57 protein-coding genes and 1 riboswitch (1 of these 58 only partly in view) are annotated in these 54718 nt (G+C 65.1%); of the genes, 33 read left to right on the top strand and 24 right to left on the bottom strand.

Features of this window, described 5'->3' with window-relative positions; genetic code table 11:
* Nucleotides 1-49 precede the first annotated feature (49 nt).
* Both AC0L2O_RS23250 and AC0L2O_RS23245 read left to right on the top strand, forming a co-directional pair.
* Complete coding sequence (locus tag AC0L2O_RS23250; protein WP_473371327.1) at nt 50-283, top strand: hypothetical protein; 234 nt, start codon at nt 50-52, stop codon at nt 281-283.
* A 283-nt stretch (nt 284-566) separates the two neighbouring features.
* Complete coding sequence (locus AC0L2O_RS23245; RefSeq protein ID WP_473371326.1) at nt 567-953, top strand: hypothetical protein; 387 nt, start codon at nt 567-569, stop codon at nt 951-953.
* 26 nt (nt 954-979) lie between these two features.
* On the opposite strand, the gene AC0L2O_RS23240 is transcribed toward AC0L2O_RS23245, so the two are convergent.
* The 5 genes from AC0L2O_RS23240 to AC0L2O_RS23220 form a co-directional block, all read right to left on the bottom strand.
* Nucleotides 980-1795: a Shedu anti-phage system protein SduA domain-containing protein gene (locus tag AC0L2O_RS23240; RefSeq protein WP_473371355.1), complete on the bottom strand. Its 816-nt coding sequence runs from the start codon at nt 1793-1795 to the stop codon at nt 980-982.
* A 52-nt stretch (nt 1796-1847) separates the two neighbouring features.
* Nucleotides 1848-4754, bottom strand: a complete 2907-nt coding sequence (gene uvrB / locus AC0L2O_RS23235) for an excinuclease ABC subunit UvrB (protein WP_473371325.1) — start codon at nt 4752-4754, stop codon at nt 1848-1850.
* Nucleotides 4755-4858: 104 nt separating this feature from the next.
* Nucleotides 4859-5089 (bottom strand): hypothetical protein, encoded by a 231-nt coding sequence (locus AC0L2O_RS23230; RefSeq protein ID WP_473371324.1) that lies wholly within the window; start codon nt 5087-5089, stop codon nt 4859-4861.
* 55 nt (nt 5090-5144) lie between these two features.
* Nucleotides 5145-5372, bottom strand: a complete 228-nt coding sequence (locus tag AC0L2O_RS23225) for a hypothetical protein (RefSeq protein WP_369721019.1) — start codon at nt 5370-5372, stop codon at nt 5145-5147.
* Nucleotides 5373-5482: 110 nt separating this feature from the next.
* Nucleotides 5483-6397: a LysR substrate-binding domain-containing protein gene (locus tag AC0L2O_RS23220; RefSeq protein ID WP_369721020.1), complete on the bottom strand. Its 915-nt coding sequence runs from the start codon at nt 6395-6397 to the stop codon at nt 5483-5485.
* A gap of 311 nt (nt 6398-6708) precedes the next feature.
* Here AC0L2O_RS23220 and AC0L2O_RS23215 point away from each other — a divergent pair, with 311 nt between their 5' ends.
* The 3 genes from AC0L2O_RS23215 (at nt 6709) to AC0L2O_RS23205 (ending at nt 8546) form a co-directional block, all read left to right on the top strand.
* A complete protein-coding gene (locus tag AC0L2O_RS23215; protein WP_369721021.1) occupies nt 6709-7488 on the top strand; it encodes a TSUP family transporter in 780 nt (259 codons plus the stop codon).
* A gap of 13 nt (nt 7489-7501) precedes the next feature.
* On the top strand, nt 7502-7732 hold the full coding sequence (locus tag AC0L2O_RS23210) for a hypothetical protein (protein ID WP_473371323.1): 231 nt from the start codon (nt 7502-7504) through the stop codon (nt 7730-7732).
* 115 nt (nt 7733-7847) lie between these two features.
* Nucleotides 7848-8546, top strand: a complete 699-nt coding sequence (locus tag AC0L2O_RS23205; RefSeq protein ID WP_473371322.1) for a glutathione S-transferase family protein — start codon at nt 7848-7850, stop codon at nt 8544-8546.
* Between the two features lie 62 nt (nt 8547-8608).
* Here AC0L2O_RS23205 and AC0L2O_RS23200 read toward each other — a convergent pair whose 3' ends face one another.
* Nucleotides 8609-8833 (bottom strand): cysteine-rich CWC family protein, encoded by a 225-nt coding sequence (locus AC0L2O_RS23200; RefSeq protein WP_473371321.1) that lies wholly within the window; start codon nt 8831-8833, stop codon nt 8609-8611.
* A gap of 114 nt (nt 8834-8947) precedes the next feature.
* On the opposite strand from AC0L2O_RS23200, the gene AC0L2O_RS23195 reads away from it, so the two are divergent.
* The 3 genes from AC0L2O_RS23195 to hmuQ all read left to right on the top strand — a co-directional run bounded on the left by AC0L2O_RS23195 (nt 8948) and on the right by hmuQ (nt 12177).
* Nucleotides 8948-10495 (top strand): DUF1800 domain-containing protein, encoded by a 1548-nt coding sequence (locus AC0L2O_RS23195; protein WP_473371320.1) that lies wholly within the window; start codon nt 8948-8950, stop codon nt 10493-10495.
* Between the two features lie 4 nt (nt 10496-10499).
* Nucleotides 10500-11714: a DUF1501 domain-containing protein gene (locus AC0L2O_RS23190; protein WP_473371354.1), complete on the top strand. Its 1215-nt coding sequence runs from the start codon at nt 10500-10502 to the stop codon at nt 11712-11714.
* 139 nt (nt 11715-11853) lie between these two features.
* Nucleotides 11854-12177, top strand: coding sequence for a heme-degrading protein HmuQ (gene hmuQ, locus AC0L2O_RS23185; RefSeq protein ID WP_369721025.1), 324 nt, complete (start codon nt 11854-11856; stop codon nt 12175-12177).
* A gap of 14 nt (nt 12178-12191) precedes the next feature.
* Here hmuQ and AC0L2O_RS23180 read toward each other — a convergent pair whose 3' ends face one another.
* The 4 genes from AC0L2O_RS23180 to AC0L2O_RS23165 form a co-directional block, all read right to left on the bottom strand.
* Entirely contained in the window at nt 12192-13133 is a 942-nt protein-coding gene (locus tag AC0L2O_RS23180) for an aldo/keto reductase (protein WP_473371319.1), read from the bottom strand.
* Nucleotides 13134-13391: 258 nt separating this feature from the next.
* Nucleotides 13392-13847 carry a GNAT family N-acetyltransferase gene (locus AC0L2O_RS23175; protein WP_369721027.1) on the bottom strand — a complete coding sequence of 152 codons (456 nt, stop codon included), beginning with the start codon at nt 13845-13847 and terminating at the stop codon, nt 13392-13394.
* Between the two features lie 91 nt (nt 13848-13938).
* Entirely contained in the window at nt 13939-14436 is a 498-nt protein-coding gene (locus AC0L2O_RS23170) for a MaoC family dehydratase (RefSeq protein WP_369721028.1), read from the bottom strand.
* Nucleotides 14436-14888 carry a MaoC family dehydratase gene (locus AC0L2O_RS23165; protein WP_409191882.1) on the bottom strand — a complete coding sequence of 151 codons (453 nt, stop codon included), beginning with the start codon at nt 14886-14888 and terminating at the stop codon, nt 14436-14438. The genes AC0L2O_RS23170 and AC0L2O_RS23165 overlap by 1 nt, the downstream gene beginning before the upstream one ends.
* 158 nt (nt 14889-15046) lie before the next feature.
* Between AC0L2O_RS23165 and AC0L2O_RS23160 the strand changes: the two genes are divergently transcribed.
* A complete protein-coding gene (locus AC0L2O_RS23160) occupies nt 15047-15343 on the top strand; it encodes a DUF4282 domain-containing protein (protein ID WP_369721030.1) in 297 nt (98 codons plus the stop codon).
* A gap of 120 nt (nt 15344-15463) precedes the next feature.
* Here AC0L2O_RS23160 and ychF read toward each other — a convergent pair whose 3' ends face one another.
* The 4 genes from ychF to AC0L2O_RS23140 all read right to left on the bottom strand — a co-directional run bounded on the left by ychF (nt 15464) and on the right by AC0L2O_RS23140 (nt 18472).
* On the bottom strand, nt 15464-16561 hold the full coding sequence (ychF, locus tag AC0L2O_RS23155; protein ID WP_369721031.1) for a redox-regulated ATPase YchF: 1098 nt from the start codon (nt 16559-16561) through the stop codon (nt 15464-15466).
* Nucleotides 16562-16567: 6 nt separating this feature from the next.
* The gene (gene pth, locus AC0L2O_RS23150; RefSeq protein ID WP_473371318.1) at nt 16568-17173 is read right to left on the bottom strand and encodes an aminoacyl-tRNA hydrolase; all 606 of its coding nucleotides are present in this window, start codon (nt 17171-17173) and stop codon (nt 16568-16570) included.
* A 58-nt stretch (nt 17174-17231) separates the two neighbouring features.
* Nucleotides 17232-17969: a 50S ribosomal protein L25/general stress protein Ctc gene (locus tag AC0L2O_RS23145; RefSeq protein WP_369721033.1), complete on the bottom strand. Its 738-nt coding sequence runs from the start codon at nt 17967-17969 to the stop codon at nt 17232-17234.
* Nucleotides 17970-18220: 251 nt separating this feature from the next.
* Nucleotides 18221-18472: an accessory factor UbiK family protein gene (locus tag AC0L2O_RS23140; protein WP_369721034.1), complete on the bottom strand. Its 252-nt coding sequence runs from the start codon at nt 18470-18472 to the stop codon at nt 18221-18223.
* Nucleotides 18473-18644: 172 nt separating this feature from the next.
* Between AC0L2O_RS23140 and AC0L2O_RS23135 the strand changes: the two genes are divergently transcribed.
* The 6 genes from AC0L2O_RS23135 to AC0L2O_RS23110 all read left to right on the top strand — a co-directional run bounded on the left by AC0L2O_RS23135 (nt 18645) and on the right by AC0L2O_RS23110 (nt 24076).
* The gene (locus AC0L2O_RS23135) at nt 18645-19376 is read left to right on the top strand and encodes a dienelactone hydrolase family protein (protein ID WP_473371317.1); all 732 of its coding nucleotides are present in this window, start codon (nt 18645-18647) and stop codon (nt 19374-19376) included.
* 15 nt (nt 19377-19391) lie between these two features.
* A complete protein-coding gene (lgt, locus tag AC0L2O_RS23130; protein WP_369721036.1) occupies nt 19392-20237 on the top strand; it encodes a prolipoprotein diacylglyceryl transferase in 846 nt (281 codons plus the stop codon).
* Between the two features lie 21 nt (nt 20238-20258).
* Nucleotides 20259-21377 (top strand): class I SAM-dependent methyltransferase, encoded by a 1119-nt coding sequence (locus AC0L2O_RS23125; protein ID WP_473371316.1) that lies wholly within the window; start codon nt 20259-20261, stop codon nt 21375-21377.
* Nucleotides 21374-22141: a peptidoglycan editing factor PgeF gene (gene pgeF, locus AC0L2O_RS23120; RefSeq protein WP_473371315.1), complete on the top strand. Its 768-nt coding sequence runs from the start codon at nt 21374-21376 to the stop codon at nt 22139-22141. Before AC0L2O_RS23125 ends, pgeF begins: the two co-directional genes overlap by 4 nt.
* A 185-nt stretch (nt 22142-22326) precedes the next feature.
* Nucleotides 22327-22929 (top strand): hypothetical protein, encoded by a 603-nt coding sequence (locus AC0L2O_RS23115; RefSeq protein ID WP_473371314.1) that lies wholly within the window; start codon nt 22327-22329, stop codon nt 22927-22929.
* 193 nt (nt 22930-23122) lie between these two features.
* The gene (locus tag AC0L2O_RS23110; RefSeq protein WP_473371313.1) at nt 23123-24076 is read left to right on the top strand and encodes a ribose-phosphate pyrophosphokinase; all 954 of its coding nucleotides are present in this window, start codon (nt 23123-23125) and stop codon (nt 24074-24076) included.
* A gap of 126 nt (nt 24077-24202) precedes the next feature.
* Here the strand turns inward: AC0L2O_RS23110 and AC0L2O_RS23105 are convergent, their stop codons facing one another.
* Nucleotides 24203-24775, bottom strand: a complete 573-nt coding sequence (locus AC0L2O_RS23105; protein ID WP_369721041.1) for a 6,7-dimethyl-8-ribityllumazine synthase — start codon at nt 24773-24775, stop codon at nt 24203-24205.
* 76 nt (nt 24776-24851) lie between these two features.
* Nucleotides 24852-25010, bottom strand: a riboswitch (FMN riboswitch).
* A 416-nt stretch (nt 25011-25426) separates the two neighbouring features.
* On the opposite strand from AC0L2O_RS23105, the gene AC0L2O_RS23100 reads away from it, so the two are divergent.
* The gene (locus AC0L2O_RS23100) at nt 25427-25927 is read left to right on the top strand and encodes a type III secretion system chaperone family protein (protein ID WP_409191892.1); all 501 of its coding nucleotides are present in this window, start codon (nt 25427-25429) and stop codon (nt 25925-25927) included.
* Nucleotides 25928-26089: 162 nt separating this feature from the next.
* On the top strand, nt 26090-26965 hold the full coding sequence (gene proC / locus AC0L2O_RS23095) for a pyrroline-5-carboxylate reductase (RefSeq protein ID WP_473371353.1): 876 nt from the start codon (nt 26090-26092) through the stop codon (nt 26963-26965).
* 94 nt (nt 26966-27059) lie between these two features.
* On the opposite strand, the gene AC0L2O_RS23090 is transcribed toward proC, so the two are convergent.
* The 7 genes from AC0L2O_RS23090 to AC0L2O_RS23060 all read right to left on the bottom strand — a co-directional run bounded on the left by AC0L2O_RS23090 (nt 27060) and on the right by AC0L2O_RS23060 (nt 31794).
* On the bottom strand, nt 27060-27464 hold the full coding sequence (locus tag AC0L2O_RS23090; protein WP_473371312.1) for a thioesterase family protein: 405 nt from the start codon (nt 27462-27464) through the stop codon (nt 27060-27062).
* Nucleotides 27465-27660: 196 nt separating this feature from the next.
* Nucleotides 27661-27864 carry a tautomerase family protein gene (locus tag AC0L2O_RS23085; protein WP_007596840.1) on the bottom strand — a complete coding sequence of 68 codons (204 nt, stop codon included), beginning with the start codon at nt 27862-27864 and terminating at the stop codon, nt 27661-27663.
* A gap of 117 nt (nt 27865-27981) precedes the next feature.
* Nucleotides 27982-29502 carry a histidine--tRNA ligase gene (hisS, locus tag AC0L2O_RS23080; RefSeq protein ID WP_473371311.1) on the bottom strand — a complete coding sequence of 507 codons (1521 nt, stop codon included), beginning with the start codon at nt 29500-29502 and terminating at the stop codon, nt 27982-27984.
* Nucleotides 29503-29624: 122 nt separating this feature from the next.
* Complete coding sequence (locus tag AC0L2O_RS23075; protein ID WP_473371310.1) at nt 29625-30437, bottom strand: PAS-domain containing protein; 813 nt, start codon at nt 30435-30437, stop codon at nt 29625-29627.
* A 128-nt stretch (nt 30438-30565) separates the two neighbouring features.
* A complete protein-coding gene (locus AC0L2O_RS23070) occupies nt 30566-30724 on the bottom strand; it encodes a hypothetical protein (protein WP_409191897.1) in 159 nt (52 codons plus the stop codon).
* Between the two features lie 87 nt (nt 30725-30811).
* Nucleotides 30812-30988, bottom strand: coding sequence for a hypothetical protein (locus AC0L2O_RS23065; protein WP_369721046.1), 177 nt, complete (start codon nt 30986-30988; stop codon nt 30812-30814).
* Nucleotides 30989-31143: 155 nt separating this feature from the next.
* Nucleotides 31144-31794, bottom strand: a complete 651-nt coding sequence (locus tag AC0L2O_RS23060) for a glutathione S-transferase family protein (protein ID WP_369721047.1) — start codon at nt 31792-31794, stop codon at nt 31144-31146.
* 592 nt (nt 31795-32386) lie between these two features.
* Between AC0L2O_RS23060 and AC0L2O_RS23055 the strand changes: the two genes are divergently transcribed.
* The 5 genes from AC0L2O_RS23055 to AC0L2O_RS23035 all read left to right on the top strand — a co-directional run bounded on the left by AC0L2O_RS23055 (nt 32387) and on the right by AC0L2O_RS23035 (nt 38532).
* Nucleotides 32387-33589: a pyridoxal phosphate-dependent aminotransferase gene (locus AC0L2O_RS23055; RefSeq protein ID WP_473371309.1), complete on the top strand. Its 1203-nt coding sequence runs from the start codon at nt 32387-32389 to the stop codon at nt 33587-33589.
* A 418-nt stretch (nt 33590-34007) separates the two neighbouring features.
* Entirely contained in the window at nt 34008-34487 is a 480-nt protein-coding gene (locus AC0L2O_RS23050) for a DUF992 domain-containing protein (protein WP_473371308.1), read from the top strand.
* Nucleotides 34488-34677: 190 nt separating this feature from the next.
* A complete protein-coding gene (locus tag AC0L2O_RS23045) occupies nt 34678-36741 on the top strand; it encodes an elongation factor G (protein WP_473371307.1) in 2064 nt (687 codons plus the stop codon).
* Nucleotides 36742-37014: 273 nt separating this feature from the next.
* The gene (locus tag AC0L2O_RS23040) at nt 37015-37848 is read left to right on the top strand and encodes a shikimate dehydrogenase (RefSeq protein ID WP_473371306.1); all 834 of its coding nucleotides are present in this window, start codon (nt 37015-37017) and stop codon (nt 37846-37848) included.
* A 57-nt stretch (nt 37849-37905) separates the two neighbouring features.
* Nucleotides 37906-38532 (top strand): hypothetical protein, encoded by a 627-nt coding sequence (locus AC0L2O_RS23035; RefSeq protein WP_473371305.1) that lies wholly within the window; start codon nt 37906-37908, stop codon nt 38530-38532.
* Between the two features lie 122 nt (nt 38533-38654).
* Here the strand turns inward: AC0L2O_RS23035 and AC0L2O_RS23030 are convergent, their stop codons facing one another.
* Nucleotides 38655-39791, bottom strand: a complete 1137-nt coding sequence (locus AC0L2O_RS23030; protein WP_473371304.1) for an alpha-hydroxy acid oxidase — start codon at nt 39789-39791, stop codon at nt 38655-38657.
* 91 nt (nt 39792-39882) lie between these two features.
* Between AC0L2O_RS23030 and AC0L2O_RS23025 the strand changes: the two genes are divergently transcribed.
* The 11 genes from AC0L2O_RS23025 to AC0L2O_RS22975 all read left to right on the top strand — a co-directional run bounded on the left by AC0L2O_RS23025 (nt 39883) and on the right by AC0L2O_RS22975 (nt 51179).
* On the top strand, nt 39883-40050 hold the full coding sequence (locus AC0L2O_RS23025) for a hypothetical protein (protein ID WP_369721055.1): 168 nt from the start codon (nt 39883-39885) through the stop codon (nt 40048-40050).
* Between the two features lie 216 nt (nt 40051-40266).
* Nucleotides 40267-41610 (top strand): phosphoglucosamine mutase, encoded by a 1344-nt coding sequence (gene glmM / locus AC0L2O_RS23020; protein ID WP_369721056.1) that lies wholly within the window; start codon nt 40267-40269, stop codon nt 41608-41610.
* A 281-nt stretch (nt 41611-41891) separates the two neighbouring features.
* Nucleotides 41892-43136, top strand: coding sequence for an MFS transporter (locus tag AC0L2O_RS23015; RefSeq protein WP_473371303.1), 1245 nt, complete (start codon nt 41892-41894; stop codon nt 43134-43136).
* A gap of 234 nt (nt 43137-43370) precedes the next feature.
* Nucleotides 43371-44237 (top strand): outer membrane protein, encoded by an 867-nt coding sequence (locus AC0L2O_RS23010; RefSeq protein ID WP_473371352.1) that lies wholly within the window; start codon nt 43371-43373, stop codon nt 44235-44237.
* Between the two features lie 168 nt (nt 44238-44405).
* Nucleotides 44406-45233, top strand: coding sequence for an outer membrane protein (locus AC0L2O_RS23005; protein ID WP_473371302.1), 828 nt, complete (start codon nt 44406-44408; stop codon nt 45231-45233).
* 69 nt (nt 45234-45302) lie between these two features.
* Nucleotides 45303-45893, top strand: coding sequence for a glutathione S-transferase family protein (locus AC0L2O_RS23000; RefSeq protein WP_473371301.1), 591 nt, complete (start codon nt 45303-45305; stop codon nt 45891-45893).
* A 16-nt stretch (nt 45894-45909) separates the two neighbouring features.
* Entirely contained in the window at nt 45910-46374 is a 465-nt protein-coding gene (locus tag AC0L2O_RS22995; RefSeq protein ID WP_409191908.1) for a GNAT family N-acetyltransferase, read from the top strand.
* Nucleotides 46375-46545: 171 nt separating this feature from the next.
* Nucleotides 46546-46737 (top strand): hypothetical protein, encoded by a 192-nt coding sequence (locus AC0L2O_RS22990; protein WP_473371300.1) that lies wholly within the window; start codon nt 46546-46548, stop codon nt 46735-46737.
* A 79-nt stretch (nt 46738-46816) separates the two neighbouring features.
* Complete coding sequence (locus AC0L2O_RS22985) at nt 46817-47989, top strand: phosphoserine transaminase (protein ID WP_473371299.1); 1173 nt, start codon at nt 46817-46819, stop codon at nt 47987-47989.
* Nucleotides 47990-48157: 168 nt separating this feature from the next.
* Nucleotides 48158-49747: a phosphoglycerate dehydrogenase gene (serA, locus tag AC0L2O_RS22980; protein ID WP_473371298.1), complete on the top strand. Its 1590-nt coding sequence runs from the start codon at nt 48158-48160 to the stop codon at nt 49745-49747.
* A 259-nt stretch (nt 49748-50006) separates the two neighbouring features.
* Nucleotides 50007-51179, top strand: a complete 1173-nt coding sequence (locus AC0L2O_RS22975) for a thiolase family protein (RefSeq protein WP_369721065.1) — start codon at nt 50007-50009, stop codon at nt 51177-51179.
* A gap of 296 nt (nt 51180-51475) precedes the next feature.
* Here AC0L2O_RS22975 and AC0L2O_RS22970 read toward each other — a convergent pair whose 3' ends face one another.
* Nucleotides 51476-54718 carry the 3' portion of a PAS domain-containing protein gene (locus tag AC0L2O_RS22970; RefSeq protein WP_473371297.1) on the bottom strand. The gene runs 129 nt beyond the window's last position, so the window shows 3243 of its 3372 coding nt (coding positions 130-3372); the start codon falls outside the window, past its right edge; its stop codon occupies nt 51476-51478.

The raw sequence follows: 54718 nt of genomic DNA, 5'->3' as shown, positions 1-54718 counted from the left end.
CGCAACCCAACTAAGCCCGTTGTGCCCTGCAATTCCTCTGGAGCCATCCATGACACGTTCTACCATCGCGATCGCCGCCGCACTGCTCATGCTGGGCGCGACCTCCGCCGCCAACGCCAAGGGCTGCATCAAGGGCGCTATCGTCGGCGGGGTCGCCGGCCACTATGCCGGCCATCACGGCGTCCTCGGCGCCGCCGCCGGCTGCCTCTACGGCAGGCATCATGCCAAGGAACAGGAAAAGCAGCAGCAACAGAGCCAGGTGAACGGGCAGGGCAAGCTGTAAGCGCCGCGGCCAGCGATACGCCTCTTTCGTCATGGCCGGGCTTGTCCCGGCCATCCACGTCTTGTCGTGCGGCTCCAAGAACGTGGATGCCCGGGACAAGCCCGGGCATGACGCCATCTCGCATGCGTGGCGCTAGCAGCTCTTCGTCATTCCGGGGCGACAGCGCGAACCCCGAATCCATCCCAGCTCTTGTCCCGGCACGAGAGACGGGCGTGACCCATCTCACACCACCCGGACTCCCACCGCAGCTAACGTCATCCCCACGCCATCAGGGAGACGTGCCATGGCCGCCACCGCCGCCGCGAGAAAGTCCCGCCTGCACAACGCGCTCGAAGGTTTTGCGCTGACCACCATCCTGCAGAGCTTTCCGACCTTCGCCACTGCGGCGCTGCTGCTCAAACTGTTCGGCAACCACGACCTCGTCGGCGACCCCGGCGTCGCCATCTTCGTCGCCGTCGCGTCGCTCGTTCACGCGGTGATTGCGGTGACGCTTGGACCGGTGATCCCCGCGCTCTCCAGGCTGCTCTACGAGCCGAGCTTCTTCGATTCCAGCCTGTCACTCGCCGACAAGATCACCGAATGTCGCACCCACCCGGCCGCCTCGATGCAGCTCGTCGCGATCGTGCTGATGCTGTCGGTGATGGCGGTGGTGACGGCGAGCGTGGGGTGAGTCTTGCAGCCCGATTTGGGCGGTTCTTAACCGCTCCTCACTCGTACCTTCGGGAGCGCACGCTCCATTTGCAGGTAGTCGGTCCCATTCGTATCGATACCGTGATGAAACCAGTCGGCCCGCTTTGCCAGCGCGTCAGCCTTGAAGCTCTTGCTCACCCTGATGGAGGCGGGATCCATCCAGGCGAACATGTCCTCTCTTAAAAATTCATTCGAGATGAGGTCGATGAATTCGTTCTTTCTGACTCCCAAATACAATTTGCTCTTCGAGCTCAAATCTTCCAGCAAGCTGTCGTAGGATACAATCTTAAAGTCATCTCGCTCTTGAGCATGAATTAGGCTTACTCGAGTTGGATTCGTTTCAAATTCCTCCCTTCGGCCAAAAACCAATACGTACTTTACGTGGCAGGGATTGGCGCGCATGTGTGCTGGCACGCGCACATGTTCGAGAGTCTTGTTGAAGAACCCGGTTTGATTTTCCGGGCTCGAGAACCACGCTCTCCACCGCCCGATTTGCTGATGCGCCTTCACAAAGTCATTGTGAAAATCATTTGAGTTGTCTTTGAAATAGCGGGATTGAGGCTTCTCGATTTCTATCAGAATGCCATTCCAATCAGACGAACTCTTGGAAAGGAAAAAGAAATCAGTGGTGTAATCTCTAGCCATTGAGATCTTTCGCAGCAGAAGCCCGAAATGGACGCCATGATTCTGAACGAATTCACGAGGAACGAACTCGGTATTTCGCTCCAAAAAATCTTGGTATGCTTGTTCATCTTTTTCGGATGCGAGTAACTTCTTGAACCTGAGCGCAGCAAGGCGAAGGCGAGAAGATTGGCTTGCCATCACGCTAGGTCTCCGGCCGAATGCGCAGGGCCATGGAAATTGATTGGAACAATCACCTCTTCTTCCACCCACCCCTATGTCCCGGCATCCCACCCGTCGACTTCGGCGCCGGCCCGAACTCCGGCCCCGACTGCCTTGAGTCCGTCGGCTGGATGATCCGGCTCTCGCCGCCGAACGGTTTTGACGGCAGCGCGCGGTCCCCGCGATAGGGCAGCGATTCCGGGCCGTGCATTTCGTCCAGATGCGGCTTGTGCACCTTTGAGCCGCCACCGCCGCCGCTCGCTTTCAACGCGGAGCTCACGGTCTTTTTCTTCATCGCGCTCACCGGGAGATTCGCGGCGTCGCCGTACTTCTTCGCACCCGCATAGGCGCCGGCCTTGCCCTGCACCGTGCGCTGCTTGACGGTGGGGTCGTCGACGACGGCGAGCTCGGTGGCGCGCAGGCGCTTGACTTCGTCGCGGAGGCGGGCAGCTTCCTCGAAATTCAGATCGGCGGCGGCCTCGCGCATCCGCGTTTCCAAATCGCCGAGCACGGCTTCAAAATTGTGGCCGATCGAGATGACGTCGTCGGTCATGTCGTGGCCGCCGATCTCGACCAGCACATGGTCGCGCTCGTAGACGCTGTTCATGATATCGCCGATCGACTTCTTGATGCTCTCCGGCGTGATGCCATGCGCCGTATTGTACTCGACCTGCTTCTCGCGGCGGCGGTCGGTCTCGGCGATGGCACGCTGCATCGAGCCGGTCATCTGGTCGGCATAGAGGATCACCTTGCCGTCGACGTTGCGCGCGGCGCGGCCGATGGTCTGGATCAGCGAGGTCTCGCTGCGCAGAAAGCCTTCCTTGTCGGCATCCAGGATCGCGACCAGCGCGCATTCGGGAATGTCGAGGCCTTCGCGCAACAGGTTGATGCCGACCAGCGCGTCGAACGCACCCAGGCGGAGGTCGCGGATGATCTCGATGCGCTCGATGGTGTCTATGTCGGAGTGCATGTAGCGGACGCGGATGCCCTGCTCGTGCAGATATTCGGTGAGGTCCTCCGCCATCCGCTTGGTCAGCACCGTGATCAGCGAGCGGTAGCCGGCCTGGGCTGTGGCGCGGACCTCGCCGACGAGATCGTCGACCTGGGTGCGGGCCGGGCGAATGTTGACGGGCGGATCGATCAAACCCGTGGGGCGGATCACCTGCTCGACGAACACGCCGCCGCTCTCGTTCAACTCCCAGGCGCTGGGCGTGGCGGAGACCGCGACCGTCTGCGGCCGCATCATGTCCCACTCCTCGAAGCGCAGCGGGCGGTTGTCCATGCAGGAGGGCAGGCGGAAGCCGTATTCGGCCAGCGTCGCCTTGCGGCGGAAGTCGCCGCGGAACATGCCGCCAATTTGGGGGACGGTGACGTGACTCTCGTCGGCGAACACCAGCGCGTTGTCGGGCACATATTCGAACAGCGTCGGCGGCGGCTCGCCGGGCAGGCGCCCGGTCAGATAGCGGGAATAATTCTCGATGCCGGCGCAGCTTCCGGTCGCCTCCATCATCTCGAGGTCGAAAGTGGTGCGCTGCTCCAGCCGTTGCGCTTCCAGCAGGCGACCCTGGTCGTGGAGCTGGTCGAGCCGCATCTTCAGCTCGGATTTAATCGACTTGATCGCCTGCACCAGCGTCGGGCGCGGCGTCACATAGTGCGAATTGGCGTAGATCTTGATGAATTCGAGCTCGTCCTGCTTGTGGCCGGTGAGCGGATCGAACTCCTCGATATTCTCGACGGTGTCGCCAAACAGGTTCACGCGCCAGGCGCGGTCCTCATAGTGCGCCGGGAAGATGTCGATGACGTCGCCGCGCACACGGAACGTGCCGCGGGTGAAATCGGCCTGGGTGCGCTTGTATTGCAGCGCGACGAGATCGGCGATGAGCTGGCGCTGGTCGATGCGCTCGCCCTTCTTCAGGGCGAACGTCATCGCGGTGTAGGTCTCGACCGAGCCGATACCGTAGATGCAGGACACCGACGCGACGATGATGACGTCGTCGCGTTCGAGCAGCGCGCGCGTCGCCGAATGGCGCATGCGGTCGATCTGCTCGTTGATCGACGAGTCCTTCTCGATATAGGTGTCGGTGCGCGGGACGTAGGCTTCCGGCTGGTAGTAATCGTAATACGAGACGAAATACTCGACCGCGTTGTCCGGGAAGAAATTCTTGAACTCCCCATAGAGCTGGGCGGCCAGCGTCTTGTTCGGCGCCAGGATGATGGCGGGGCGCTGCGTCGCCTCGATCACCTTGGCCATGGTGTAGGTCTTGCCCGAACCGGTGACGCCGAGCAGCACCTGCGAGCGCTCGTTGCGCTGGATGCCTTCGACCAGCTCGGCGATCGCGGTCGGCTGGTCGCCGCGCGGCTCGTAGTCCGACTTGATCTCGAAGCGCACGCCGCCTTCGGACTTTTCCGGGCGCGGCGGCCGGTGCGGCGTCCAGACCCGCAAGCTGCCGTCGTCCTTGCGGAACTCGGGGCGCCCCTCGCGGATCAGCGATTCCAGCGCGTCCGCGGTGGCCTTGACGCCGAGCGCCTCCATCTTGCTGCGCGGCGGCCGCGCAAGCGCCTCGGCATCGTCCTCCTCGGTGGGCAGCCCGAGCTGTCGCGCCAGTTCCGGATCGAGCGTCGGGATCGTGGCCGCCGTGCCGTAATTGGCCTGCGGTGCTTCCTCCAGCCCTGCCGGCCGATCAGCCGGAAAGTCCTTGGGCGTCGAGGCGCGCGCGCGATGCGCGGCGGCTTCGCCCCCGGAGCGGCGGTCGCGCGAATTGTCCGGCGGCGGCTGGAGACCGGTGCCCGAGCCCATGCCGGCATCGCCGCGATTGATCGCGGGATTGAGCAACTCGGCCAGCGCCGGCCCGATCGGCTGCACGTCGGGCCGATGGGCTTTGGAGTTCGGCGCCTTGGATTTGGGGGATCTTGTGGGGGGAGCAGGTTTCTTCGCCATGCCCCGAATATGGGACGAGTCCGCCGCTCAGAAAAGAGCGAATGCCCGTCCGTACTCAGGCTGCTGACAGCAGGCTGGCAGCAGGGGCGCCGCCGGTTGTGCGATCACGCCACCGGCGGCGGCCCGCCGTCGTCCTCGGCCACCAGGCGCGGTTCGAGGATGTCGAGATGGACGCCGCCGCAATCGGTGCAGCGCAGGGTCCAGTACTCGCATCCGGCGCGGCCGCCGATCACACGGAGCACCGTGAGATCGCCATCGCATTCCGGGCATTGCGACAGCACGTTGCGGGCGTAGATCTTCGGCCGCGGTGCGTCTTCGATGTCGATGATTGACATGGCCGGTTCCCCCGTTTGCGCCGTGCTGTCCCTGCTCGGATTGAAATCCGCTGGCTTATTCGTCGTCGCTGTCGTCGGCACGGCGGCGGAAGCGATCGATGTGGTGCTTGGCGTCGGCGATCGCCGCGTCGGGATCGGGCCAGGCGAAGCCGACTTCCATGGCCGGAAACAGCACGCCGTCGATGGCAACCGGGCTGAAATCGGCGCGCCGGATCCGGGCGTGCCACAGTCCCTGGCCAGCTTCGAAGGATTCGATGTCAAAGCCGTCGTAAAGGGTCGTCATTGGTGGTCCCCAATTTGTCGTGTCGGAGGGTCAGGGGACCACATTTGCGGATTTTGGAATGTGAAGCCGTTCACATGCGGCCGGATTTATCGGCCGAACACGTGAGAAGGTTAGCCGCGTGTGGCGGCGCGTCCGGGCCGCCGCGGACGGGCCGCGGGTTCCGCCGCCGCGCGCATGATCCAGCGGCGGAACGCGGCAAAATCGCGCTGCTCGGTTTGAAAGCTGCGATAGAGCAAATACCAGCGCATGCCCTTGGGCACCGAGAGATCGAACGGCGCCACCAGCCGGCCGGCGGCGAGATCGTCGTCGATATAGGGCCGGATGCCCATCGCGATGCCGAGCCCGTCGGCGGCGGCTTGCAGCGCCTGGCCGTAGAACTGGAACTCCGGCCCGCGCGCGTTGACCCGGGTGACGCCCGCGGCCTTGAGCCAGATCGGCCAGTCTTCGGTGGAGTGCGTGACGCGGATCAGGCTTGGGCCCTTGAGATCGGCCGGGCGCTTCAGGCCGGAGGCGAGGCGGGGCACGCAGACCGGGGTAAGGTCGCCGGCGAACAATGGTTCGGCGACGAGGCCCGGCCAGTCGCCGCTGCCGAGCTTGATGCCGCAGCTCCAGTCCTCGCCGAAGGCGACCTCGGCGCCGCCGGTGGTGAAGCGCACCTCGATGTCGGGCTCCTCGCTCCGAAACTCCGACAGCCGCGGGATCAGCCAGCGCATCGCAAACGTATGCCCGACGCCGATGGTGAGCACGCGGACGCCCGACGGCGCCGTGACCTGCGCGGTCAGGCTTGCGAGCGCATCGAAGATCGGCGTCAGCCCGCTCTGATAGGCCCGCCCGGCGAGCGTCAGCACCAGTCTGTTGGCCTTGCGCTCGAACAGCGCGACGCCAAGCCGCTCTTCCAGGATGTGCACCATGCGGCTGACGGCGGCCGCCGAAACGTTGAGCTCGAGGCCGGCCGCAGCAAAGCTGCCGGTCCGCGCCGCCGCCTCGAATGCCTTGATGCCGTTGAGAAAGAGCAGCCGCCGCAAATCGGACCCTCAGCAAAGCTGATGCCAGGGCAAGATAACTCAGTTTGCCTGCTTCCCACAAGCGAGGCACAAGAATGAGTGTAATTCCAGCTGATTTGCTCAGGCAGAGGCGGCTCCTTCGCCTCTCCCCGCCCGCGGGGAGAGGCCGGAATTTGCGAAGCAAATTCCGGGTGAGGGGAGCCTCCGCGAATCGAACTGCCGCCGTGATTGCGGCAGCAGCCCCTCACCCCACCCTCTCCCCGTAAGAACCGGGCGAGGGAGTGAAATAGCGTTGCGTCCCTGACCTGCCGTATTCACACCGGAGACCCCTCGTGACACCCATCATGATCGCTGCCCTTGGATTGCTGATGGTCGGCACCGCGTTCCTGTCGGGGCTGTTCGGCATGGCGGGCGGGCTGATCCTGATCGGCGTGCTGCTCGCCTTGATGCCGCTGCCGACCGCGATGGTGCTGCATGCGATCACGCAGATGGCGTCCAACGGCTGGCGCGCGTTGCTGTGGCGCGCGCATATCCGCTGGCGCCCGGTCGCAAACTATATGGTCGGCGCTGCCGTCGCGCTCGCGGCCTGGTCGCTCACCCGCTACGTGCCGGACAAGCCGGTGGCGCTGCTGCTGCTCGGCGCTACGCCGTTCATGGCACGGCTGCTGCCCGCCAATATCAAGCCCGATCCTGACCGCCTCTGGCAGGGCACCGTCTACGGCACGATCTGCATGGGCTTGATGCTGATGACCGGCGTCTCCGGTCCGCTGCTCGACACTTTCTTCCTCGGCGGCGATTTCGGCCGGCGCGAGAAGGTCGCGACCAAGGCGATGTGTCAGCTCGTCAGCCATTTCACCAAGCTGATCTATTTCGGCGGCATCATCGACCAGGCCGCCACGCTCGATCCCGTGCTCGCCGGCGTCGCGATCGCCGCCTCCATGCTCGGCACCACGCTGGCACGGCGCCTGCTCGAGGCGATGACCGACCAGCAGTTCATCGCCTGGTCGATGAAGCTGATCACCACCATCGCCTGCTATTACATCGCCTATGGCAGCTGGCTGCTGGTTCGCACACCCGTGCTCGCCGCCATCGCCAAGGCGGGTTCGCAATGAACAGAGGATTGCCATGAGCGAGAGCGCCGATCCGCTGGTGCTGGATTTTGTCGAATGGGTGGCGCGCGAGCCGCGCGCCTATGCCGAGGTGATCGCGACCTGGAAGACCTCGTGCCCGCGCCTCACCATCTGGGAAGACGCCAGCGAGCGCGGCTATGTCGCGCGCGAGACGTTGCCCGGTGTCGGGTTGATCATCGCGGTGACGCCGGATGGCGAAAGGCTGTTGCGGACGAACGGGCGCTGAACTCTCCACATCCGTCATTGCGAGCGCAAGCGAAGCAATCCAGAATGCGTCCGTGGCGGCAGTCCTGGATTGCTTCGCTTCGCTCGCAATGACGGAATACCGGGAGACCCCTTTCATGTCGCTCAAACTCTACGAACTCGTCGGCACCGACGCCTCGCGGCCGTTCAGTCCGTATTGCTGGCGCACGCGGATGGCGCTGGCGCACAAGGGGCTGTCGGCGCAATCGCTGCCGTGGCGCTTCACGGAGAAGAGCACGCTCGCGCCGCATGGCTCGGAGAAGGTGCCGGTGCTGCTGCATCATGATAAACCCGTGGTCGATTCATGGACCATCGCGAATTATCTCGAAGGCAATTTTCCCGACCGGCCGTCGCTGTTCGGCGGCGAAGGCGGCCGCGCCATGGCGCGCATGATCAATGCGTGGGGCGATATCGCCATCGTCGGCGGCATCTTTCCGCTGATCATCGCCGACATCCCGAACAACCTCGCCGAGGTCGATGCCGCCTATTTCCGCAAATCGCGCGAGGCGCGCTTTGGCGGCAAGACGCTGGAACAGATCATGGCGAGCCGCGATACCGGCGTGGTCGGCTTCCGCAAAACGCTGGAAGTGATGCGCCAGACCTTCAAGACGCAGCCCTTTATCGGCGGCGACGCGCCGAACTATGCCGACTACATCGTGTTCGGCGGCTTCCAATGGTCGCGCGTGGTCAGTTCGTTCAAGCTGCTGGAAGCGGATGATCCCGTCTACGCCTGGCGCGAAAAACTGCTCGATGCGTTCGACGGCATGGCGCGGAGATCGCCGGGGCATCCGGTCTGAACTTGTAGCCCGGATGGAGCGCAGCGTAATCCGGGGCTGTTGCCCACGCAAAGATTCCCGGATTACGCTGGCGCTCCATCCGGGCTACGCACCGCGTCCACTGCAGCTTTGCGCAGACACTCGCGGCACAGGCAATCCTCGCCCTTGACCGGCATCGGCAAGCGCGCCGGCTCTTCCGCGCACCAGCATGTGCCTGAGCGATCGCAGCTGAATTCGGTGCCGCAGCGGGAACAGGCGAGGCGGCGCGGCTGCGGTTCCTGCATCGGAGATTCTTTCGAATTTGTCATGATCCGCGCCGAAGCTCACTCGTCATTTTCATATCGGGTTCATCTCCCGCTGCGGTATATTAGGCCTCACGCGCAGACACGTGAAGCGGTTGGCAAGGCGCGGAGGACAAATCGATGGCCCGCGATTCGCAAGCCGCGCTGGTTGCGCTCAATCGATTCGGCTTCGGTGCCCGCGGCGGGGCATCCGGGGATCTGATCAATGCCGCCTCCGATCCGCGCGGCTTCGTGAAGGCGGAATTGGCGCGCCCCTCGGGCGTGCTGCTGGAGGCGCCGGGCCTGCAATCGACGCCGCAGCTTGGGCAGGCCGTGTTCGCTTATCAGGACGAGGTCAAGCAGGCGCGCGAGGCCGCAAAGGCCGGCGCGCCGACCGAAGCGCCCTCGGCGCAGGCCCCGACCGACCAGAAGCCCGGGCTGCGCCGCAAACTGTCGCTGAACACGGTCGCGACCGAGATCGCCGGCAAAACGGACGGCGCCAAGCTGGCCGACAATGCTGCGAAGCCGGACACGATGCAGCCGAACGTTGCCGCAAAGCCGGCGCCGCAGCCGCTCAACGTCATCCAGAAGACGTTTCGCGCCGAGGCGCTGGCACGCTTGCAGCGCGCGACCTTGGCCGATTGCGGCTTCACCGAGCGACTCGTCGTGTTCTGGTCGAACCATTTCTGCATCTCTGCGAGCAAGGGTGAGCTGGCGCGGATGTGGGCCGGCGCGTTCGAACGCGAGGCCATCCGCCCGCACGTGCTCGGGCGCTTCGCCGATATGTTGAAGGCGGTGGAGCAGCATCCGGCGATGCTGTTCTTTCTCGACAACCAGCAATCGCTCGGACCGGAGTCGCGCGCAGGGCAAAATCGCAAGCGCGGGCTGAACGAGAATCTCGCACGCGAGATCATGGAGCTGCATACGCTCGGTGTCGGCGGCGGCTACACCCAAGAGGACGTCACCTCGCTTGCGCGCATCATCACGGGCTGGACTTTTGCGGGACGGCAGGGACACTTGGGAACGCCGGGATCCTTCGTGTTCAACGCCAACGCGCACCAGCCCGGGCCGCAAATGCTGCTCGGCAAGACCTACGAGGCGACCGGTCTGGCGCAGGGCGAGGCCGCGCTGGCCGACATCGCCCGCCATCCGTCAACGGCGAATTTTGTCGTCACCAAGTTCGTTCGTCACTTCGTCGCCGACGATCCGCCTCGCGCTTTGGTCGCGCGATTGCGCGATGTCTTCGTCAAGACCGACGGCGATCTCAAGGCAGTTGCGACCGCGCTGGTGGATTCCGACGAGGCTTGGCAGGCGCCGCTGACCAAGATGCGCTCGCCCTATGATTTCGTGATCGCCGGCGGCCGGCTGCTTGCGCGCGTGCCGGAAGATCCCGGCCCCTATCTCAACAACCTCAATTTGCTCGGCCAGCCGCTGTGGTCGCCCGCCGGCCCCAACGGTTTTCCCGACACCGGCGCCGCCTGGGCTGCGCCCGAGGGCATGAAGCTCCGGCTCGACATCGCCTCGCAGATGGGCGCCCGGCTCGGCAACAACATCGATCCTCTCGATCTTTTGGAGTTCGCCGCCGCGGATGCGGCGTCGGTCGAAACGCGGCGGACCATCGAGCGCGCGGAATCGCGCCAGCAGGCGCTGGCGCTGCTGTTGATGTCGCCGGAAATGCAGAGGAGATGACGTGATGGACTGCACCGAGAACCGGCTCATCACCTCCCGCCGCAGCCTGCTGCTCGCCGGCGCATCCTTCGGCGCCTGGGCCTATCTGCCGAAATTCGCGCGTGCGGCGGACGGGCGCGATCCGCGCCTGATCGTGGTGATCCTGCGCGGCGCGCTCGACGGACTCGCGACGGTCGCCCCCATCGGCGATCCCGATTATGCCGGCCTGCATGGCTCGATCGCACTGACGGCGGATGGCGCCCATCCGGCGATCATGCTCGATTCGTTCTTCGCGCTGCATCCGGCGATGCCGGAATTCGCCCGCATGTATCGCGACAGGCATGCCGCGGTGATCCATGCGGTGGCGACGCCCTATCGTGACCGCTCGCATTTCGACGGCCAGGATGTGCTCGAGAGCGGTTACGCCGGTCCCGGCCGCGTGCAGTCCGGCTGGCTCAACCGTGCGCTCGAAGCGCTGCCGCGGGGCGAACGCGTCTCGAGCGGACTTGCGGTCGGTCCCACCACGCCGCTGGTGCTGCGGGGCAATGCGCCGACGGTCGGCTGGGCGCCGGTGGCGCTGCCGCAGGCGGATGACGACACGGCGATGCGGCTCGTCGAGCTCTATCGCCACCGCGATCCCACGCTGGCATCGGCGCTGTCGCAAGGTCTCCAGCTCGAGAAGGCGGCATCCGGCGACGACATGAAGCCGAAGCCGGGCAATGCGGTCGCGCAAATGCGGCAGGTGGCGCGCGGCGCCGCGAAACTGATGGCGGCCGATGACGGTCCGCGCATCGCCGCGCTGGCGTTCGACGGCTGGGATACCCATGCCAACGAGGGCGGGCCGGTCGGTCGTCTCGCATTCCTGCTCGGCGGGCTTGACGGCGCGCTTGCCGAATTCGAAAGCGGCCTCGGCGATCGCTGGCGCGACACCGTCGTTGTCGTCGCCACCGAGTTCGGCCGCACCGCCCGCATCAACGGCACCGACGGCACCGACCACGGCACCGGCACGATTGCGCTGCTCGCCGGCGGTGCGGTGAAGGGCGGCCGCGTCATCTCCGACTGGCCCGGCCTCAAGCCCGCCAACCTCTTCGAGGCCCGCGACCTCAAGCCGACGACCGACCTCCGCTCCGTGATCAAGGGCGTGCTGCAGAGTCAGTTCGGCCTCGGCGATCGCGTGCTGGCCGAGACCGTGTTCCCCGACAGCGCCAGCGCCAGGCCGATGAAGGGGCTGGTTGCCTAGCCCGTCATTCCGGGGCGCGCGTAGCGCGAATCCGGAATCCATTCATCCACCAGTTCTGCAGCAAAATGGATTCCGGGCCCGCGCCTTGCAGCGCGTCCCGGAATGACGAGATAATGGGAAGCGTCAGGAGAAACAAGCAATGTACATCGCCATGAATCGCTTCCGCGTCAGCAAAGGCTCGGAAGCCGCGTTCGAGCAGGTCTGGTTGTCGCGCGATACCCACCTCGACAAGGTGCCGGGCTTCGTCGAATTCCATCTGCTGCGCGGGCCAGAGCTCGAGGACCACACGCTCTATGCTTCGCACACCGTGTGGGCAAACCATGCGGCGTTCGAGGGCTGGACCAAGTCGGAGGCGTTTCGTGCCGCGCATCAGCGCGCCGGCGACAACAAGCCGCTCTATCTCGGCCATCCCCAATTCGAAGGCTTCGAGGTGGTGCAGACGGTCGGACGCGGCGCGAAATAGCGCCGCGCCAAGCCTCAGCCCCTGGTCATCTGATCGATCTCGGCGAGATCCTCAGGACTGAGCTTCCAGGCGATCGCCTTGACGTTCTCCTCGACCTGCTCGACCCGGGTGGCGCCGGCGATCACGCTCGATACCTGCGGGCGCGCGGCGAGCCAGGAGAAGGCGAGCTCGAGCATCGAGTGTCCGCGCGCCTTGGCAAAGGCCTGGACCTTTTCGACGATCTCCTCGTTGCGCGGCGTGACGTAGCGGTCGCGCAGCGCCGGCGCTTTGCCGAAGCGCGTGTCGGCGGGGGCCGCCGCACCGCGCTGGTACTTGCCGGTGAGCAGGCCGCTTGCGAGCGGGAAAAACGGCAGCAGCCCGAGCTTGTATTCCTGCGTGGCCGGCAGCAGATCCTTCTCGATGTCGCGAACCAGGAGGCTGTATTCGTCCTGGGCCGAGACGAAGCGGCTGACATTCATCGCGCGCGCGGTGAATTCGGCTTCCGCGATGCGCCACGCCGGGAAGTTGGAATTGCCGATGTAGCGGATCTTGCCCTGGCGAACGAGATCGTCGAGCGCGCGCAGCGTCTCCTCCATCGGCGTCAGCGGATCGTAATCGTGCTGCTGGTAGAGATCGATGTAGTCGGTCTTGAGCCGGGTCAGGCTGGCCTCGACCGCGTTCATGATGTAGCGGCGCGAGGCGCCTTGCTTGGTGCCGTCGGTCGCCATCGGCTTCGAAAACTTGGTGGCGAGCACGATGTCTTTGCGGCGGTCGCCGAGCACGGTGCCGAGCACCGTCTCCGAGCCGCCCATCCCTGCATAGATGTCGGCGGTGTCGAACAGCGTGATACCGAGATCGATCGCGCGGTGGATCACCTTGCGCGAGGTCTCCAGATCGGTGCGCTGGCCGAAATTGTTGCAGCCGAGCCCGACCGCAGAGACGCGCAGGCCAGATCCGCCGAGATTACGAATTTCCATGGGAGATCCTGTCAAAACCAATGCAGGAGCCCATTGTGACGGCGGTGCGCCGCACCAGCAAGGCGGGACCTGCGTTGCTGCCATGCCAAATGAACCCGCGGGCAAAAAAATGCGGCCCCAGTCAGACGCGGCGACTGACGGGGACCGCTTGGGGCGCTTGATCGGTGACGGGGGGCCAGATCAGACGCAGGTGCAACTTAAGCCTGAAGTGTTACGCGCCGGTGACAGGCGGGGTTATCCACAGGCTCTCGCGGTGGATCAGAAGATCTTGCGATAGACGATGAAGCCGGAGCGCTCCGCGACCTTGTCGTACAGGCTCTGCGCCCTGACATTGGTCTCATGCGTCTGCCAGTACACGCGCGGCGATCCCGCGAGCTTTGCGCGCTCGTAGACGCCGTGGATCAGCGCCGAGGCGACGCCCTTGCCGCGTGCGGCCTCGAGCGTGAACAGATCCTGCAAATAGCAGGATGGTTCGATCGCGGTGGTGCTGCGATGGAACAGGTAATGGGTGAGGCCGAGCAGGCGCCCATCGCTCTCCGCGACTAGCGCATGCACTGGCTCGTAGGCATCGAAGAAGCGCTGCCATGTGACGCGGGTGATCTCGGGTGCAAGCGCGGTCGGGCCCGAGCGGCCGTAAAAGGCGTTGTAACCGTCCCACAGCGGCAGCCACTGATCGTAGTCCTGCCTGTTGACGGAGCGAATCGTGAGCGACATCGGAAACTCCGCGAGCAATGAAGAAAGCTTCATACGTGATGGGGGGCGCCCCGATCAATCGCTTGCGAGTCGGATCGACATTCGGCCGTGGCTACAGAGCGCCATGCGGCTCACCCTTCCCGCGCATCGGCACGAAAGCGGTGGCGGTGATGGCATAGACCTCCTCGCCGCGCTGGTTGGTGCCGGTGGTGCGGGCCGTCAAGATGCCCCAGCCGGGACGCGAGCCGGAGGCGCGCTTGTCGACGACCTCGCTGAGGTAGCTGACGGTATCGCCTGCAAGCACCGGCCTGATCCAGCGCAAATCGCGAAAGCCTGGTGACGGCCCCCACACCGCGACCTCCTCGCCGCGCGCGGCGGCTTCTCGCGCCAGGCGCTGCCCGTCCGCGACCAGAAGACTCATGCAGGCCGAGCCGACATGCCAGCCCGAGGCCGCGAGCCCGCCGAACAGCGAGTTCCTGCCTTCCTCCTCGTCGAGATGAAACCGCTGCGGATCGAACTTCGCTGCGAAATTCTTGATCGAGTCCGCAGTGAACGTATAGGCGCCGATCTCGCGGCGCTGCCCGATCTCGATGTCTTCGAAGAACCGCATCAGACCGCTCCCTCGCGCCGCTTGATCAGGATCGGCGAGGTCATCTCGCACAGCGCCTGGCCTGCCGCGTTGCGCGCGGTGCATTTGAATTTGACGATGCCGAGCCCGGGCCGGCTTTTGGAGGTGCGCGCCTCCAGCACATCGACGTCGAGCGTGAGGTCGTCACCGGGGCGCAAGGGCGCGAGCCAGCGCACCTCGTCGACGCCGGGAGAGCCCAGCGAAGCGGCGCGGGTGATGAAGCCGTCGGCCATCATCCGCATCATCAGCGAGCAAAGGTGCCAGCCCGAACCGGACAGGCCGGCCAGCATGCTCTTGGCTGCGGCCTGCTCATCCAGGTGCATCGGTTGCGGATCGAACTCGGCGGCAAAGGCCAGGATCTCGTCGCGCGTGACATGGCGCGGGCCGAACGTGCCGAACCGGCCGGGTGGGAAATCTTCGAATGTCAGGGTCATCTTTGAATTGCTGGTGGGAATGACAGATTGTGGCCGCACTTTGCGGCAATCTCAACCCGCCGGCCCGCATGGCTCGTGCTACATTCGGCGAGTCGGGCCGGAACGGGCTCCTGGTCAGATTGACGCGGCCGGCGGCGCGGTTTGCCCGGGGGAGAGAGATGTTTTCATTCAGCGACCTGTTCCAATGGGACCGCTTCATCACGCCGACGATCATCAAGACCTTCTACTGGCTGGTGATCGGCGTGATCTGCCTGTTCGGACTCTCCGGCATCTTCGCAGGCCTCAGCGCCATGGCGATCAGCCCGTTCGCCGGCTTTCTGGTGGTGCTGGAGTCGATCGCCGGTGTCGTCGTCGGCATCGTGTTCTCGCGCATCGCCGCGGAACTGATCCTGATCGTCTTCCGCATCAACGAGCATCTCGGCGCGATCCGGGACCAGGGCGGCGGGGTGCGGTGACGCAGCTGCCGTAGGGTGGGCAAAGGCGCAAAGCGCCGTGCCCACCATCTTTCTGCGATCCGAGAGTGAAGCGGTGGGCACGCTTCGCTTTGCCCACCCTACGGCACCGCTGTTGGTGCCTTACGTATTGAACCGGAAATGCATCACGTCGCCGTCGGCGACGACGTATTCCTTGCCTTCGAGACGCAGCTTGCCGGCATCGCGCGCACCGGCTTCGCCGCCCAGCGCGACGTAGTCCTCATAGGCAATGGTCTCGGCGCGAATGAAGCCTTTCTCGAAATCGGTGTGGATCACGCCGGCCGCGCCCGGCGCCTTGGTACCGCGATGGATGGTCCAGGCGCGCGCTTCCTTCGGTCCCACCGTGAAATAGGTGATGAGGTCGAGCAGCGTATAGCCGGCGCGGATCAGGCGATCGAGACCGGCCTCTTCGAGACCCAGCGTCTCCAGGAAGTCGGCGCGCTCGTCACGCGAGATGGTGGCGATCTCGGATTCGATCTTGGCGGAGATGACGACGGCAACGGCGCCTTCCTTGGCAGCCTGTTCCTCCACGGCCTTCGAGAACGAATTGCCCGTGGCCGCCGAGCCCTCCTCGACGTTGCAGACATAGAGCACCGGCTTCGACGACAGCAGGCCGAGCATTCCGAAGGCACGCTCCTCCTCGGCCTTGCGCTCGACCAGCCGCGCGGGCTGGCCCTCGCGCAGCAGCACCAGCGTGCGGTTGACGAGGTCGAGCTGCTCCTTGGCGTCCTTGTCGTTGCCCTTGGCTTTCTTGGCGAGATTGTCGACGCGCTTCTCGAGGCTGTCGAGATCGGCGAGCATCAACTCGGTCTCGATGGTCTCGATGTCGGCGAGCGGGGCGATCTTGCCCTCGACATGGGTGATGTCGGAATCCTCGAAGCAGCGCACCACATGCGCGATGGCGTCGACCTCGCGGATGTTGGCGAGGAACTGGTTGCCGAGACCTTCACCCTTGGAGGCGCCGCGCACCAGGCCTGCGATGTCGACGAAGGTCAGTCGGGTCGGAATGATCTGGCCCGATTTGGCGGTCGCCGCAAGCTTGTCCAGCCGCGGATCGGGCACGGCAACCTCGCCGACATTCGGCTCGATGGTGCAGAACGGATAGTTCGCCGCTTGTGCGGCCGCCGTCTCGGTCAGCGCGTTGAACAAGGTCGACTTGCCGACATTGGGCAATCCGACAATCCCGCATTTGAATCCCACGAGCGTTTATTCCTTGCCGTTGTCGTCCTTGGTCAAAAATCCCTTCGCCTGCATCGCGAGATGCACCCTGTTGGCGAAGGTCGCGTCCGTGCCCTTGGCGAGCAGTGCGGCGTGCTCGGCCACCGCATCGCAGAGCGTCGTCACCCAGTCGTTGTCGGCCTTGGCGAAGTCCGACAGCACATGGCCGTGCACCAGTTCCTTGATGCCGGGATGACCGATGCCGAGCCGCACCCGGCGGTAGTCGTTACCGATATGGGCGGAGATCGAACGCAGGCCGTTATGCCCGGCGATGCCGCCGCCGATCTTCACCCGCACCTTGCCCGGCGGCAGTTCGAGTTCGTCGTGGAACACGGTGATGTCGCCGGGCGCGATCTTGAAGAAGCTGGCGGCGTCCTGAACGCTGCGGCCGGAGTCGTTCATGTAAGTCGTGGGCTTGAGCAGGATCACGCGCTCGGTGCCGAGCGCGCCTTCCGCGGTCTCGCCCTGAAAGCGGCGGCGCCATGGCGAGAAACCATGATGGCGTGCGATCTCGTCGGCGGCCATGAAGCCGATATTGTGCCGGTTACGTGCGTATTTCGCGCCGGGATTGCCGAGCCCAACAAACAGTCGCATGACGCGGCGCGCCCCTCGCTCGGCGCGCGATCAGGGATCGCGCGCCAGCTTTGAGAGATTACTTCTTCTTGTCGCCGCCCGCGGGCGCCTTGGCTGCCGGAGCCTTGGCAGCCGCCGCAGGTGCAGCAGCACCCGCAGCCGGCGCGGCCGCGCCAGCCGCCGGAGCAGCCGCAGCGCCCGGAGCCGCAGCACCAGCCGCAGCGGTCGCCGCCGCCTTCTGCTCTTCAGCGTAGCCGGACGGCGGCACGATGGTGACGAGGGTGGCGTCCTCGCGGGTCAGCGCCTTGACGCCGGCCGGCAATTTGACATCCGACAGATGCAGCGAGTGACCGATTTCGAGCGAGCCGACATCGGCCTCGATGAACTGCGGGATGTTCTCGACGCCGCATTCGAGCTCGATCGCATGGGCGACGATGTTGACGGCGCCGCCGCGCTTCACGCCGGGCGAGCCTTCGGCCTTGACCACGTGCAGAGGCACGCTGATGCGGATGGTGGCGCCTTCGCCGAGCCGCATGAAGTCAACATGGATCGGGAAGTCCTTGACCGGATCGAGGTGGAAGTCGCGCGGAATCACGCGGTGCTTCTTGCCGTCGAGGTCGATGTCGACCAGGGTGGTCAGGAAGCGGCCGGCCAGGATGCGCTGGCGCAGTTCGCGGTCTTCGACCGAGATCGTGAGCGGGGGTTGCTTGTTGCCGTAGATCACTCCGGGCACTTTCCCGGCGCGACGCTCAGCCCGGGCGGCCCCCTTGCCGCTCTTCGGACGTGCGGTCGCCTTCAATTCCTTGATGGTCGCCATAACGTTAAGTCCCTGTTTTTGCAAAAGTTAATGGGCCGCAAGGCGGCCCATGGTGCAGTCCACAGCAAGCCTCCAGGGGTGCGGGGGCCGTGAACTTGGCCGGCTTTTAGCCGGAAGACGCGGAAATGACAAGGAGAATGGGCTGGCGGACGGGGACGGGTAGCCCGGATGGAGCGCAGCGTAATCCGGGGTGTTCCACGGGGCTCGGCTCCCGGATTGCGCTGCGCTCCATCCGGGCTACGGGACTGCCGTCAGCCCCCCAGCTTGGCCTCCAGCGCCGCGATCCGCGTCTTCAGGGCCTCGTTCTCCTCACGCGCCAGGCGGGCCATGTCCTTGACGGCCTCGAATTCCTCGCGCTTGACCAGGTCCATGTCGCGCAGGAATTTTTCGGCCTGGTTGCGCAGCACGGTGTCGAACTCGCGCTTGGCGCCCTGGGCGGCACCGGCGGCGTCATTCATCAGGCGGCCGATCTCGTCGAAAAACCGGTTGGTAGTCTGGGTCATGTCGGTCTCCTTGGCGTCGCCGATAAACTTTGCGCGAACTCTGCGAAACACAATGGCAATCCGAACCGGGCGGTTCAAGGGCCGGCCGGAGCCATCCTTGTCATGCCCCGGTTTCCTTGCAATCGTATTCAACGTCCCTGCATAACAAGAATCACAAAGCGGAACGCAAGACATGATCGACCAGCAGATCGCAATTCCCACCAAGGACGGCCACACCGCGACGTTCATCAGCCATCCCGAGCGCGGCGGCCCGTTCCCGGTCATTCTGTTCTACATGGACGCGCCGGCGATTCGCGAAGAGCTGCGCGACATGGCGCGCCGGCTCGCGACGTCGGGCTATTACGTGATGCTGCCGAACCTGTATTACCGCTCCGGCGTGATGGAGCTCGGCCCGCTGCCGGCCGATCCGAATGCACCGGAGCGCAAGCGCATGTTTCAGCTGATGGGCTCGCTCAGCATTGCCATGGTCATGGACGACACGAGGGCGCTGCTCACTTACGCCGAGGGCCAGCCGGCCGCGAATACCAGGCTGATCGGCACCGTCGGCTACTGCATGAGCGGCCGCTACGCCGTCAACGCCGCCACGCATTTCCCCGACCGCGTCAAGGCCGCCGCGTCGGTCTACGGCACGCAGCTTGCGACCGATCAGGACGACAGCCCGCATCTCGCGGCAGCCAAGACCAAAGCCGAACTCTACTTCGCCTGCGCCGAGACCGACATCTATGCGCCCGCGGAGATCATCGAGAAGGTGAAGCAGGGCATGAGCGGCGCAAAAGCCGAGGTCGAGATCTATCCCGGCACTCATCACGGCTTCGCCTTCCCCAAGCGTCCGGTCTATGACCGCGACGCCGCCGAGCGGCACTGGGAGCGCCTGCTCGCGCTCTATCGCCGCAATCTCGTCTAGCCCCTCGAAGGCGCGATGCAGCTTCTTCTCATCGACTTTCCGTCCTTCAATCCGATCGCGGTCGCCATCGGACCGTTCGCGATCCGCTGGTACGCGCTCGCCTATATCGGCGGCATCGTGCTCGGCTGGCTCTATGCGCGCTCGCTGCTGAAGAACGAGCGGCTGTGGGGCGGGCCCGCGCCGATGTCGCTGGTGCAGATCGACGATTTCATCCTCTGGGTCACGCTCGGCATCATCCTGGGCGGCCGCACCGGCTATGTGCTGTTCTACAATCTGCCGTTCTTCATCGAGCACCCCGCCGCGATGTTCCGGCTGTGGGAAGGCGGCATGTCGTTTCATGGCGGCTTCCTCGGATGCGTCGTCGCGGTGATGTGGTTTGCCCGCCGCAACCGCATCTCGATCCTGTCGCTCGGCGACATCACCACCGCGGTCGGCCCGATCGGGCTGTTCCTCGGACGGATCGCCAATTTCATCAACGGTGAATTGTGGGGCCGCGCCACCGATGCGAGCCTGCCCTGGGCAATGATCTTCCCCAACGACCCCACCCATCTGCCGCGCCATCCAAGTCAGCTCTACGAGGCCGGCATGGAAGGCATCCTGCTGTTCACGGTGCTCGCGGTGATGATCCGCTTCGGCGCGTTGAAGCGGCCCGGCATGATCCTCGGCAGCTTCATCCTGATTTACGGGTTGACCCGGATCGCCGGCGAGCAATTCCGCGAGCCGGATGTCCAGCTCGGCTTCCTCTGGGGCGGATTAACCATGGGCATGCTGTTGTCGATCCCGATGCTTATTGTTGGCGGTATACTCATAGTAAGGGCCGTGCGGCGTGGTACGCCGAAGCCTATCGAGGCCATTCGTTAGTTCATTTCGAGAAAGCAGGCCGTGACCGACTCGCCGCTGTTGAACGAGATCAAGGCGCTGATCAAATCCTCAGGTCCCATGCCGGTGTGGCGGTACATGGAACTGTGCCTGATGCATCCGCGCTACGGCTACTACGTCTCGCGCGATCCGCTCGGGCGTGAGGGCGACTTCACCACCGCGCCCGAGGTCAGCCAGATGTTCGGCGAGCTGCTGGGCCTGTGGACCGCCTCGGTGTGGAAGCAGATGGGCTCGCCGCAATTCCTGCGGCTGATCGAGCTCGGGCCAGGCCGCGGCACCATGATGGCGGACGCGCTGCGCGCCCTGCGCGTGCTGCCGCCGCTCTACCAAGCCATCCATGTCCACCTGGTCGAGGTCAATCCGGTGCTGCGCGAGCGGCAGAGCGCGACACTGTCGAACGTGCGCAACATCGTCTGGCACGACAGCATCGACGAGGTGCCGGAAGGGCCGAGCATTATCCTCGCCAACGAATATTTCGACGTGCTGCCGATCCACCAGATGGTCAAGCTCGAGAACGGCTGGCACGAGCGCGTGATCGAGATCGATCCCAACGGCAGGCTTCAATTCGGCGCGGCGTCCGAGCCGACGCCGCGCTTCGACGTGCTGCTGCCGCCTTTGGTGCGCGCGGCACCCGTCGGCGCGGTGTTCGAATGGCGGCCCGATTCCGAGATGATGAAGCTCGCCACGCGGGTGCGCGACCAGGACGGCGCCGCGCTGATCATCGACTACGGCCATTTGCGCAGCGATGCCGGCGACACCTTCCAGGCGATCGCGCGCCACAGCTTCACCGATCCGCTGAAGGCGCCGGGCCAGGCCGACGTCACCGCCCATGTCGACTTCCAGGGGCTCGCGCGGGCGGCGGAGGACGTCGGGGCACGCGTGCACGGGCCGGTGACCCAGGGCGATTTCCTCAAGCGCATCGGCATCGACACCCGCGCGGCCGCGTTGATGCAGAAGGCGGCGCCGGACGTCGCCACCGATATTTCGGTGGCGTTGAGGCGCCTGACCGACACCGGGCGCAGCGGCATGGGCTCCATGTTCAAGGTGCTCGGCATCTCCGAGCCGCGGCTGACCGGCATCGCCGGCCTCAGCGATCTCGAACAGGCTGGAGAGGGCTCATGACGCTTGCGTCGTCGCTGCTGTCAGCGGTGCCCGGTCTGCACCATTGCTTCTTCACCCGCGAAGGCGGCGTCTCCAGCGGCATCTATGCGGCGCTCAACGGCGGGCTCGGCTCCAGCGACGATCCGGCCCATGTCGCGGAAAACCGCCGCCGCATGGCCGAGCATGTCGGCGTCGCACCGGACCGCTTCCTCAGCCTGCACCAGGTCCATTCGCCCGACGTGCTCGTCGCAGAGCGCCCGTGGCCGAGCGGGCCGCGGCCGAAGGGCGATGCGCTGGTCACCAAAACGCCCGGCATCGCGCTCGGCGTCTCCACCGCTGATTGCGGGCCGGTGCTGTTTGTCGATCCCAGTGCGCGCGTCATCGGCGGTGCTCATGCCGGCTGGAAGGGCGCGCTGACCGGCGTGCTGGAATCCACGATTCTAGCGATGGAGAAACTCGGCGCTTCGCGCAGCCGCATCATCGCCGCGATCGGCCCGCTGATCCGGCAGGACAGCTACGAGGTCGGCAACGAGTTCGTGGCGCGCTTCATCGAGGCGGATGCCGAGAACACAATGTTCTTCATCCCGTCGGTCCGCGAAGGTCACGCGATGTTCGACCTTGCCGGCTTCATCCGGAAGCGGCTGGATGCCGCCGGCATCCTGATGATCGACGATCTCGGTCTCGACACCTATGCCGACGAACGTTTCTTCAGCTATCGCCGCTCGGTGCATCGCAAGGAGCCGGACTACGGGCGCCACATCCACGCGATCGCGCTGGAGGGGTGAACACACCGGCAACACGCCCGTGTCATTCCGGGGCTCGCGAAGCGAGAACCCGAAATCCATCCTGCACCTGTTGACGCGGTGAAATGGATTCCGGATTCCCGCCAAGGGGCGCGCTCCGGAATGACGGTGTGTTTTGCTGGCCCCGCCCTAGACGTTAATGCGTTTTAACGATATCGCTGCCCTCAATGAGGGAAGCGTCATCCTTTCTGCGCCGCGCGGGCTCGCGCATGCTCACGGTCGTGCTGCTTGCGGCTGCGACCGCGCTTGGCGGCTGCGCCGGCGGTAATGGCGCCGCGAACTCCTATGCGATGGCGCCGAGCGCCGGCTCCGGGGCGACGGTCGCCTTCGAATCGATCGACGGGCCGCCGCCGCAGGTGTTCGACCGCATGGTCGGCATGCTCGACAGCGAGTCCAAGCTGCGCAGCCTTTCCGTCGTCTCCCGCGAAGGGACGGCTGCCTACCGCGTGCGCAGCTATCTCTCCGCCCAGGTGGTACGCGGCAAGACCATGATCGCCTGGGTCTGGGACGTCTATGACGCCAACCAGCAGCGCGCGCTGCGGCTCTCCGGCGAGGAACCGACCGCGGGGAAAGGCGGCCGCGATCCCTGGTCCGCCGCCGACGACCTGGTGCTGCGAAGGATCGCCCAGGCCGGATTCAGCGGACTTTCCAACATGATCAACGGCACGCCGGATGCACCGGGCACTGTTCCGGGCCTTCGCGGACCTGCGGTGGCAAGCGTGGCGCCCGAGGCGCCGGCAGCCGTGGCGCTCGGCTACGCCGAGCGATAACCCCCGCGAAACCACGGTCCCAAGTAGGCGCCAAACCGTTGGCCCGACTCGGGATTTCGAAGGGAAAACGTAGCATGCCGGGTTGCCAGTGCGGCCTTGGGCCTGATATTTCCTCGCCCGTCGTAACCGTGCTTCCAGTGGGTATTTTCTGATGTTGAACGTCGTATCCAGCAAAGCGCGGGAGGAAGCGTCCATGTCGGCCAAAAACGGCTCCATCAAGCTTGTCGCCGGCAACTCCAATCCGGCACTCGCGCAAGCCATTGCGCAAGGTCTCGACCTGCCGCTGACCAAGGCGGTGGTGCGGCGCTTCGCCGACATGGAGATCTTCGTCGAGATCCAGGAGAACGTCCGCGGCTCGGACGCTTTCATCATCCAGTCGACCTCGTTCCCGGCGAACGACCATCTGATGGAATTGCTGATCATCACTGACGCGCTGCGCCGCTCCTCGGCGCGCCGTATCACCGCGGTGATCCCCTATTTCGGCTATGCCCGCCAGGACCGCAAGTCCGGTTCGCGCACGCCGATCTCGGCCAAGCTCGTCGCCAACCTGATCACCCATGCCGGCGTTGACCGCGTCATGACGCTCGACCTGCATGCTACCCAGATCCAGGGCTTCTTCGACATCCCGACCGACAATTTGTTCGCTGCCCCCGTGATGGTACGCGACATCCGCGAACGTTTTGACCTCGGCAAGGTGATGGTGGTCTCGCCCGACGTCGGCGGCGTGGCCCGTGCCCGCGGCCTCGCCAAGCGCATCAACACCCCGCTCGCGATCGTCGACAAGCGGCGTGAACGCGCGGGCGAATCCGAGGTCATGAACGTGATTGGCGACGTCGCCGGCTACAGCTGTATCCTGGTCGACGACATCGTGGACTCCGGCGGCACGCTGGTGAACGCAGCCGATGCGCTGATCGCCAAGGGCGCCAAGGACGTCTACGCCTACATCACCCACGGCGTGCTCTCCGGCGGCGCGGCCGCCCGCATCGCCGGCTCCAAGCTGAAGGAGCTCGTGATCACGGATTCGATCCTGCCGACGGATGCGGTGAGCAAGGCGCCCAACATCCGCACACTGCCGATCGCCAGCTTGATCTCGGACGCGATCGCACGCACGGCCGCGGAAGAGTCGGTATCGAGCCTGTTCGACTGAACACAACGGCCGTCATTCCGGGGCGGCGCGTTAGCGCCGAACCCGGAATCCATCTTGCAGCGGTTCATATCGATAAATGGATTCCGGGCTCGCGCTTCGCGCGCCCCGGAATGACTATTTGGCCTATCACACAATTCCCGCCGCGACCTGGCCGCGCAGGCGCTCCAGGCCGTGCAGCGTGGTGGCGCAGGCTTCCGCCACCTCGACGCCCTTGATGGCAAAGTGCCTGCGGAAGAAATCGTAGTGCACTTCGGTCTCGTGGAATTGCTGCGGCGTCAGCACGGCCGAGAACACCGGCACCTCGGTGCGGAGCTGCACGTCCATCAGCGCCTTGATCACGGTGTCGGCGACGAACTCGTGGCGATAGATGCCGCCGTCGACGACGAGGCCGGCGGCGACGATCGCGGTGTAGCGCCGCGTCTTCGCGAGGATCTGCGCATGCAGCGGGATCTCGAACGAGCCCGGCACCTCGAACACGTCGACATGGGTGAGGTGGCGCGCCTCGGCTTCCCTCACGAACGCGATGCGGGCCTCCGCGACGACGTCGCGGTGCCAGCAGGCCTGCACGAACGCCACCCGCTGCGGTTTCGCGAAGCGCGGGTGATCGGGCGCCGGACCCTGCGGAACCGGCGGTTGGATGACTTCAGAACTTCGGACTGGTGAAGTTTCGGCTTGGGGATCTTGCAGCATCTGATTCATGGCTTTCCTCAGTTAAGGACCAGAATCAGGGCACACGGAACGACAAACAGCCGCATCCTGCGATGCGTCTGCCACCGACCGTTCTCTTTCATCCGGACTTTAACCGTCGGCTTCGGAGTCGCACCGAATCTGCTGACCCTTCCCTTCAGCAAAAAGCTTGGGGAAGGCGCTCGCGGGCTTGGGCCTTTCGGCCCTTACCGCCGGTGGGGACTTTCACCCCGCCCTGAGAACATCGGCCGTCCGGGATGAACGGCCTGACCGAAATATGACGCCGCTCCGCGGCCACAGCAAGCCTGTTCCGCATGGGAAAACCGCATGGACCCATGCCGCCATGGACATCCCTGGCGGGATAACCGTCGCGGGACGGAATTAACGATTGGCGCGCGGGCCGGGAGTCCGATTCCGGTTTGTTCTCAAATTAATAATTGTGTCCGAGATGAGCTGTGGACGAACGAGTCCTGGCTTGTGGACGGACTCGCGACCCAGTTGCGCGGATTCCGCAAATCACATCAGTTGATCCGCGACAAGCCCGCGCTGGTCCCGGGATCGCGACAGCGACTCCGAAGGATCGCCTTAACGACTTAAGGGAGCGCGCGCCGGACCAACCGCGTGCGTATCAAAGACAACAAAAAGGCAAGAGGTCGAGACGGCATGTCCCTGCTCGAAAGCACGATCGATTCCCGAAATCACCCGCTCGCGGTGGTCGAGGATATTGCTGCAAGCAACAATTGGCCATTTGAGCGCTCCGGCGAAGACGAGCTCACGATTGTCTCGAAGGGACAATGGACCGACTATCAGATCTCCTTCACCTGGATGGGCGAGATCGAGGCGCTGCATCTGGCCTGCGCCTTCGACATGAAGATTCCGGTCGCGCGCCGACCGGAGGTGCAGCGGCTTGTCGCCGCGATCAACGAGCAGTTGTGGGTCGGGCATTTCGACCTGTGGACCAACACCGGCATGATCATGCACCGCCAGGCGCTGGTGCTGCCGGGCGGCCTCACCGCCTCGACCGCGCAATGCGAGGCCATGCTCGCCGGCGCCATCCATGCCAGCGAGCGCTATTTTCCGGCGTTCCAGTTCGTGGTGTGGGCCGGCAAGACCACGACGGAAGCGATGGACGCGGCGATGTTCGACACGGCGGGAGAGGCGTAGGGCTCGCCTTCCGCTCCAACGTCGTCCCGGACAAGCGCAGCACCTGACGGCGCGAAGCGCTGTCAGGTGGCGGCGCGCCGATCCGGGACCCATACCGCGTGATGCCCCTTGTGGCACCACGCTTGTTGCTATGCCCTCCATCCACTAGAACCGCCTGTGGTTATGGGTCCCGGCCTTCGCCGGGACGACACCGAGTTTCTGGTGACCGCAGTGACGAACAACAGCACCCTTCAAAACATCACCGGCACCATCCTGCTCGCCGGCGCCGGCAAGATGGGCGGCGCGATGCTGACAGGATGGCTTGCGGGCGGGCTCGATCCGCGCCGCCTCGCGGTGATCGATCCGCATCTCTCACCCGAGATCAGCGCGCTTGCCGCCAAGGGCGTGGCGCTCAATCCTGACGTGAAGACGGCCGGGACGGTGGAGACGCTGGTCGTCGCGGTGAAGCCGCAATATTTCCGCGAAGCTGGCGCCGGGCTGAAGCCATTCGTTTCGGACAAAACTTCGGTGGTCTCGATCATGGCGGGAACCACGATCGCTTCAATTGCCGAGGTCTGCGGCGGCGCCGTGGTGCGCGCCATGCCGAACACGCCGGCCGCGATCGGCCGCGGCATCACGGTGGCGGTCGCAGCGAACAAGGTCAGCACCTCGCAGCGCGCGGTGGCCGATGCACTCCTGCGCGCCACCGGCTCAGTCGAATGGGTCGACGATGAAACCCTGATGGACGCGGTGACCGCGGTGTCCGGCTCGGGGCCGGCCTATGTGTTCCTGCTCGCCGAAGAGCTCGCCCGCGCCGGCATGCAAGCCGGCCTGCCGGAGGCGCTGGCGACCAAGCTCGCGCGCGAGACCGTCGCCGGCTCCGGCGAGCTTCTGCATCAGTCCGAGCTTCCGTCCGCCACGCTGCGCCAGAACGTCACTTCGCCCGGCGGCACCACCGCCGCAGCCCTCGGGGTCCTGATGGGCGAGCCCGGCCTGCGCGATCTGATGACCCGCGCGATCGCAGCCGCGACGCAGCGCTCGAAGGAGTTGGCGAAGTAAGACGGTGTCGTAGGGTGGGTTAGCCGAAGGCGTAACCCACCATGCTTCAGCGATTGCGGAACGAAGTTGGTGGGTTACGCTACGCTAACCCACCCTACGATTTCGATCCTGCGGCTAACCGTTTGTTGAACATCTCGACATTGACGAGACCACGCGCATGCCGGCCTTCGCCGAGCTTGCGCGCGCCCTCGAACGCCTCGACCTCGAAGCGGATGACGCGGCGCTCGACTGCGACCACCTTGGCCGTGGTCCGCACCGTCGCGCCGACCAGGGCGGCCGCAAGATGGCGGATGTCGACCTCGGTGCCGACCGTGACCCAGCCGGGCCTTAGCGCAGCGCGGATCGCATCGCCCGACGTCATCTCCATCTCGAGGATCATCATCGGGGTCGCATAGACGAACGGCATGCCCGGTAAGAAATGCCCGACCGTGCGCTCCACCGGCACCACCAGCGTGCGCGCGGCGCTCATGCCGATTGTGATGAAGTCGCGTGCGTCCATGGTTGCCTCAACTCCGCTGTCGTCCCGGACAAGCGAACGCAGTGAGCGCTGATCCGGGACCCATAACCACAGGACGTCGTGGTTACGGGGACTCGGAGTTATCGCTTCGCCGATAACCACTCCCTGTGGCTATGGGTCCCGGATCTGCGCTTACGCTTGTCCGGGACGACGGCTGTTGTTGATGCAACGGCGCTGGCTATTTCTTCGCCGCCGCCGCGCGCTCCACGAAGGTCTTGCCGCCCTTCATCTTGTGGGCAAGCGGGGCTTCGTTGATCTGGATGACGACGGCATCGGCGTCGACGCCGAGGTTCTTTACCAGCGCCTGGGTGATGTCGCGCATCATGCCGGCCTTCTGTTCATCGGTGCGGCCCACGGCCATGCTGACGGTGATCTCAGGCATTTTTCTCTCCCTGTACTGTCGTCATGGCCGGGCTTGTCCCGGCCATCCACGTTCTCTTCCATCAAACAAGACGCGGCTGCCCGGGACAAGCCCGGGCATGTCGGCCTGACGGAATGGCTATCCCCAGTTTACGTCATGGCGCGCCAAGACCTCGCGCACCTTTGCGACGAGATCGGCTTCGCTGCAGGAGAATTGCGCCGGGCGGCTCTCGCGCCATTCCTGGTTGGAGGCGATCGCGGCGGCGGCCTTCGCGCCCTCGATCAGATCCTTGATCTGCACCTCGCCGCGCGCCTTCTCGTCGGAGCCCTGGATGATGACGCAGGGCGCGTTGCGACGATCGGCATATTTGAGCTGGTTGCCCATGTTCTTGGGATTGCCGAGATAGAGCTCGGCGCGGATGCCTTCGCTGCGGAGGCTTGCCACCATCTTCTGGTAGTCGGCGACGCGGTCGCGGTCGAACACAGTGACGACCACGGGGCCGAACTCGGGCCGCGTGTCGAGCTTGCCGAGCAAGGTCAGCGCCGCCTGGAGCCGCGACACACCGATCGAGAAGCCGGTCGCCGGCACCGGTTCGCCGCGGAAGCGCGAGACCAGGCCGTCGTAACGGCCGCCTCCGCCAACGGAGCCAAAGCGCACCGGGCGGCCCTTCTCGTCCTTGGTCTCGAGCAGCAGTTCGACCTCGTAGACGGGACCGGTGTAGTATTCGAGACCGCGCACGACGGAGGGGTCGATGCGGATGCGGTCTGCGCCGTAGCCCGAGGCCGTAACCAGCTTGGCAATCTCTTCCAGCTCGCTCACGCCGGCCTGACCGACTTCGCTCTTGGCTAGATAGATATCTGCAGCGGCAATTGCCTCTTTCCAATCGTCGCGTTTTTCGGTGATGGCCAGAACAACGTGAGCTTCCGCCGCGCTCAGATTGGCGCCCTTCGTGAAGTCGCCCTTACCCTCTTCGCCGCCATCCCACCTGCCGGGACCGAGCAGTTTGCGCACCTCGTCGGCGGGAAACTTGTCGAGCTTGTCGATCGCGCGCAGCACAATCAATCTGCGTGCTGCGTTCTCGTCACCGCCGAGCCCAATCGCTTCCAGAACGCCGTCGAGCACCTTGCGGTTGTTCACCTTCACCACATAGGAGCCGCGCGCAATCCCGAGCGCTTCCATCGTGTCCGCCGCCATCATGCAGATCTCGGCATCCGCCGCCGGCGTCGCTGAACCCACGGTGTCGGCGTCGAACTGCATGAACTGGCGGAAGCGGCCGGGGCCGGGCTTTTCGTTGCGGAAGACGTAGCCGACGCGGTAGCTGCGATAAGGCAACACAAGACCATCGGTCCCGTAACGCTCGCCAACGTAGCGCGCGAGCGGCGCGGTCAGGTCGTAGCGCAGCGAAATCCACTGCTCGTCGTCGTCCTGGAACGAGAACACGCCTTCGTTCGGGCGGTCCTGGTCGGGCAGGAACTTGCCGAGCGCGTCGGTGTATTCCATCGCCGGCGTCTCCACCGGCTCGAAACCATAGAGCTCATAGACGGCGCGGATCTTCTCGACCATCTCGCGCGTCGCCCGGATCGCGGAGGGATCGCGATCCTCGAGCCCGCGCGGCAGGCGCGCCTTCAGTTTCTGGGGTTTTTTGGGTTTATCGGCCATGCGCGGTTCGTACCAGCGCATGCCCCGGGCGGCAAGCGCCGGGCGGTCCTAACCTCTCCCTGCCGTTCCTAACGGGGAGGGTGGGTGAGGGGCTGCCCCGCACGACTGCAGTCGCGATCGCGTCACTCCGCCACGCGCAGATAGCGGGTCAGCTTGCGGTTGGTGGGATCGCGCAGCGAGCGGTAGTAGTCGGCTCGTGCCGGCGGATCGGTGTGGCGCACCAGATCGGTGACCGGCGTGTAGCTCAGCATGCGCCCGCCATCGGGCAATGCCGTGCAGACGAAGCGCAGCACCTCGCCGTTTCGAAGATTGATATTGATCGGCGTGGCATCGCCGATCCGCACCATCTCCATGCGTTGCGCGATGAACGCGCCCAACTCGTCTTCCGGCAGCTCGAACGCGCCGGTGTCGCGGCCGTGATACATCAGCGCGATGAAAGGCGGCTTGCCGTCGGCCTTCTCATCGGGCAGCGCGAAATAGTCGCGGAAGGCGCGGTTGATGAATTCGGCCCTGGTCTCGGCGTCGAGCAGCACGATCCCGATGTCGACCTGGTCGAGCGCGGCCGACAGTCGCGCGGCGATGGCGTGGTTGCGCCGTTCGGCCGCAAAGGCGTCGAGCAGGCGCTCGCGCATCAGCCCGGTCACGGCGGCGGTGGCGGCGGTCGTGAGCGCCAGCAGCCCAAGTTGCACCAGATCAGTCGCGGTAAAGCCCGGCATGCTGCGATGGCTCAGAGACAGCAGGGCCGCGCCGATCAGGGCGATCGCGGCGCTGCCAAGCGCGGACGCAAAGCCCGAGAGCGAACCGGCAAGTGCCACAATGCAGACGAACAGCGGCGCAAAGCTGGGAGCAGGAACATGGGGGTCGAGCACGATCGCCAGCAGCGTGGTCGCTGCCGTCAGCGCCGGACCTGAGATCGCTCGCCATCCGAACCGCATGGCCCTGTCTCGCTCCTCCTGAACGAGGTAACGCGGCCAGACTGACCGATGATGGGGCGATTGTGCTGCGATTTCGCGTGCGGTGCTTAAGGCGTGCTTGCGGACCGGCGCAAAGCTTTCGGATGATTTTAGGCCAAGTGCGCGGGCCTGACGCGCTGTTCCAGCGAAGGCGCGTTCAGCGTGGACGTGCCCGGGCCCTTGCGCGTCCCGACAAATATCAACAGCGATGCCGCGACCAGGATGGCCGCTGTCAGGGTTATTGCAACGACGACCACCGGTGACTTCATGGGTGTCTCGATGAATCTCTTGCCGTGTGCCTGCCAGCGTGCGGGGTCACAGGGCGCCTTGACGGCTGATCGCGGACGGAGACGGGATCAGACCGGCAGGCCCATCGCCATGGTCGCCTTGGTCGTCAGCACCGTGAGGGTGACGATCAGACACAACGACAGCGCTGCGATGGCGAGCGAGGCCGCCACTGCATGGGTCAACCGGGAAGAGGCGGCAATAGCGGATCGGCCCTGAAAGCCAACCGTGCCGGACGCCCGCATCATGGTCTAAATCCTTCAACGTGCGGGCGAATCACCCGCGACGCCGAACAACTTCACAATTTCAACTGGCAATATTGCGGCGGCTGTATCGCCGAAAACGGCGAGATTGCGGCAAAGGTTAACGCCATCCCCGCTGTTTCTTAACGCCGCGTCGGTTTTCAGGCGCCGGCTGCGATGCTGGCGGGGTCTTCGATCTCGGCCGGCCGCCAGTCCATCGCCACGAAGCCGGGCGCCGCCTCGACGCGCTTCAGCCAGTCCCGGATCGCCGGGAAGGTCGAGAGGTCGAAGTCGCAGCGCTCGGCGAGATGGGTATAGCCGTAGAGCGCGATGTCGGCGACGGTGAGCTGGCGGGCGGCAAAATAGGCGTTGGTCTTGAGGTGATTTTCCATCACCTGGAGCGCGCCGTAGCCGCGCTCCATCCAGTCCTCCAGCGCATGGGTCTGAAGGTCGCGTCCGCCCTTGACCAGCGACAGCCAGAAATAAGCCGCGCCGATATTCGGTTCGAGCGCGTGCTGCTCGAAGAACATCCATTGCAGCGCCTCGGCGCGATCGATGCGGTTCTCCGGCGCGAGCGGCGTACCAACGGCGACGTACCAGAGGATCGCGTTGGATTCGGCGAGATGGCGGTTGTCGCCGACCTCGAGCAGCGGCACCTGGCCCGACGGGTTCTTCGCAAGGAAGTCCGGCGTGCGGCTCTCGCCGCGCAGAATGTCCACCTCGACCGCTTCGTAAGGCAGGTTCAACAGGGCCAGCGCAAGGCGGACCTTGTAGCTGTTGCCCGAGCGTTGCATCGAATAGAGCTTGTACATTCTGGGAGTTTGATTCCGGGACACGGGAAGGTGCGCAGCGTGTCGCCCCGCAACGCGGCTAAACAATGATGCCGATGGGAATCCGCCGCAAGGGCTCGGCACTAGAAAAACTCGAAAACCCTACCGCACTGCAACGACGCGGAAGATCATTTCCGTGCGAGGCTGCAAATCAGATCACGCTTGCGTCAATGTCAGCGCGTTCCTCTGCGCGATGGTGCACGAAGCAGGGCGATCGCGTTTGGGGCATTGAAGCTTCCGCATCGTCATGGCCGGGCAGGTGGGACAAGCCCGGGCACGTTCTCGTTTTCACGGCTTCGAAGGCTGCAAAATTGCTCCGAGGACAAGGCTTGCCGGATATGAGCGATTTCGACCGCAAAGTTGCGAATTGTTGCCAGAAATCGCGCCTCCATACGCGCGAATCCGTAAACTTTTTCGAGATCGGGCCGAAGTTTCTTGCGGTGCAGCGGCACACGTTTTAGGGTGGCTGCATTCCCACAATCAGAGTCGTGACCACCCAAGGGCTCGCGATGTCTGGGTTCACGATGTCTGGGTTCACGATGCCTGGATTCACCACGCCTGTCAGGAGATGACGATGCCCTTCCTTGCCGCTGCGCTCGACCGTGTGAAGCCGTCCGCGACCATCGCGGTCACGGATAAAGCACGTGCGCTGAAAGCGGCCGGCCGCAACGTCATTGGTCTCGGCGCTGGCGAGCCTGATTTCGACACGCCCGCCAACATCAAGCTGGCGGCGATCCACGCCATCGAATCCGGCAAGACCAAGTACACCGCTGTCGACGGCATCCCCGAGCTCAAGGACGCCATCATCGCAAAGTTTCAGCGCGAGAACGGCGTCGTTTACAAGCCGAACCAGGTGATCGTCGGCACCGGCGGCAAGCAGGTGCTCTACAACGCGCTGATGGCGACCATCAATCCCGGCGACGAGGTGATCATCCCGGCGCCCTATTGGGTCAGCTATCCCGAGATGGTGGCGCTCGCCGGCGGCGAACCGGTGCCGGTGGTCTGCACCGCCGCAGCCGGCTTCAAGCTCCAGGCCGAAGCGCTCGAGCGCGCGATCACGCCGAAGACCAAATGGGTGATCCTGTGCTCGCCGTCGAACCCGACCGGTGCGGCCTATACGCGCGCCGAGCTGAAGGCGCTCACCGACGTGCTGGTCAGGCATCCCCACGTCTGGGTGATGACCGACGACATGTACGAGCACCTCGTCTATGACGACTTCCAGTTCACCACCGTCGCGCAGGTCGAGCCGAAACTGTACGACCGCACACTGACCGTGAACGGCGTCTCGAAGGCCTATTGCATGACCGGTTGGCGCATCGGCTATGCCGGCGGCCCCGCGCATCTCATCAAGGCGATGTCGACGATCCAGTCGCAATCGACCTCGAACCCGTCCTCGATTTCGCAGTGGGCGTCGGTAGAGGCGCTGAACGGTCCGCAGGACTTCATTGCTGCCAACAACAAGGTGTTCAAGGAGCGGCGCGACCTCGTCGTCTCCATGCTCAACCAGGCCAGCGGCATCGAGTGTCCGCGGCCCGAGGGCGCATTCTATGTCTATCCGTCCTGCGCCGGCACTATCGGCAAGAAAGCGCCGTCGGGCAGTGTGATCTCCAATGACGAGCAGTTCGTCACCGAGCTGCTGGAGACCGAAGGCGTCGCGGTCGTGCAGGGTTCGGCGTTCGGCCTCGGCCCGGCGTTCCGCATCTCCTACGCGACCAAGACCTCCGACCTCGAAGACGCCTGCAATCGCATCCAGCGCTTCTGCGGCAATCTGCGCTAGGGGTGTTGCAGTTGAGAATTGAAAGGCCCGCTTCGGCGGGCCTTTTTTATGCGTGGTTCGATTGAGCGGAGTCGGATGGACTCTTGCTCTGGTCGACATCCTGCTCGGCCCCTCACCCGGATCGCGCCGGCCGATGCTTCGCATCGCCGGGGCGATCCGACCTCTCCCCGCGGAAGGGCGGGGAGAGGTGAAGTCGCCGCAGCTGGCGCCTTCCAAGTATTGCTACTGTAAGGACGCGCTGCTCGCGCACTCCTCGCCCCGCTCTTGCGGGGAGAGGGTGGGGTGAGGGGCGCTCTCCGCGAGTTCGGTCCTGGATGTGTTCGATCTGGTACCGCCAAAAGTATTATGCCATAGACCATCGCGCGTCACGGGTAGGGCGCCTTCTCTGCTCGCATCACATTCATAGCCGGAGACATTCATGCGCCGCTCACTCCTCCTCGCCGGGCTTACCGTCGCGAGCTTCCTTGCCACCATGGTCGGCGCCAGCGCGCAGTCGCGGCTGGTGCAGGTTGGCGTGCTCGAATGCCGCGGCGGCGCCAGCGTCGGCTTCGTCGTGGGCTCCGTGACCAATCTCGGTTGTGTGCTGCGCGTCGACGGCGCGCCCGATGACCGCTACGTCGCGACCATCCGCAAAGTCGGTCTCGACCTCGGCATCACCCAGGAGACGGCACTCGCCTGGGGCGTGTTCGCGCCGGTGAACCGGCTTGGGCCGGGCGACCTTTCCGGCAATTACGCCGGCGCGCAGGGCAGCGCCTCGGTCGGCGTCGGCCTCGGCGGCAATGCGCTGGTCGGCGGCTCCAACAATTCGATCGCGCTCCAGCCGCTCAGCGTGCAGGGCCAGGTCGGCCTCAACGTCGGCGCCGGCCTCGAAAGCCTGGAACTCCGCCCGGGCCGTTAAGCGCGCGTCAGCGAAGGTCTTGATTCACCTGTCCCCGACGGGGAGAGGTGGAACACCAGCCACTAAGACTTTGATCAAACTGACGACGCATCGCAGCGACGTTTGATGCTTGCCAAACCGCGGGGACGGGCAGAGCATCTGCGCTTGCCGACCCAATCATGGGCCGAGCTCCACACCAAGGAGGCGGCGAATGGGACAAGACGTCAGAAGTCCCCGAGGTCCACGGTGCATTGCGCTGGTGGGCCCTTTCCAAAGCGGTAAAACCACACTTCTCGAAGCGATACTGGCGCGAACGGGCGCAATCCCGCGCGCCGGCAGCGTCGACGCCGGAACGTCGGTCGGCGACGCCACGCCAGAGGCCCGCCATCACAAGATGACCGTTGGCCTCACTGCCGCCACGACGAGTTTCATGGGCGACAGCTACACTTTCCTGGATTGTCCCGGTTCCGTCGAGTTCGCCCACGACATGCGCGCCGCGCTTCCCGCGGTCGACGCCGCGGTCGTGGTCTGCGAGGCCGACGAGAAGAAGCTGCCGCAGCTCCAGATCATCCTGCGCGAGCTGGAAGAGCTGAAGATCCCGCGCTTCCTGTTTCTCAACAAGATCGACCGCGCCAACAAACGCATCCGCGAGACCCTGGCGACGCTTCAGCCGGCCTCCCGCGTGCCGCTGGTGCTGCGCCAGATTCCGATCTGGAACGGCGAGCTGATCGAAGGTTTTGTCGATCTCGCACTGGAGCGCGCCTTCGTCTATCGCGAGCACAAGGCCTCCGAAGTGGTCGCGCTCGAAGGCGGCGATCTCGATCGCGAGAAGGAGGCCCGCTTCTCGATGCTGGAGAAGCTCGCCGATCATGACGATGCCCTGATGGAGCAGTTGCTCGAAGACATCCAGCCGCCGCGCGATGCGGTGTTCGACGATCTCGCCCGCGAATTGCGTGAAGGGCAGATCTGCCCCGTGCTGCTCGGCGCGGCCGCGCGCGAGAACGGCGTGCTGCGCCTGATGAAGGCGCTGCGCCACGAAGCGCCGGGGATCGCGGAGACCGTCAAGCGTCTTGGCGTCAAACGTCCTGGCGCAACCGAGAGCAAGGACGCGCTCGGCTTCGTCTTCAAGACGCTGCACTCGCAGCACGGCGGAAAGCTGTCGCTGACGCGGCTGCTCGCCGGCCATCTCGAGGACGGCGCGACGCTGCAATCCTCCTCCGGCGGGACCAGCCGCGTCTCCGGCATCCTCGCCGTCAGCGGCGCTTATGACAGCAAGCGTGCGTCGGCTGAACCCGGCGACACCGTGGCGCTCGCCAAGCTCGATCCGGTCAACACCGGCGACACGATCTCGAGCGGCAAGACCCAGCCGGCAGCGCTGGCCGCTCTCGAGCCGACGCCGCCGGTGCTGGCAATGTCGGTTGCGGCCACCGACCGCAAGGACGACGTCAAGCTCGGGCAGGCGCTGGCGCGGCTGCACGAGGAGGATCCCTCACTCGTCGTCGTGCAGAACGCCCAGACCCACGACACGGTATTGTGGGGACAGGGCGAGATGCATCTGCGTGTGGCCAATGAGCGGCTGCGCGACCGCTTCGGCGTCAAGATCACGTCGCATCCTCCGGCGATCGGCTACCAGGAGACCATCCGCAAGCCGATCGTCCAGCGCGGCCGCCACAAGAAGCAGTCCGGCGGCCACGGTCAGTTCGGCGACGTCGTGCTCGACATCCGGCCGCTGGCGCGCGGCGAGGGCTTCAAATTCGCCGAGAAGGTGGTCGGCGGCGCGGTGCCGCGCAACTACATCGGCGCGGTGGAAGAGGGCGTCATCGACGGGCTCACGCGCGGCCCGCTCGGCTTCCCCGTCACCGATTTGCAGGTGACGCTGACCGACGGCTCCTATCACAGCGTCGATTCCTCCGATCTCGCGTTCCGAACCGCGGCGCGGATCGGGCTCAACGAAGGCCTGCCGCAATGCCAGTCGGTGTTGCTGGAGCCGATCCACGTGGTCGAGATCGTCTGCCCGACCGATGCCACCGCCAAGATCAACGCGATCCTGTCGGCGCGGCGCGGCCAGATCCTCGGCTTCGACACCCGCGACGGCTGGAGCGGCTGGGACTGTGTCCGCGCCATGATGCCGGAAGCCGAGATCGGCGAATTGATCGTCGAGCTGCGCTCGGCCACTGCCGGCGCCGGCAGCTTCACCCGTCAGTTCGACCACATGGCCGAAGTCACGGGCCGCGCCGCCGACCAGATCATCGCCGCGCATCAGCACGCGGCCTGAGCTGTCCCTCGCAGTCAGGGACGCACCGGCCTCTCACTCCCTCTCCCCGTCCTTGCGGGGAGAGGGTGGGGTGAGGGGCCGCGTCCGCGAGCACGGCAAGAGTTGAAGTCACGCACCCCTCCCACCGTCATTGCGTGGAACGAAGCGACGAGACATCCAGACTGTCTCTGTAGACAGACTCTGGAGTGGCGATGCGGCGCCCGCGCGGCTTGACAGAGCCGGCTGGACGCGAAATGGATCGCCTTCCACACTCTCCCCGAAGGGAAGGATGACGTGACCAAGGCTCTCGCGGCCTGTCTGATCGGATGGCCGGCGGCGCATTCGCGCTCGCCGTTGATCCATCATTACTGGCTGCGCACGCTCGGGATTGCGGGCGGCTATGTCATCGAGGCGGTGCCCCCTGAGGATCTCCGCGACTTCGTGCTGCGGCTGTCGCTGCGCGGCTTTGTCGGCGGCAACGTCACCATCCCGCACAAGGAATGCGTGCTGGCGTTCTCCACGCCCGATGCGCGGGCAACGGCCGTCGGCGCCGCCAACACGCTGTGGTTCGCGGACGGCGAACTGCGATCGACTAATACCGACGTCGAGGGCTTCATCAACAATCTCGATGCCGGCGCGCCCGGTTGGGATCGGGCCGAAGAGGCGCTGGTGCTGGGGGCGGGCGGCGCCTCGCGCGCGGTCGTGTTCGGTCTGCTCGAACGTGGCCTCAGCCGCGTCCACGTCGCCAACCGCAGCATCGCGCGGGCCGAGGCGCTCGCGACGCAGTTCGGGCCTAACGTGCATCCGATCTCCTGGGACGGAATCAACGACGTGCTGCCGCGTGCAAAACTTCTCGTCAACACGACCTCGCTTGGCATGCATGGCCAGCCTCCACTCGAGGTCGATGTTGCGCGCCTGCCGCAAGCCGCCGTCGTCACCGACCTCGTCTATGTTCCCCTGGTGACGCCGCTGCTCGCCGCGGCCAGGGCGCGGGGCCTCAAGACCGCCGACGGGCTCGGCATGCTCTTGCATCAGGCGGTGCGCGGCTTCGAGCTGTGGTTCGGCCAAAGGCCGGAGGTCACGGCGGAGCTGCGCGCGCTGCTCGAGGCCGACCTCACAAAGACTTGAGCGAATAGCGCGCGGTCTCCGGAGTTCTATGTCCGTGGGGACAATCCGGAGATCGTCATGTCTGTTCAACGTGCAACTTTCACACGTCCAATCCTTGCCGTCGCGATGGTGGCCATCTCGGCCCTCGCAGCCTTCGCGCAAAGGGCGCCAGTGCCGACGCGGGTGCGCGGCACCATCGAGAACGTCGCGGGCGACACGATGCAGGTCAAGTCGCGCAGCGGCGAGCAGGTCAAGCTGCACATCGCCACCGACGTGCGCGTTGCGGGGATCACCCGGATTGCTCTCGCCGACATCAAGGTCGGTTCTTTCGTCGGCGCCACCACCGTGCCGGGACCGGATGGTGGCGAGAATGCCGTCGAGGTGCATGTGTTTCCCGAAAACATGCGCGGCACCGGCGAGGGCACAAGGCCCTGGGATCTGAAGCCGAACTCCACCATGACCAACGCGACGGTTGCCGAGAGCGTCGTCGGCAATGACGGCCACACGCTGCTGGTCAAATACAAGGAAGGCGAGAAGAAGGTGTTCGTCGGCGCGGATACGCCTGTCGTCACCTATGTGCCCGGCGAAAAGTCGGACCTGAAGGCGGGCGCCAGGATCATCGCCTTCGTCAAGCCACTGGCGGACGGTTCGTTCGAGACCAATCGCGTCAGCGTCGGCCGCGATGGCCTGACACCGCCAATGTGAGGGGCGGGAAATATAGTGCGCAGCTGCCGCAACAAACTCCGCTGTCGTCCCGGACAAGCGTAAGCGGAGCTGCGCTTGTCCGGGACGACGGCTGTTATCGCAGCTGCACCCCGGGCATGTCCTCACACCGCGATCACGTGTTCGTCGATCTCGTCCACCCTGTTGACGCCGCACAGGCCCATGGTCGTCAACAGCTCCTTGTGGATGATGTCGATCGCCTTGGCGACGCCGGGCTGGCCGCCGGCACCGAGGCCATAGGCGTAGGCGCGGCCGATCATGCAGGACTTTGCGCCGAGCGCGAGCGCGCGCATCACGTCCTGGCCGGAGCGGATGCCGCCGTCGAACATGATCTCCATCCTCTCACCGACCGCGTCGGCGATCTCCGGCAGCACCTCGATCGAGGACGGCGCGCCATCGAGCTGACGGCCGCCATGGTTCGACACCACCAGCGCCTGCGCGCCGGTCTTGGCGGCTTCCTCGGCGTCCTCGACGTCCAGAATGCCCTTGATGATGAGCTTGCCGGGCCAGATGCTGCGGACCCACTCGATGTCCTTCCAGTTCAGCGAGGTATCGAACTGCGAGGCGGTCCACTCCGCGAGGCGGTTGAGATCCTCGGTGTTCTTCACGTGACCGGCGATGTTGCCGAAGGTGCGGCGCTTGCCGCGCAGCACGCCGGAGACCCAGGCCGGCTTGGTGGCGAAATCCAGAAATTTCGACAGCGTCCACTCCGGCGGAATCGTCATGCCGTTCTTGATGTCGGCATGGCGTTGCCCGATCACCTGAAGGTCGACGGTCAGCACGAGCGCGCTGCACTTCGCCGCGATCGCGCGCTCGATCAGCTCCTTGATGAAACCGCGGTCCTTCATGACATAGAGCTGGAACCAGAACGGCTTCTCGACATTGGCGGCGATGTCCTCGATCGAGCAGATCGACATCGTCGACTGCGTGAACGGGATGCCGGCGGCCTGCGCGGCGCGGCAGGCATAGATCTCGCCGTCGCCATGCTGCATGCCGAGAAGGCCCACGGGCGCCAGGATCAGCGGCATGGTCGAGGGCTCGCCGAGGATCATGGTCGAGGTGTCGCGCCGGGAAACGTCGACCAGGATGCGCTGGCGGAATTTGATGTCATGGAGATCGTCGCGGTTGGCGCGCAGCGTCTCCTCGGCATAGGAACCGCGGTCACAATAATCGAAGAACGCCTTCGGCACGCGCCGCTGATGCAGCGTGCGAAGATCGTCGATACAGGTGATGTGCTTCATGAACGTTTCCCCGGCCCGTCTTGCATCGGAAGATTTAGGCGTCATCTAGCATGGTTGGATGCACAGCCAAATCCTTTGCGAGGAGGGCGCCATGACCAAGCCCCACAGGCAGCCGACGCCGGACGAGGTAAAAGAGAAGCATCGGCTCGATCAGGCGCTGGAGGAGGGGTTGGAGGAGACCTTTCCGGGCTCCGATCCCGTCAATGTGACCCAACCGGCGCCGAGCCGCGGCGACGGTCATGTGAAGCGGACCGACTAGCAGGCGGTTCCGGCGATTTCGACGTTCCAGCCGGAAACACCGTGTTTCACAATGGCTTATCGGGGCGGGGGCGACCCCGGTTCCGTAATGATTCATCATATTTTTTGAAGCCAAGTTAGCCGCGATGGCTTTATAAGACCTCAGCAAATCAGGGATGCGGGGGCCCCTCCGGGCGCCCCGCGGGTTGTAGTCCCTGGTTGTTGCGTGGGGGACGATATGAGCCGCAAATATTTCGGGACGGACGGGATCCGGGGCCGCGCCAACGGACTGATCACGCCGGAGCTCGCGCTCAAGGTCGGCCAGGCCGCCGGCTTGGCGTTTCAGCGCGGTGACCACCGCCACCGGGTCGTGATCGGCAAGGACACCCGCCTGTCCGGCTACATGATCGAATATGCCATGGTCGCGGGCTTCACCTCCGTCGGCATGGACGTGCTGCTGGTCGGCCCGATGCCGACGCCGGCGGTCGCGATGCTGACCAAGTCGATGCGCGCCGATCTCGGCGTGATGATTTCGGCCTCGCACAATCTGTTCGAGGACAATGGCATCAAGCTGTTCGGCCCGCAGGGCTTCAAGCTCTCCGACGACGTCGAGAAGCAGATCGAGCAGCTGCTCGACGAGCCCATCGACAAGCGACTGGCGCAGAGCGCAAGCCTGGGCCGCGCCCGCCGTATCGACGGCGTGCATGACCGCTACATCGAATTCGCCAAGCGCACGCTGCCGCGCGATCTCTCGCTGGACGGCCTGCGGGTCGTGGTCGATTGCGCCAACGGCGCCGCCTACAAGGTGGTGCCGGAAGCGCTGTGGGAACTCGGCGCCGACGTGGTGCCGATCGGCGTCGAGCCCGACGGCTTCAACATCAACAAGGATTGCGGCTCGACCTCGCCGGAAGCGCTGTCGAAGAAGGTGCGCGAGATGCGCGCCGATATCGGCATTGCGCTGGACGGCGACGCCGACCGCGTCATCCTGGTCGACGAGCGCGGCCATGTCGTCGACGGCGACCAGCTGCTCGCGGTGATCGCACAGAGCTGGAAGGAAGACGGGCGGCTGTCGCGGCCCGGCATCGTCGCCACCGTGATGTCCAATCTCGGGCTTGAGCGTTTCCTGAAAGGGCAGGGGCTCGATCTCGTGCGCACGCCGGTCGGCGACCGCTACGTGCTCGAGCAGATGCTGGGCGGCGGCTACAATCTCGGCGGCGAGCAATCCGGCCACATCATCCTGTCCGACTACGCCACCACCGGCGACGGCTTTGTCGCTGCGTTGCAGGTGCTGGCGGTGGTGCAGAGGCTGCGCCGGCCCGTGTCCGAGGTCTGCCATCGCTTCGATCCGCTGCCGCAGATCCTCAAAAACGTCCGCCACAAGGGTGGCAAGCCGCTTGATAATTCCGACGTCAAGTCGGCGATCTCCGACGGCGAGCAGCGGCTCAACGGCCATGGCCGTCTCTTGATCCGCTCCTCCGGAACCGAGCCCGTGATCCGCGTCATGGCCGAGGGCGAGGACCGCATCCTGGTCGAGGACGTCGTCGACACCATCGTCTCCGCGCTCGGCCAGGCCGCGGCTTGAGGTAAAACTTCTTCCTTCTCCCCTTGTGGGAGAAGGTGGCGCGAAGCGCCGGATGAGGGGTTCTCTCCGCGTACACAACTACGAAGGCGACGCGCGGAGAGAACCCCTCACCCGTCTCGCCGCTACGCGGCGATCCACCCTCTCCCACAAGGGGAGAGGGGAAGACGGGAAGACGGAGACACCCGCGCATCCCTGCTATCGACGATTGGCGGTGGTTTGGCCGCCGCTTGCATCGTAACTAGCCGGATGCGGCGGATCGCCGCGCGTGCCGGGATTAGCCTTTGAACAAGCCTGTCGTCGTCTCCGAGGAAACGCTGAGCGAGCCGGTCGTCGTCGGCGACGTCGCGCCGGCCGCTGCCGCAGGGCCGGCCTATATTGTGCTCGCCGGCATCAGCTTCTCGCACTTCCTCAACGACACCATGCAGTCGCTGATCGCCTCGGTGTATCCGATCCTGAAGGACACCTACGCGCTCGACTTCGCGCAGATCGGCATGATCACGCTGGCGTTCCAGTTCACGGCCTCGCTGCTCCAGCCGGTGGTCGGCCATTACACCGACAAGAAGGCGCAGCCTTATTCACTCTCGGTGGGCATGGCCTCGACCTTCTTCGGCCTGCTGCTGCTCAGCGCCGCGCACCAATATCTCGTCATCCTGATGGCCGCTGCGCTGGTCGGTCTCGGCTCGGCGGTGTTCCACCCGGAATCCGCGCGCATCGCCCGGCTCGCCTCTGGCGGCCGTTACGGCTTCGCGCAATCGGTGTTCCAGCTCGGCGGCAGCTTCGGCACCTCGATGGGACCGGTGCTGGCTGCACTGATCGTGGTGCCGTTCGGGCAGGGCAGCATCGCCTGGTTCTCCTCGATCGCGTTCCTCGCGATTGTCATCCTCTGGCGCATCGGCCGCTGGTACGAACCGCAGATCAAGGCGAAGAAAACCGCGGTGGCCCAGGCCCATCCGGATGCGCCGAGCTCGCGCCGCGTCGCGGTCGCGCTTGTTGTGCTGGTGGCGCTGCTGTTCTCGAAGCAGCTCTACGTCTCAAGCCTGTCGAGCTACTACATCTTCTACCTCATCGACCGCTTCGGCGTGTCGACGCAGGCCGCCCAGATGTATCTCTTCATCTTCCTCGCGGCGAACGCGGTCGGCGCGTTTCTCGGCGGTCCGCTCGGCGATCGCTTCGGCCGCAAGATCGTGATTTGGATCTCGATCGTCGGTGCGCTGCCGTTCACGCTGGCGCTGCCCTATGCCGGCCTCTACGCCAGCGCGGTGCTCAGCGTCATCATCGGCCTGATCATCTCCTCGACGACGTCGTCGATCATCGTGTTCGCGCAGGAACTGGTGCCGCATCGTTTCGGCATGATCTCCGGCGTGTTCTTCGGCGTCGCCTTCGGCATCGGCGGCCTGGGTGCCGCCGTGCTCGGCAAGCTCGCCGATCACACCTCGATCGCGTTCGTCTACCAGGTCTGCGCCTGGCTTCCCGCGATCGGGCTTCTCGCGGTGTTCCTGCCCAGGCTGCCGCAGCACGCGCGTTAACACATCCTTTTTCGCTGCAATGCGGCTTCATACATCGTTAGCAATTGCGGCGGAGCGGAAGCTCTGGCTGCCGCATTTTTGCAACGCTCCCGCCGCATCCGCGTGTGCACTCAGAAAAAATCAACCTTAAAAATTAGGGTTAAGTGGCGCTTAAACATTTGGTGCAATCGTCCGGCCTGTGAGTTTCCAGAAAGTGAGGCGCGTATTGCCTCACCGGCCAAAAGGACGAAGCCAATGCGTAGCGTGAAGTCTCTCCTTGCCGCGGGTGCGGCATCACTGATCTCGTCGATGGCATTCGCCGCCGACATGCCGATCGCGGCGCCCCCTCCCATGTACGCCCCGGTCGCGCAGCCCGCCGACTTCGGCGGCTGGTATCTGCGCGGCGATATCGGCATGACCAACCAGAGTTCAAAGAGCCTGCACAGCGCGAGCATCGATTCGATCAATGCCAGCTTCCCCGGCGCGCTGCAGGATCACGGGTTCGGCTGGGACAGCTCGACGATGTTCGGCCTCGGCGTCGGCTATAAATTCAACAACTGGTTCCGCGGTGACGTGACCGGCGAATATCGTGGCAAAGCCAATTTTCACGGCTCCCAAAACCTTCCTTTGAACGCGGCGTTTGCCGGCTTCGGTGTCGCGGACAACTACACGGCCAGCAAATCCGAGTGGGTCGTCATGGCAAACGCCTATGTCGATCTTGGAACGTGGTGGTGCGTGACCCCGTTTATCGGCGCCGGCGTCGGCATGTCGCGCAACAGCATCAGCGGCTTCCGGGACGACGGTGTTTCCCTGCGCACGGGGCTGGGGACGTCGCCCTCAACGACCTACGCCGCCGACTCCGCAAAATGGAATTTCGCCTGGGCCTTGCATGCTGGCCTTGGCTATCAGGTCACGCGGAACGTCACCATCGAACTCGCCTATCGGTACATGGACCTGGGCGATTTCAAAACCGGCCCGACGAATTCCTTCGACGGCGTCACGGTCGTGAACGGCAGTCCGTTCACCGTCAAGGACGTCACCTCGCATGACGTGAAGCTCGGCGTGCGCTGGCAGCTCGACAGCCCGCCGGCTTACATGCCGCCGCTCGTTACCAAGGGCTGATTGTCAGCCTCATCGGTTAAACTCCCTTAACGGCGCGGGATGCTCCCGCGCCGTTTTGCTTTGCGTATTTTTCATGGTGCGACCGCGGTGAAAGCGTCCGACGCAACCATTGGTTAAGGTTAACGAGCCATGATCATGGCAGCAGTTCGAGTCCGATGGAGCGTTGCAATGCGTAGGCTGATGTTGGCGGCGGCGATGTTGGGGACGGTGTCTGCCGCGCATGCGGCCGACATGCCCGATCTTCCCGTCCTGCGCGGCGGCTTCACCGATGGGCTGAGCAACTCGCGGCCAAACTGGCAGGGCAGCTACGTCGGCGCCCAAGCCGGCTACGGTTCCTCCGACGAGAACTTCAACGGCTCGACCAAAAACATGATGGCGGCGCTGTTGGCCGACACGTTGATCGAAGCGGAAATGGGTGTGTCGCAGTGGAATCTCGGTCTCGGCAAAGCCTCGCAGCGCAGCAGCGGGTACGGGGCTTTTGTCGGATACAATGAGCAATGGGACGACGTCGTACTCGGCCTCGAAATGAGCTACCTGCACGGCAAGTTCGGTGGAACGACGACAGCCTCCGAGCGACGCGTGAGCCCCAACGCCCTGTCCGACGGCAATTTTCACGATGTCACGGCGACCTCCTCTTCATCGATCAACATCAGCGACATGGCGACATTCCGCGGTCGCGCAGCTTACGCCTGGGGATGCTTCCTGCCCTACATATTTGGCGGTGTCGCACTCGGGAATGCCGATATCGTCCGCTCGGCCAATGTGCAGGACCGCGTCAGCCCGACGCAATTCGGGAACTATATCCCGCTCGCGCCACTGAACTCGACCGACGCCCAGCATAACCATTTGATCTACGGCTACACCGCGGGTCTCGGTGTCGATATCAACCTGATCGGTGGGCTTTTCTTCCGAGGCGAGTACGAATATGTCCGCTTCAGTTCGGCAGTTGACACCAGCATCAACACGGTTCGCGCCGGTCTCGGCTACAAGTTCTGACCCGCGCGCCGCCGATTGACAGGCCCGTCTCGTCCTGCTGCTCTGTCGTCCGAAGGTGGGGCGGCAGCAATGCAGATCTACGGCGACAGCAATTCCGGAAATTGTCTGAAGGTGAAGTGGGTCTGCGACAAGCTCGCGCTGCCTTACCGCTGGATCGAGATCGACACGCGCAAAGGCGAGACGCGCACGCCGCAATTCCTGACGATGAACGGCGCCGGCCAAGTGCCGACCATCCAGTTCGACGACGGCCGCACCCTGGCGCAGTCCAACGCCATCATCCGCTATCTCGCGCGCGACAGCGCGCTCATTCCGGCCGACGCATACGCCGCTGCCAAGATGGACGAATGGCTGTTCTGGGAACAGTACAGCCACGAACCCTATATCGCGGTGTGCCGCTTCCAGCTCGTCTATCTTGGCAGGAATGCATCCGAGCTCGATCCGGAGAAGGTCAAGCGCGGCTATGCGGCGCTCGATCGCATGGAGGCCCATCTCACCACCAGTGGTTTCCTGGCTGGAGACCTGGTTTCGCTCGCCGACATCTCGCTGCTGGCCTATACCCGCGTCGCGCATGAAGGCGGCTTCGACCTCGCCCGCTTGGCCGCCATCGGCCGCTGGATCGGTGACACCGAGGCTTATCTCGGCCTTCCGTCGGCGCGCTAAGTCCGGAGCTTCGCCTATGAATACGAAATCCGTGTCGATCCGCCCCGCACGTCGCGAGGACGTCCCTGCGATGATCGCGATGCTCGCCGACGATCATCTCGGCCGCGCGCGCGAGCGGGTGGAGGATCCATTGCCTGCCGTCTATTACCAGGCGTTCGAACGCGTCGAGCGCGATCCAAATCTCGCGCTCGTGGTTGCCGAGAGCGAGGGCAGGGTGGTCGGCTGCCTGCAACTCGCGATCCTCCCGGGCATCAGTTCGCAAGGCGGGATCCGCGGTCTGCTCGAGGATGTCCGCGTTGCCACGGATTGCCGCAGTCGCGGCATCGGCGAGCAATTGGTGCAGTGGGCGGTGACTGAAGCAAAGGCTCGCGGCTGCAATCTGGTCGAGCTGATGACGCATGCGAGTCGCGTCGATGCGCAGCGCTTCTATAAGCGGCTCGGGTTCGCTGCGAGTCACGTCGGCATGACTGTCCGCTTTTGAGGCAGCGCGTTGCGAGCGTTGCGCGATCAGCAAAATCCGATCGCGCATTCGTTCATGTTAACAGCTGATAAACTACCCCTGCGTCGTTCACCTTCGCGCGGGAACGAACGGTGCTACCGAACGTCCAAACCGGGCTCGGTCGGTTCGGGGATTTCGATGACAAGCTATTCGATGATCAAGGTCGGCAACGACTACGTTGTGCAGGCCAATGACAAATGCATTATGAAGGTCGGCAGCCGCCGCCGAGCCGCGCAATTGATCAACGAGGCCACGGACTTGCTGAACGCGCTTGCCGTGGTCGAATCGCCCAAAGTCGCACCGGAGGCGCCATCACTCGCGCGTGAGGGGCCGGAACTTCCTTGACGACTCTTCCTGTTTCCCGTATCAGCCGCGGCGGGACACCTCCCCCCAACGGGAGGCTTACTATCTGGAAGGGTAGACGATGACTGTAGCGAAGCCCGCTTCGCGGCCGAACGTGCCGCATTTCTCCTCCGGTCCCTGCGCCAAGCGCCCCGGCTGGAACGCCCAAAATCTCAAGGACGCAGCGCTCGGCCGTTCGCATCGCGCGAAGGTGGGCAAGACCAAGCTCAAGCTCGCGATCGACCTGACACGCGAAGTGCTCGAAGTGCCCGCGGATTACCGCATCGGCATCGTGCCGGCGTCGGATACCGGCGCGGTCGAGATGGCGCTGTGGTCGCTGCTCGGCGCGCGACCCGTCACCACGCTGGCCTGGGAATCCTTCGGCGAGGGCTGGGTCAGCGACATCGTCAAGGAATTGAAGCTCAAGGACGTCACCAAGCTCAACGCGGCGTACGGTGAACTCCCCGATCTCGCCAAGGTCGATCCGAACAGCGACGTCGTCTTCACCTGGAACGGCACCACCTCCGGCGTGCGCGTGCCGAACGCTGATTGGATCAGCGCGTCCCGCGCAGGCCTGACCATTTGCGACGCGACCTCGGCTGCGTTCGCGCAAGCCCTCGACTGGGCCAAGCTCGACGTCGTCACCTTCTCCTGGCAGAAGGCGCTCGGCGGCGAAGCCGCCCACGGCATGCTGATCCTGTCGCCCCGCGCCGTGGAACGGCTCGAGACCTACAAGCCGGCCTGGCCGCTGCCAAAGATCTTCCGCATGACCAAGGGCGGCAAGATCAACGAGGGCATCTTCGTCGGTGAGACCATCAACACGCCGTCGATGCTCTGCGTCGAGGATTATCTCGACGCGCTGAACTGGGCCAAGTCGATCGGCGGCCTCAAGGCGCTGATCGCGCGCGCCGATGCCAATACCAAGGTGCTGGCCGACTGGAAGGCGAAGACGCCCTGGATCGACTTCCTGGCCAAGGACGCGGCGATCCGCTCCAACACCTCGGTGTGCCTGAAGTTCACCGATCCCGCGATCACCTCGCTCTCCGAGGATGCGCAAGCCGAGTTCAGCAAGAAGCTGGTCGCGCTGGTCGAGAAGGAAGGCGCGGGCTACGACTTCGCCTATTACCGCGATGCCCCGGCCGGCCTGCGCATCTGGTGCGGTGCCACCGTCGAGGCCAAGGACGTCGAGCTGCTGACGCAGTGGATCGACTGGGCCTTTGCCGAGACCAGGGCCACGCTCGCCAAGGCGGCCTGAGTTCTTACCCTCCCCTGGAGGGGGAGGGTCGACGCACCGCCAGGTGCGGCGGGGTGGGGTGATCTCTCCACACGGCGCACCGGCGATTTTCTTTTTCGCAGCTTCACCCCACCCCGGCGCTCCGCGCCGACCCTCCCCCTCCAGGGGAGGGTGTGAAGGACACATCCCATGACCAAGCCCAAAGTTCTCATTTCCGACGCGCTCTCGCCCGCCGCCGTGCAGATCTTCAAGGATCGCGGCGTCGAGGTCGACTTCCAGCCCAACCTCGGCAAGGACAAGGACAAGCTCGCCGAGATCATCGGCAATTACGACGGCCTTGCGATCCGCTCCGCGACCAAGGTCACCGCCAAGATCCTGGAGAAGGCGACCAACCTCAAGGTGATCGGCCGCGCCGGCATCGGTGTCGACAATGTCGAGATCCCCGCCGCCACGGCTAAAGGCATCATCGTGATGAACACGCCGTTCGGCAATTCCATCACGACCGCCGAGCACGCCATCACGCTGATGCTGGCGCTGGCCCGCGAGATCCCGCAGGCCGACGCCTCGACCCAGGCCGGCAAGTGGGAGAAGAACCGCTTCATGGGCGTCGAGATCACCGGCAAGGTGCTCGGCGTCGTCGGTTGCGGCAATATCGGTTCGATCGTCGCCGACCGCGCGCTCGGCCTGCGCATGAAGGTGATCGCGTTCGATCCGTTCCTGTCGCCGGAGCGCGCCAGGGACATCGGCGTCGAGAAGGTCGAGCTCGACGATCTCCTGAAACGCGCCGACTTCATCACGCTGCACACCCCGCTGACGGACAAGACCAAGAACATCATCGACGCGGCTGCGATCGCCAAAATGAAGAAAGGCGTGCGCTTGATCAATTGCGCCCGCGGTGGCCTCGTCGACGAGCAGGCGGTGGTCGATGCGCTCAATTCCAAGCACATTGCCGGTGCCGCCTTCGACGTCTTTGTCGAGGAACCCGCCACGTCGAACGTGCTGTTCGGCCATGCCAACGTGATCTGCACGCCGCATCTCGGCGCCTCCACCACCGAGGCCCAGGAGAACGTCGCGCTGCAGGTTGCCGAGCAGATGTCGGACTATCTGCTCACCGGCGCGATCTCGAACGCCGTCAACTTCCCCTCGATCACGGCGGAAGAAGCGCCGAAGCTGAAGCCGTTCATCGCGCTCGCCGAGAAGCTCGGCTCGTTTGCCGGCCAGCTCACCGAAAGCGGCATCCTCAAGGTCGAGATCACCTATGAAGGCCACGTCGCCGAGATGAAGATCAAGGCGATCACGTCGGCGGTGCTGTCCGGCCTGCTGCGGCCGATGCTCGGCGAGGTCAACGTGGTGTCCGCACCCGTTGTCGCCAAGGAGCGCGGCATGGTGGTCGACGAGATCGTGCGCGCCGCGCAGAGCGACTATGAAAGCCTGATCACGGTCACCGTCACCACCGAGCGCCAGGCGCGCTCGGTCTCCGGCACCGTCTATGCCGACGGCAAGCCGCGCCTCGTCGACATCAAGGGCATCCGCGTCGACGCCGAGTTCGGCAAGTCGATGATCTACGTCACCAACGAGGACAAGCCGGGTTTCATCGGCAGGTTCGCGAGCCTGTTGGGCGACGCCAAGATCAACATCGCGACCTTCCACCTCGGCCGCGTCGCGCAGGGTAGCGATGCCATCGCGCTGGTCGAGGTCGACGGCGCGGTGCCGGCCGACCTGCTCGCCAAGGTGCAGGCCCTGCCGCAGGTCAAGCAGGTCAAGGCACTGACGTTCTGAGTAACTGTCATTCCGGGGCGCGCGCAAGCGCGAACTATGGTGCGCAATTGCGCACCTGAGAATCTCGAGATTCCGGGTTCGATGCTGCGCATCGCCCCGGAATGACAGCGACTGTAATTCCGACCCGCGGAACAACGCCGCCTCCATCACCGGAGGCGGCGTTTTTATTTCTCCCGCACTCTCCAAAGTTTGTGTACCAATGGCGCCGAGAACAGCTTGTCCTAGCGCTCCGTACCAATCGTTCGAAAGGGAGAAAACAATGCGTGAAGCCGTCATCGTTTCCTATGCGCGCACCGGGCTGGCGAAGTCCGGCCGCGGCGGGTTCAACATCACGCCGCCGATGTCGCTGGCCGCGCACGCCATTCACCACGCGGTCGACCGCGCCGGTGTCGAGAAGGACTATGTCGAGGATTGCTACCTCGGCAATTGCGCCCATGGCGCGCCGAACATCGGCCGCCAGGCGGCGCTGCTCGCCGGCCTACCCAAGAGCACCGGCGGCGTTTCGGTCAATCGTTTCTGCTCGTCGGGCCTGCAGACCATCGCGATGGCCGCGAACTCGATCCGCTCGGACGGCTCCGACTGCATCGTCGCGGGCGGTGTCGAGAGCATCTCGATCCCCGGCGGCGGATCGCCGAAGGAATGGGTCGATCCGGAGCTGCTGAAGACCGCGCCGGCGATCTTCATGGCGATGATCGACACCGCCGACATCGTCGCCGAGCGCTACAACGTCAGCCGCGAATACCAGGACGAATATTCGCTGGAGTCGCAGCGCCGCATGGCCGCGGCGCAGCAGGCGAACAAGTTCAAGGACGAGATCGTCCCGATGAAGACCAAGATGAAGGTGGTCGACAAGGCAACCAAGGCCGAGTCGATCGTCGACTACGTCGTCGACCGCGACGAGTGCAATCGTCCCGAGACCACGCTGGAAGGCCTCGCCAAGCTCGAGCCGGTGAAGGGCCCGGGCAAGTCCGTCACCGCCGGCAATGCCAGCCAGCTCTCCGACGGCGCAGCCGCGGTGGTGCTGATGGAAGCCAAGGATGCCGAGAAGCGCGGCCTCAATCCGCTGGGCCGCTTCGTCGCCTGGGCCGCGGCGGGCTGCGAGCCGGACGAGATGGGCATCGGCCCGATCTTCGCCGTGCCGAAGCTGTTGAAGCGTCACGGCCTCAAGATCGACGACATCGATCTCTGGGAGCTCAACGAGGCCTTCGCCAGCCAGTGCCTCTATTCGCGCGACAAGCTCGGCATCGACCCCGAGAAGTACAACGTCAACGGCGGCTCGATCGCGATCGGCCACCCCTTCGGCATGACCGGCGCGCGTCTCACCGGCCACATCCTCCAGGAAGGCAAGCGCCGCAAGGCCAAGTGGGGCGTAGTGACGATGTGCATCGGCGGCGGCCAGGGCGGCGCCGGCCTGTTCGAGATCTATAGCTGAGGCGATCGCACAGCCTCGATTGCGATGGGCACGGCGTGAGCCGTGCCCTTTTTGTTTGGACCGAAGCGAATAATGAGTGAGTCCAGAAAACTCGCCGCGGGCTCGCTGCACCTCTCCCGCTTGCGGGAGAGGTCGGCGCTCCGGGCGATCCGGAGCATCGTCCGGCGCGGCGGGTGAGGGTTCTTTCCTCTGGGGGATTGTCCCGTTGCGGAGATACCCTCTCCCCAACCCTCTCCCGCAGGCGGGAGAGGGAGCGCACCGTCTTTGCGGCGATCAGTCGGCTGCTCTGATCGCGCTTACGCCCGCGCCAGCGCGGGCGCGAACACCACTTCGATCAGCGTGCCGGTATTCGCCGTGCTCTTGATGTTGAACCGGGCGCGGTTGGCCTCGACCAGTGCCTTGGTCAGCGACAGGCTGAGCGCCGAACTGTCCGACGCATCGCCGGGCGGCGGCGTGCGGAACGGCTCCATCGCGGCGGCGACTTCGTTGTCGCTGAGGCCATGACCGGTGTCGCGGATGCGCAAGCACACCTCGCCGCGGTCGTTCAGCGCAGTCGAGACGATCACCTGGCCGCCGGCGCTGGCAAGCCGGATCGAATTTGACACCAGGTTCATGGTGACCTGCCGCAGCGCGCGCGCATCGCCCGTCACCTGCGGCAGCGCGTGGCCGAGCGAGGTGCGGATGATGATGCGCTCGCGATTGGCCTGCGGCTGCATCACCACGACGCAGGCTTCGACCAGATCGTTGAGGTTGAGATCGGCGAAGTTGAGATCGAGCTTGCCGGTTTCGATCCGCGACAGCTCCAGCAAATCGTCGATGATGGTGATGACGCGCTCGCCGGAGGCGCGGATGTCCTTCATGTACTCGCCATAGCGCTCGTTGCCGAGCGTGCCGAAGCGCTCCGAGATCATCACCTCGGCAAAGCCGATGATGGCGTTGAGCGGCGTGCGGATCTCGTGGCTGATCCGCGCCAGCATGTCGGCCTTGGCATTGGCGGCGCCGTCGGCGAGACGGCGGGCGCGCGTCAGCTCGTTCTCGCCCTGCTTGCTCTGCGACAGGTCGCGGAACACGGCGAAGAAGTTCGGGCCGTCGGGCCGGGTGCGGCCCATGATCATCGCGAGCGGAATCACGCCGCCCTTCTTCTCGCGGCCCAGCACCTCGCGGCCATGGTCGAGCAGGCTGGCGATGTCCTGGCTCTTGAGGCTTTCGAGATAATCGATCACCACATGCTGGCTCTCGGGCGCGAACAGCGTCACGAGATTTTGCTGCATCAGCGCTTCGCCGTCATAGCCGAACAGCGCCTCCGCACTGCGGTTGCAGGCGTGGATGTTGCCTTCGGCATCGAACATGACGATGCCCTCGGCCGTGGTGTCGAGGATTGCGGCGAGATCCTCGGCATCCGCCTCGCCGGCCTCGGGCTCAGGCTCGGGCTCGGGAGCGAAGACGAGGGTCTCGGCGTCGACAGGCGGCGCGGCAACGGGCGCAGCGGTGGCAGGTTCGGCGATGACAGCCGCGGCCTGCGGCAGCGCGCAGATCAGCGCATGCGCGGAGGCGCCGTCCCAGTCGATGGTATGCAGATGCGCTTCCGTGGTCGCAAGCGGCTGCTCGCCGTTCGCAACGGTCGCGCTGATCGTCACCGGCGTGCCGGCGTGCGACGTGCTGCTGGCGGTGGACACGCCGGGCTCGACATAGAGCGCATCGAGCCCGCCGGCCTCTTCCAGTGCACCGAGGCTTGCGTAGCCCATGCGCGCGAGGAACGCGGCGTTGGCGTAGAGCAGGCGGTCGAGGCGATAGATCAGGATGCCGGTCGGCAGCAGGTCGAGCAGCGTGCGGTCGCGTGCGCTGTCGCCGCGCGGCGGCGGCGCCGGTTCGCTCAGCCATTCGGGCGCGGCATGCGGCGGCTCGGGTTCAGGCGGGTCGGGCGTGATCTCCGCTGTCGGCGGTTCATCCGCTGCAGCCGCGATCGTTTCCTTCTCGCGTTCGAGCCGCTCCGACAATTGCCGGGCGAGCTCGTTGAACGCGCTGTTCTCGACCGGCGTCAGCGTCGGTGCTCGCGCATCGCCGGGCTGTCGGAACGGCAGGACATTGGGAGGCGTTTCCACGGGCGTTTCCAGATCGGTTGGGTGTGAATTCGCATCAGTAACGGGTTCGGGCAGTTCAGCTTCGGGCTCAGTTGCAGGCGGAGGCGGCTCGTCCGGCGGAGGCGGCGGCTCCGCTTCAGGCTCAGGCCCAGGCTCAGGCGCGACCTCATCGGTCGACACACCGTGCTGCGCCGGCGGCTCTACCAGCTGCTCGTAGCGCCGCAATGCATCGAGCCGGTTGAGCCCGTCGAGATCGCGGCAGACGCCAAAGCCCTTGAAGCCCGCGAAATTGCGCTCGCGGTCGTAGACGGGCAGGCCCGCAAGCTCGACCGGCACATGCTCGCCGCCATCGGCCGGCCAGTTCACGGTGATGCCGGCCCAGGTGTCGTGGCTCGCCAGCGCCTGCGCGACGCGCCCGTCCGGATCGAGCGCAAACGCGTCGGCGATGTCGCGCCAGGGCCGGCCGAAGCCGGCCGCGGTGCGCGGGCCGATCAGGCGGATGAACTCGTCCGAGCCGAGCACGAAGCGGCCCTCCGCATCCATCTGCCACAGGAAGCGCAGCGGATGCTGGTGCGGTACGGGCGGCTCTGGGGCCGGAGACGGCTCGACCATGGCGGCCGTGGTCGGCTCGGCTTGCGGCGGCACAATGGCCTCAGGCGGGTTTTCAACCGGAGTTTGGGGTGCGGCCTCGATCGCCTCTGGTGTTGCGTCTGGCGCGGTCTCTTCTGCGGCTGGCTCCGGCGGGTGAGTGATCGTCTCGGCCGGCGTTTCGACCGGTTCGGCGAACGCGTCGAACAGCGCAATCCCGCTGGAGGCTTCGTGCGATGGCGACGGCTGGCTCGGCATCGCGACGGCCTGCTGCGCGGGTTGAGCCGGCGTTTCAGGCGCTGCGTCGGGCGTGCTCTCGCTCACGGTCGCAACAGGCTCGGCCTGCACAATGTTGGGCTCGATCAGCGTGACCAGACCAACATCGCTGCCGCTGCCGACCCGTTGCAGCACCATGTTGCCGATGCCGATCGGCATTTCGACCCGGCCCTGGGCCAGCGCATCGCTGCGCGCCTGCTCGAGGCCGGCCTCGCCGAGATCGCGAAAGCCGAGCAGGGCACGGGCCGCTTCGCTTGCGCCGATGAACAGGCCGTCGGGTGCGAACGCGGCCATCGGCACCGCGGCGCCTTCGACCAGACGAAGCAGCCGCTCGACCAGCGGCATGGTGCGCAGCGCCGGGTCCATCGCGCTGACCAGCACGGCGTGGTGGCCATCGGCAAATTCGAGCCGCGCGCAGGCGCAGGTCATCAGGCTGCCGAGCCGCGCGCCGAAGCCGCGCAGCCGTTCGAGCCTGGTGGCGCCGTTGGCGGGCAGCTGCCGCGCCAGCCGGACGATCTGGCGGCGATGGTTGTCGGCCGGGCCGAAGCTCCGGTCCGCGAGCACGGCGGCATTCGCTGCGCCGAACAGCCTGGC

The sequence above is a fragment of the Bradyrhizobium sp. Kon10 genome, assembly GCF_055807395.1.
This window is presented reverse-complemented; position numbering and strand designations above follow the sequence as displayed.

Excerpts from the sequence above, each read along its gene's own strand:
- AC0L2O_RS23195 (WP_473371320.1), top strand. The coding sequence starts at position 8,948 with ATGGCCCGCGATTCGCAAGCCGCGCTGGTTGCGCTCAATCGATTCGGC.
- AC0L2O_RS23070 (WP_409191897.1), bottom strand. The coding sequence starts at position 30,724 with ATGAAGTCACCGGTGGTCGTCGTTGCAATAACCCTGACAGCGGCCATC.
- glmM (WP_369721056.1), top strand. The coding sequence starts at position 40,267 with ATGAGCCGCAAATATTTCGGGACGGACGGGATCCGGGGCCGCGCCAAC.
- AC0L2O_RS23160 (WP_369721030.1), top strand. The coding sequence starts at position 15,047 with ATGTTTTCATTCAGCGACCTGTTCCAATGGGACCGCTTCATCACGCCG.
- AC0L2O_RS23240 (WP_473371355.1), bottom strand. The coding sequence starts at position 1,795 with ATGGCAAGCCAATCTTCTCGCCTTCGCCTTGCTGCGCTCAGGTTCAAG.
- pgeF (WP_473371315.1), top strand. The coding sequence starts at position 21,374 with ATGACGCTTGCGTCGTCGCTGCTGTCAGCGGTGCCCGGTCTGCACCAT.
- AC0L2O_RS23175 (WP_369721027.1), bottom strand. The coding sequence starts at position 13,847 with ATGTCGCTCACGATTCGCTCCGTCAACAGGCAGGACTACGATCAGTGG.
- AC0L2O_RS23115 (WP_473371314.1), top strand. The coding sequence starts at position 22,327 with ATGAGGGAAGCGTCATCCTTTCTGCGCCGCGCGGGCTCGCGCATGCTC.
- AC0L2O_RS22990 (WP_473371300.1), top strand. The coding sequence starts at position 46,546 with ATGATCAAGGTCGGCAACGACTACGTTGTGCAGGCCAATGACAAATGC.
- AC0L2O_RS23035 (WP_473371305.1), top strand. The coding sequence starts at position 37,906 with ATGTCTGTTCAACGTGCAACTTTCACACGTCCAATCCTTGCCGTCGCG.
- AC0L2O_RS22975 (WP_369721065.1), top strand. The coding sequence starts at position 50,007 with ATGCGTGAAGCCGTCATCGTTTCCTATGCGCGCACCGGGCTGGCGAAG.
- AC0L2O_RS23030 (WP_473371304.1), bottom strand. The coding sequence starts at position 39,791 with ATGAAGCACATCACCTGTATCGACGATCTTCGCACGCTGCATCAGCGG.
- AC0L2O_RS23140 (WP_369721034.1), bottom strand. The coding sequence starts at position 18,472 with ATGACCCAGACTACCAACCGGTTTTTCGACGAGATCGGCCGCCTGATG.
- AC0L2O_RS23065 (WP_369721046.1), bottom strand. The coding sequence starts at position 30,988 with ATGATGCGGGCGTCCGGCACGGTTGGCTTTCAGGGCCGATCCGCTATT.
- proC (WP_473371353.1), top strand. The coding sequence starts at position 26,090 with ATGGGTCCCGGCCTTCGCCGGGACGACACCGAGTTTCTGGTGACCGCA.
- AC0L2O_RS23005 (WP_473371302.1), top strand. The coding sequence starts at position 44,406 with ATGCGTAGGCTGATGTTGGCGGCGGCGATGTTGGGGACGGTGTCTGCC.
- AC0L2O_RS22995 (WP_409191908.1), top strand. The coding sequence starts at position 45,910 with ATGAATACGAAATCCGTGTCGATCCGCCCCGCACGTCGCGAGGACGTC.
- AC0L2O_RS23135 (WP_473371317.1), top strand. The coding sequence starts at position 18,645 with ATGATCGACCAGCAGATCGCAATTCCCACCAAGGACGGCCACACCGCG.
- AC0L2O_RS23245 (WP_473371326.1), top strand. The coding sequence starts at position 567 with ATGGCCGCCACCGCCGCCGCGAGAAAGTCCCGCCTGCACAACGCGCTC.
- hisS (WP_473371311.1), bottom strand. The coding sequence starts at position 29,502 with ATGGCCGATAAACCCAAAAAACCCCAGAAACTGAAGGCGCGCCTGCCG.
- AC0L2O_RS23100 (WP_409191892.1), top strand. The coding sequence starts at position 25,427 with ATGTCCCTGCTCGAAAGCACGATCGATTCCCGAAATCACCCGCTCGCG.
- AC0L2O_RS23165 (WP_409191882.1), bottom strand. The coding sequence starts at position 14,888 with ATGACCCTGACATTCGAAGATTTCCCACCCGGCCGGTTCGGCACGTTC.
- AC0L2O_RS23025 (WP_369721055.1), top strand. The coding sequence starts at position 39,883 with ATGACCAAGCCCCACAGGCAGCCGACGCCGGACGAGGTAAAAGAGAAG.
- AC0L2O_RS23170 (WP_369721028.1), bottom strand. The coding sequence starts at position 14,436 with ATGCGGTTCTTCGAAGACATCGAGATCGGGCAGCGCCGCGAGATCGGC.
- AC0L2O_RS23075 (WP_473371310.1), bottom strand. The coding sequence starts at position 30,437 with ATGCGGTTCGGATGGCGAGCGATCTCAGGTCCGGCGCTGACGGCAGCG.
- AC0L2O_RS23230 (WP_473371324.1), bottom strand. The coding sequence starts at position 5,089 with ATGTCAATCATCGACATCGAAGACGCACCGCGGCCGAAGATCTACGCC.
- pth (WP_473371318.1), bottom strand. The coding sequence starts at position 17,173 with ATGCGACTGTTTGTTGGGCTCGGCAATCCCGGCGCGAAATACGCACGT.
- AC0L2O_RS23210 (WP_473371323.1), top strand. The coding sequence starts at position 7,502 with ATGAGCGAGAGCGCCGATCCGCTGGTGCTGGATTTTGTCGAATGGGTG.
- AC0L2O_RS23200 (WP_473371321.1), bottom strand. The coding sequence starts at position 8,833 with ATGACAAATTCGAAAGAATCTCCGATGCAGGAACCGCAGCCGCGCCGC.
- AC0L2O_RS23055 (WP_473371309.1), top strand. The coding sequence starts at position 32,387 with ATGCCCTTCCTTGCCGCTGCGCTCGACCGTGTGAAGCCGTCCGCGACC.
- AC0L2O_RS23090 (WP_473371312.1), bottom strand. The coding sequence starts at position 27,464 with ATGGACGCACGCGACTTCATCACAATCGGCATGAGCGCCGCGCGCACG.
- AC0L2O_RS23105 (WP_369721041.1), bottom strand. The coding sequence starts at position 24,775 with ATGAATCAGATGCTGCAAGATCCCCAAGCCGAAACTTCACCAGTCCGA.
- AC0L2O_RS23110 (WP_473371313.1), top strand. The coding sequence starts at position 23,123 with ATGTCGGCCAAAAACGGCTCCATCAAGCTTGTCGCCGGCAACTCCAAT.
- AC0L2O_RS23225 (WP_369721019.1), bottom strand. The coding sequence starts at position 5,372 with ATGACGACCCTTTACGACGGCTTTGACATCGAATCCTTCGAAGCTGGC.
- serA (WP_473371298.1), top strand. The coding sequence starts at position 48,158 with ATGACCAAGCCCAAAGTTCTCATTTCCGACGCGCTCTCGCCCGCCGCC.
- AC0L2O_RS23060 (WP_369721047.1), bottom strand. The coding sequence starts at position 31,794 with ATGTACAAGCTCTATTCGATGCAACGCTCGGGCAACAGCTACAAGGTC.
- AC0L2O_RS23085 (WP_007596840.1), bottom strand. The coding sequence starts at position 27,864 with ATGCCTGAGATCACCGTCAGCATGGCCGTGGGCCGCACCGATGAACAG.
- AC0L2O_RS23180 (WP_473371319.1), bottom strand. The coding sequence starts at position 13,133 with ATGGAAATTCGTAATCTCGGCGGATCTGGCCTGCGCGTCTCTGCGGTC.
- AC0L2O_RS23045 (WP_473371307.1), top strand. The coding sequence starts at position 34,678 with ATGGGACAAGACGTCAGAAGTCCCCGAGGTCCACGGTGCATTGCGCTG.
- AC0L2O_RS23145 (WP_369721033.1), bottom strand. The coding sequence starts at position 17,969 with ATGGCGACCATCAAGGAATTGAAGGCGACCGCACGTCCGAAGAGCGGC.
- lgt (WP_369721036.1), top strand. The coding sequence starts at position 19,392 with ATGCAGCTTCTTCTCATCGACTTTCCGTCCTTCAATCCGATCGCGGTC.
- AC0L2O_RS22985 (WP_473371299.1), top strand. The coding sequence starts at position 46,817 with ATGACTGTAGCGAAGCCCGCTTCGCGGCCGAACGTGCCGCATTTCTCC.
- AC0L2O_RS23000 (WP_473371301.1), top strand. The coding sequence starts at position 45,303 with ATGCAGATCTACGGCGACAGCAATTCCGGAAATTGTCTGAAGGTGAAG.
- AC0L2O_RS23050 (WP_473371308.1), top strand. The coding sequence starts at position 34,008 with ATGCGCCGCTCACTCCTCCTCGCCGGGCTTACCGTCGCGAGCTTCCTT.
- uvrB (WP_473371325.1), bottom strand. The coding sequence starts at position 4,754 with ATGGCGAAGAAACCTGCTCCCCCCACAAGATCCCCCAAATCCAAGGCG.
- hmuQ (WP_369721025.1), top strand. The coding sequence starts at position 11,854 with ATGTACATCGCCATGAATCGCTTCCGCGTCAGCAAAGGCTCGGAAGCC.
- AC0L2O_RS23190 (WP_473371354.1), top strand. The coding sequence starts at position 10,500 with ATGGACTGCACCGAGAACCGGCTCATCACCTCCCGCCGCAGCCTGCTG.
- AC0L2O_RS23250 (WP_473371327.1), top strand. The coding sequence starts at position 50 with ATGACACGTTCTACCATCGCGATCGCCGCCGCACTGCTCATGCTGGGC.
- AC0L2O_RS23010 (WP_473371352.1), top strand. The coding sequence starts at position 43,371 with ATGCGTAGCGTGAAGTCTCTCCTTGCCGCGGGTGCGGCATCACTGATC.
- AC0L2O_RS23205 (WP_473371322.1), top strand. The coding sequence starts at position 7,848 with ATGTCGCTCAAACTCTACGAACTCGTCGGCACCGACGCCTCGCGGCCG.